Origin of the sequence: Streptomyces sp. NPDC093544 (assembly GCF_040683495.1) — a bacterium.
In the GTDB taxonomy this organism is placed as follows: domain Bacteria; phylum Actinomycetota; class Actinomycetes; order Streptomycetales; family Streptomycetaceae; genus Streptomyces.
On the sequence record NZ_JBFBEA010000001.1, the window covers coordinates 509,579 to 567,249 of the forward strand.

At 70.3% G+C, this 57,671-nt stretch carries 50 protein-coding genes (2 of these 50 running past the window's edge); 39 read left to right on the forward strand and 11 right to left on the reverse strand.

Annotated features, from left to right (window positions below):
- From AB0N66_RS02040 to AB0N66_RS02050, 3 genes are all read left to right on the forward strand, one after another.
- Positions 1-308, forward strand: partial view of a dihydrofolate reductase family protein gene (locus AB0N66_RS02040; protein ID WP_365427115.1) — the 3' portion only. The gene continues 319 nt to the left of window position 1, outside the view; only the last 308 of its 627 coding nucleotides appear in the window; its start codon lies beyond the left edge, outside the window; the stop codon is at positions 306-308.
- Between the two features lie 88 nt (positions 309-396).
- Entirely contained in the window at positions 397-1,314 is a 918-nt protein-coding gene (locus AB0N66_RS02045) for a DMT family transporter (protein WP_365427118.1), read from the forward strand.
- Positions 1,315-1,400: 86 nt separating this feature from the next.
- Positions 1,401-1,793, forward strand: coding sequence for a ribonuclease domain-containing protein (locus tag AB0N66_RS02050; protein WP_365427121.1), 393 nt, complete (start codon positions 1,401-1,403; stop codon positions 1,791-1,793).
- A 71-nt stretch (positions 1,794-1,864) separates the two neighbouring features.
- On the opposite strand, the gene AB0N66_RS02055 is transcribed toward AB0N66_RS02050, so the two are convergent.
- Complete coding sequence (locus AB0N66_RS02055; RefSeq protein ID WP_365427124.1) at positions 1,865-2,071, reverse strand: hypothetical protein; 207 nt, start codon at positions 2,069-2,071, stop codon at positions 1,865-1,867.
- A 359-nt stretch (positions 2,072-2,430) separates the two neighbouring features.
- Here AB0N66_RS02055 and AB0N66_RS02060 point away from each other — a divergent pair, with 359 nt between their 5' ends.
- The 3 genes from AB0N66_RS02060 (at position 2,431) to AB0N66_RS02070 (ending at position 5,654) form a co-directional block, all read left to right on the forward strand.
- Positions 2,431-3,597 (forward strand): histidine kinase, encoded by a 1,167-nt coding sequence (locus AB0N66_RS02060; RefSeq protein ID WP_365427312.1) that lies wholly within the window; start codon positions 2,431-2,433, stop codon positions 3,595-3,597.
- A gap of 160 nt (positions 3,598-3,757) precedes the next feature.
- Positions 3,758-4,429, forward strand: coding sequence for a response regulator transcription factor (locus AB0N66_RS02065; RefSeq protein WP_365427127.1), 672 nt, complete (start codon positions 3,758-3,760; stop codon positions 4,427-4,429).
- A gap of 40 nt (positions 4,430-4,469) precedes the next feature.
- Positions 4,470-5,654: a cytochrome P450 gene (locus AB0N66_RS02070; protein ID WP_365427130.1), complete on the forward strand. Its 1,185-nt coding sequence runs from the start codon at positions 4,470-4,472 to the stop codon at positions 5,652-5,654.
- Between the two features lie 142 nt (positions 5,655-5,796).
- On the opposite strand, the gene AB0N66_RS02075 is transcribed toward AB0N66_RS02070, so the two are convergent.
- A complete protein-coding gene (locus AB0N66_RS02075; protein WP_365427133.1) occupies positions 5,797-6,810 on the reverse strand; it encodes a Gfo/Idh/MocA family oxidoreductase in 1,014 nt (337 codons plus the stop codon).
- 129 nt (positions 6,811-6,939) lie between these two features.
- On the opposite strand from AB0N66_RS02075, the gene AB0N66_RS02080 reads away from it, so the two are divergent.
- From AB0N66_RS02080 to AB0N66_RS02120, 9 genes are all read left to right on the forward strand, one after another.
- A complete protein-coding gene (locus AB0N66_RS02080; RefSeq protein ID WP_365427314.1) occupies positions 6,940-7,677 on the forward strand; it encodes a GntR family transcriptional regulator in 738 nt (245 codons plus the stop codon).
- 234 nt (positions 7,678-7,911) lie between these two features.
- On the forward strand, positions 7,912-8,916 hold the full coding sequence (locus AB0N66_RS02085; protein WP_365427135.1) for a sugar ABC transporter substrate-binding protein: 1,005 nt from the start codon (positions 7,912-7,914) through the stop codon (positions 8,914-8,916).
- The gene (locus AB0N66_RS02090; protein WP_365427138.1) at positions 8,913-9,968 is read left to right on the forward strand and encodes an ABC transporter permease; all 1,056 of its coding nucleotides are present in this window, start codon (positions 8,913-8,915) and stop codon (positions 9,966-9,968) included. Before AB0N66_RS02085 ends, AB0N66_RS02090 begins: the two co-directional genes overlap by 4 nt.
- A 40-nt stretch (positions 9,969-10,008) precedes the next feature.
- Complete coding sequence (locus AB0N66_RS02095) at positions 10,009-10,812, forward strand: ATP-binding cassette domain-containing protein (protein ID WP_365427317.1); 804 nt, start codon at positions 10,009-10,011, stop codon at positions 10,810-10,812.
- Between the two features lie 202 nt (positions 10,813-11,014).
- Positions 11,015-12,160, forward strand: coding sequence for an ROK family glucokinase (locus tag AB0N66_RS02100; RefSeq protein WP_365427141.1), 1,146 nt, complete (start codon positions 11,015-11,017; stop codon positions 12,158-12,160).
- Positions 12,157-12,738, forward strand: coding sequence for a sugar kinase (locus tag AB0N66_RS02105; protein ID WP_365427144.1), 582 nt, complete (start codon positions 12,157-12,159; stop codon positions 12,736-12,738). The genes AB0N66_RS02100 and AB0N66_RS02105 overlap by 4 nt, the downstream gene beginning before the upstream one ends.
- A gap of 109 nt (positions 12,739-12,847) precedes the next feature.
- Positions 12,848-15,754 carry a DEAD/DEAH box helicase gene (locus tag AB0N66_RS02110; protein ID WP_365427147.1) on the forward strand — a complete coding sequence of 969 codons (2,907 nt, stop codon included), beginning with the start codon at positions 12,848-12,850 and terminating at the stop codon, positions 15,752-15,754.
- A 26-nt stretch (positions 15,755-15,780) separates the two neighbouring features.
- Complete coding sequence (locus AB0N66_RS02115) at positions 15,781-18,066, forward strand: SWIM zinc finger family protein (protein WP_365427320.1); 2,286 nt, start codon at positions 15,781-15,783, stop codon at positions 18,064-18,066.
- 453 nt (positions 18,067-18,519) lie between these two features.
- Positions 18,520-19,818, forward strand: a complete 1,299-nt coding sequence (locus tag AB0N66_RS02120) for a sulfite oxidase (protein ID WP_365427150.1) — start codon at positions 18,520-18,522, stop codon at positions 19,816-19,818.
- 45 nt (positions 19,819-19,863) lie between these two features.
- Here the strand turns inward: AB0N66_RS02120 and gnd are convergent, their stop codons facing one another.
- From gnd to AB0N66_RS02140, 4 genes are read right to left on the reverse strand one after another with little or no spacing between them, the layout of a single operon-like run.
- Positions 19,864-20,898 carry a phosphogluconate dehydrogenase (NAD(+)-dependent, decarboxylating) gene (gene gnd / locus AB0N66_RS02125; RefSeq protein ID WP_365427152.1) on the reverse strand — a complete coding sequence of 345 codons (1,035 nt, stop codon included), beginning with the start codon at positions 20,896-20,898 and terminating at the stop codon, positions 19,864-19,866.
- A complete protein-coding gene (locus tag AB0N66_RS02130; protein ID WP_365427155.1) occupies positions 20,885-22,285 on the reverse strand; it encodes a glucose-6-phosphate dehydrogenase in 1,401 nt (466 codons plus the stop codon). The genes gnd and AB0N66_RS02130 overlap by 14 nt, the downstream gene beginning before the upstream one ends.
- Positions 22,282-24,636, reverse strand: a complete 2,355-nt coding sequence (locus AB0N66_RS02135; RefSeq protein WP_365427158.1) for a glycosyl hydrolase family 65 protein — start codon at positions 24,634-24,636, stop codon at positions 22,282-22,284. The genes AB0N66_RS02130 and AB0N66_RS02135 overlap by 4 nt, the downstream gene beginning before the upstream one ends.
- On the reverse strand, positions 24,633-25,367 hold the full coding sequence (locus AB0N66_RS02140; RefSeq protein ID WP_365427160.1) for a beta-phosphoglucomutase family hydrolase: 735 nt from the start codon (positions 25,365-25,367) through the stop codon (positions 24,633-24,635). Before AB0N66_RS02140 ends, AB0N66_RS02135 begins: the two co-directional genes overlap by 4 nt.
- A gap of 326 nt (positions 25,368-25,693) precedes the next feature.
- Here AB0N66_RS02140 and pcaC point away from each other — a divergent pair, with 326 nt between their 5' ends.
- The 8 genes from pcaC (at position 25,694) to AB0N66_RS02180 (ending at position 32,510) form a co-directional block, all read left to right on the forward strand.
- The gene (gene pcaC / locus AB0N66_RS02145) at positions 25,694-26,989 is read left to right on the forward strand and encodes a 4-carboxymuconolactone decarboxylase (RefSeq protein WP_365427162.1); all 1,296 of its coding nucleotides are present in this window, start codon (positions 25,694-25,696) and stop codon (positions 26,987-26,989) included.
- Between the two features lie 91 nt (positions 26,990-27,080).
- On the forward strand, positions 27,081-27,713 hold the full coding sequence (locus tag AB0N66_RS02150) for an MBL fold metallo-hydrolase (RefSeq protein WP_365427323.1): 633 nt from the start codon (positions 27,081-27,083) through the stop codon (positions 27,711-27,713).
- 79 nt (positions 27,714-27,792) lie between these two features.
- The gene (locus AB0N66_RS02155) at positions 27,793-28,572 is read left to right on the forward strand and encodes an exodeoxyribonuclease III (RefSeq protein ID WP_365427165.1); all 780 of its coding nucleotides are present in this window, start codon (positions 27,793-27,795) and stop codon (positions 28,570-28,572) included.
- A 171-nt stretch (positions 28,573-28,743) separates the two neighbouring features.
- Positions 28,744-29,184, forward strand: coding sequence for a DUF6278 family protein (locus tag AB0N66_RS02160; protein WP_365427168.1), 441 nt, complete (start codon positions 28,744-28,746; stop codon positions 29,182-29,184).
- Between the two features lie 108 nt (positions 29,185-29,292).
- Positions 29,293-30,036, forward strand: a complete 744-nt coding sequence (locus tag AB0N66_RS02165; protein ID WP_365427170.1) for an amino acid ABC transporter ATP-binding protein — start codon at positions 29,293-29,295, stop codon at positions 30,034-30,036.
- Positions 30,037-30,053: 17 nt separating this feature from the next.
- On the forward strand, positions 30,054-30,971 hold the full coding sequence (locus AB0N66_RS02170; RefSeq protein WP_365427173.1) for a glutamate ABC transporter substrate-binding protein: 918 nt from the start codon (positions 30,054-30,056) through the stop codon (positions 30,969-30,971).
- A gap of 7 nt (positions 30,972-30,978) precedes the next feature.
- Entirely contained in the window at positions 30,979-31,623 is a 645-nt protein-coding gene (locus AB0N66_RS02175) for an amino acid ABC transporter permease (protein ID WP_365427175.1), read from the forward strand.
- Complete coding sequence (locus AB0N66_RS02180; RefSeq protein WP_365427178.1) at positions 31,620-32,510, forward strand: amino acid ABC transporter permease; 891 nt, start codon at positions 31,620-31,622, stop codon at positions 32,508-32,510. The genes AB0N66_RS02175 and AB0N66_RS02180 overlap by 4 nt, the downstream gene beginning before the upstream one ends.
- Before the next feature lie 48 nt (positions 32,511-32,558).
- Here the strand turns inward: AB0N66_RS02180 and AB0N66_RS02185 are convergent, their stop codons facing one another.
- Both AB0N66_RS02185 and AB0N66_RS02190 read right to left on the reverse strand, forming a co-directional pair.
- On the reverse strand, positions 32,559-34,133 hold the full coding sequence (locus AB0N66_RS02185; RefSeq protein ID WP_365427181.1) for a CocE/NonD family hydrolase: 1,575 nt from the start codon (positions 34,131-34,133) through the stop codon (positions 32,559-32,561).
- Positions 34,134-34,249: 116 nt separating this feature from the next.
- A complete protein-coding gene (locus tag AB0N66_RS02190) occupies positions 34,250-35,008 on the reverse strand; it encodes a hypothetical protein (protein ID WP_365427184.1) in 759 nt (252 codons plus the stop codon).
- A gap of 104 nt (positions 35,009-35,112) precedes the next feature.
- Between AB0N66_RS02190 and ggt the strand changes: the two genes are divergently transcribed.
- On the forward strand, positions 35,113-36,918 hold the full coding sequence (ggt, locus tag AB0N66_RS02195; protein WP_365427187.1) for a gamma-glutamyltransferase: 1,806 nt from the start codon (positions 35,113-35,115) through the stop codon (positions 36,916-36,918).
- Positions 36,919-37,018: 100 nt separating this feature from the next.
- On the opposite strand, the gene map is transcribed toward ggt, so the two are convergent.
- On the reverse strand, positions 37,019-37,786 hold the full coding sequence (gene map, locus AB0N66_RS02200; RefSeq protein ID WP_365427190.1) for a type I methionyl aminopeptidase: 768 nt from the start codon (positions 37,784-37,786) through the stop codon (positions 37,019-37,021).
- A gap of 32 nt (positions 37,787-37,818) precedes the next feature.
- Between map and AB0N66_RS02205 the strand changes: the two genes are divergently transcribed.
- The 9 genes from AB0N66_RS02205 (at position 37,819) to AB0N66_RS02245 (ending at position 49,521) form a co-directional block, all read left to right on the forward strand.
- Positions 37,819-38,070, forward strand: coding sequence for a helix-turn-helix transcriptional regulator (locus AB0N66_RS02205; RefSeq protein ID WP_365427193.1), 252 nt, complete (start codon positions 37,819-37,821; stop codon positions 38,068-38,070).
- Between the two features lie 175 nt (positions 38,071-38,245).
- The gene (locus tag AB0N66_RS02210; RefSeq protein WP_365427196.1) at positions 38,246-40,198 is read left to right on the forward strand and encodes a hypothetical protein; all 1,953 of its coding nucleotides are present in this window, start codon (positions 38,246-38,248) and stop codon (positions 40,196-40,198) included.
- 174 nt (positions 40,199-40,372) lie between these two features.
- Complete coding sequence (locus tag AB0N66_RS02215; protein WP_365427199.1) at positions 40,373-41,215, forward strand: nitrilase-related carbon-nitrogen hydrolase; 843 nt, start codon at positions 40,373-40,375, stop codon at positions 41,213-41,215.
- A complete protein-coding gene (locus tag AB0N66_RS02220; RefSeq protein ID WP_365427202.1) occupies positions 41,212-42,498 on the forward strand; it encodes an aspartate aminotransferase family protein in 1,287 nt (428 codons plus the stop codon). Before AB0N66_RS02215 ends, AB0N66_RS02220 begins: the two co-directional genes overlap by 4 nt.
- Before the next feature lie 22 nt (positions 42,499-42,520).
- Positions 42,521-44,077, forward strand: a complete 1,557-nt coding sequence (locus AB0N66_RS02225) for a PucR family transcriptional regulator (protein ID WP_365427205.1) — start codon at positions 42,521-42,523, stop codon at positions 44,075-44,077.
- A gap of 325 nt (positions 44,078-44,402) precedes the next feature.
- On the forward strand, positions 44,403-45,245 hold the full coding sequence (locus tag AB0N66_RS02230; RefSeq protein WP_365427208.1) for a nitrilase-related carbon-nitrogen hydrolase: 843 nt from the start codon (positions 44,403-44,405) through the stop codon (positions 45,243-45,245).
- A 172-nt stretch (positions 45,246-45,417) separates the two neighbouring features.
- Positions 45,418-46,818: a dihydropyrimidinase gene (gene hydA / locus AB0N66_RS02235; RefSeq protein WP_365427210.1), complete on the forward strand. Its 1,401-nt coding sequence runs from the start codon at positions 45,418-45,420 to the stop codon at positions 46,816-46,818.
- A gap of 18 nt (positions 46,819-46,836) precedes the next feature.
- On the forward strand, positions 46,837-47,859 hold the full coding sequence (locus tag AB0N66_RS02240; protein WP_365427213.1) for a TIGR03842 family LLM class F420-dependent oxidoreductase: 1,023 nt from the start codon (positions 46,837-46,839) through the stop codon (positions 47,857-47,859).
- A gap of 132 nt (positions 47,860-47,991) precedes the next feature.
- Positions 47,992-49,521 (forward strand): NCS1 family nucleobase:cation symporter-1, encoded by a 1,530-nt coding sequence (locus AB0N66_RS02245; protein ID WP_365427216.1) that lies wholly within the window; start codon positions 47,992-47,994, stop codon positions 49,519-49,521.
- Between the two features lie 131 nt (positions 49,522-49,652).
- Here the strand turns inward: AB0N66_RS02245 and AB0N66_RS02250 are convergent, their stop codons facing one another.
- Positions 49,653-50,321, reverse strand: coding sequence for a hypothetical protein (locus AB0N66_RS02250; RefSeq protein ID WP_365427218.1), 669 nt, complete (start codon positions 50,319-50,321; stop codon positions 49,653-49,655).
- Positions 50,322-50,630: 309 nt separating this feature from the next.
- On the opposite strand from AB0N66_RS02250, the gene AB0N66_RS02255 reads away from it, so the two are divergent.
- Positions 50,631-51,263, forward strand: a complete 633-nt coding sequence (locus AB0N66_RS02255) for a DUF4232 domain-containing protein (RefSeq protein ID WP_365427221.1) — start codon at positions 50,631-50,633, stop codon at positions 51,261-51,263.
- Positions 51,264-51,288: 25 nt separating this feature from the next.
- Here AB0N66_RS02255 and AB0N66_RS02260 read toward each other — a convergent pair whose 3' ends face one another.
- Positions 51,289-52,353, reverse strand: a complete 1,065-nt coding sequence (locus tag AB0N66_RS02260; protein ID WP_365427326.1) for a biotin/lipoate A/B protein ligase family protein — start codon at positions 52,351-52,353, stop codon at positions 51,289-51,291.
- A gap of 191 nt (positions 52,354-52,544) precedes the next feature.
- Between AB0N66_RS02260 and AB0N66_RS02265 the strand changes: the two genes are divergently transcribed.
- From AB0N66_RS02265 to AB0N66_RS02285, 5 genes are all read left to right on the forward strand, one after another.
- Complete coding sequence (locus tag AB0N66_RS02265; RefSeq protein ID WP_365427223.1) at positions 52,545-54,365, forward strand: gamma-glutamyltransferase; 1,821 nt, start codon at positions 52,545-52,547, stop codon at positions 54,363-54,365.
- A gap of 209 nt (positions 54,366-54,574) precedes the next feature.
- The gene (locus tag AB0N66_RS02270) at positions 54,575-55,420 is read left to right on the forward strand and encodes an inositol monophosphatase family protein (RefSeq protein ID WP_365427226.1); all 846 of its coding nucleotides are present in this window, start codon (positions 54,575-54,577) and stop codon (positions 55,418-55,420) included.
- 227 nt (positions 55,421-55,647) lie between these two features.
- The gene (locus tag AB0N66_RS02275; RefSeq protein WP_365427329.1) at positions 55,648-57,057 is read left to right on the forward strand and encodes an NAD(P)/FAD-dependent oxidoreductase; all 1,410 of its coding nucleotides are present in this window, start codon (positions 55,648-55,650) and stop codon (positions 57,055-57,057) included.
- Positions 57,054-57,563, forward strand: coding sequence for an O-acetyl-ADP-ribose deacetylase (locus AB0N66_RS02280; protein ID WP_365427229.1), 510 nt, complete (start codon positions 57,054-57,056; stop codon positions 57,561-57,563). The genes AB0N66_RS02275 and AB0N66_RS02280 overlap by 4 nt, the downstream gene beginning before the upstream one ends.
- A gap of 74 nt (positions 57,564-57,637) precedes the next feature.
- A protein-coding gene (locus AB0N66_RS02285) for a class I SAM-dependent methyltransferase (protein WP_365427232.1) crosses the window boundary here: on the forward strand, positions 57,638-57,671 show its 5' portion. 707 nt of this gene lie beyond the right edge of the window; only the first 34 of its 741 coding nucleotides appear in the window; the start codon lies at positions 57,638-57,640; the stop codon falls past the right edge of the window.

Genomic DNA, 57,671 nt, shown 5'->3' on the forward strand with positions numbered 1-57,671 from the left:
CCGTGATCAGTGGAGACCTCGCCAAGGAGGTCGCCGCCCTCAAGGAGCGCACCGAAGGTGAGATCCAGGTGCATGGCAGCGGCGCTCTTCTGCAGTCCCTGCTGTCCCTCGACCTCGTCGACACCGTCCACCTGCTGACCTTCCCGGTCGTGCTGGGCGCCGGCCGCCGCCTCTTCCGGGAGGGCTCCCTACCGACCGCCTTCCGGCACACCGGCGGACGCATCACCTCGACGGGCGTCTCCATCCAGTCGTACGACCTCGCCGGCCGCCCGGAATACGGCTCCTACGAGCTCCCGGAAAACGTCTAGCCGCAGACCAGCCGCACCGGTACGGTGATCGCTCCACGGGAGCCGCCGACGTCTCCGACCTCGACGGAGACCGGGAGAGCCGCCCCCCATGTCATCGATCGCCGTACCAGGCGCCCTCGCGCCGCCCCGCCGCGCCTGGCTCACCGACCTGCCCGTGCTGCTGGTGGCAGTGGTCTGGGGCGCCAGCTATCTCGCCGCCAAGGACATCACCACCGCGCGGACGGTGATCGCCGTGCTGGTGCTGCGCTTCGGCATCGTGTTGCCGGTCCTGGTGGTCGCCGGGTGGCGTTCGCTTCGGGCCCTGACCGCCGCGCAGTGGCGGGGGGCCGGCCTTCTCGGGCTGATCCTGAGCGGGATCTTCCTGCTGGAGACGTATGGCGTCGTCCACACCTCGGCGACCAACGCCGGCCTCATCATCAGCCTCACCATGATCTTCACGCCGCTCGCCGAGGCGGCCGTGACCCGAGTCCGCCCGCCGCGGGCCTTTCTCGCCGCGGCCGGGCTCTCGGTGCTCGGCGTCGTACTGCTCACCCAGAGCGGCGGCTTCACCGAGCCGTCGCCCGGCGACCTGCTGATGCTGCTCGCGGCCCTCGCCCGTACCGTGCACGTGCTCGCCATGTCACGCGTCAAGTCCGTCCAGGGCGCGGACGCGCTCCCGCTCACCACCGTCCAACTGGGCTCCGCCGTGGGCGTGTTCGCGGTGCTCGCGGTGTTCCTGAGGGGGTCCGACGCCACGCCGTGGAGCGCGGCCGCGGATTTCGGCGCGCGGGAGTGGGCGGGGCTGCTGTTCCTGTCCGTGTTCTGCACCCTCTTCGCCTTCTTCGTGCAGATGTGGGCCGTACGCCGGACCTCGCCGTCCCGGGTCAGCCTGCTGCTCGGTACGGAGCCGTTGTGGGCCGCCGCCGCGGGGATCGCCCTCGGCGGCGAACGCCTCGGCGTGCTGGGGCTGGTGGGGGGTGTTCTTGTGCTTGTGGGGACCGGGTGGGGGCGCCGGGCGGCAGGTTAACTCCCGGGAAATTCATCGGACTTGGCGGGAGAAATCATTTGACGTGTCCTTGACATGGCAGGGTCTACGCGCGTCATCCTAGGTCCATGAGATTCCCCCCACGCACCACTCGCACGGGCGCGCTGGTCGCCCTCATGTCCGCCCTGCTCATCGGCGGCGCCGCCGCGGTACCGGCCAACGCGGCGGCGACCGCCGTCGGCAGCGTCTGCTACGGCGCGCTGCCGACGCAGGCGTACACCACGCTCCGCCTGATCGACTCGGGAGGACCTTTCCCGTACTCGCAGGACGGAGTCGTCTTCCAGAACCGGGAAGGCGTCCTGCCCGCACAGTCCACCGGCTACTACCACGAGTACACCGTCATCACACCCGGCTCCTCGACGCGTGGCGCCCGGCGCATCGTCACCGGCAACAAGACGAACGAGGACTACTACACCGCGGACCACTACGTCACGTTCAGGCTGATCAACTACAGCTGCTGAACCGAGGTGATCCGCGGGCGATCCGAGGGTGAGCCGGGTCTGGCCCGGTTCGTCGGAAGTACGGGTCGTGGTCAGCCGGGCTTCCGGCTCTCGGCCGCAGCGAACAGCGCGAAGGACAGTACGAGCAGGGCTACGCTCACGTAGATCTCGTAGCCGTCGAAAACACCGAACCGCTGCACGAGGCCCCACCCCTGCGGCCAGCCGGTGATCGAGTGCAACAGGCCCAGAGCGCCCTGGACCAGGGCGAGAAAGCCGACAATCTCCAGAAACTGCTTCATGAGAAAAATCCTCGCCCCGCGGACCTCCCATGTTCATCGGCCGCGGGGCGAGGCATGTCCGACCTAAGTACAGGCCGCGGAGTGCGGGCCGGGACCAAAGTCTGAAGAGGTACGACTTTGGTCGGTGATCCCGGCTGCGGGGAGGTGGGCGCGGGTGTGGCTGCGTAGATTTGTCGACCGTGAGCGGTGACAATGCGGCGCGTGCGCCACGAGACCTTTCCGTGTCGGGGGAACTGGCCCTCGGGGCGGGCACCGCGGTGTCCGGGGACCTGGCTGTCGGGGCCCTGTCGGCCGGTGCGCAGGCGTTGCCGGGGCGGCGGTGGCTGCTGCCGTCGGCCGTCGCCGCGGAGTTCGATCAGGTGCGGCGCGTCGACCGTAAGGGGCGTCCACGGCGTACCGCGCGCGACTGGGTCGTGGACTTCACCTGCTTTCTGATCGCCGTCGGGGTCGGCATGCTCGGTGCGGACGCGGCGTCCGGCGACCCGAACATTCCGCACGCCCTGGCGGTCGTCGACCAGTGGCTCGGTGCCTTCGCCTGCGCTGCGGTATGGCTCCGCCGGCGCTGGCCGGTCGGCTTCGCCGTGGCGATGCTCCCCGTCTGCTTCATCTCGAACACCGCAGGGGGCGCGGGTCTGGTCGCCCTCTTCACTGTCGCCGTGCATCGGCCTTTCAAGTACGGGGCATGGATCGGCGGCATCTCCGCCGTACTGAGCTTCGTCTTCTTCTGGCTGCGCCCCGACCCCGAGCTGCCGTACGGCTGGATGGTCGCCCTCACGGTGCTGCTCAACGTCGCCGTGGTCGGCTGGGGCATGTTCGTGCGGTCCAAGCGGCAGCTCATGCTGAGTCTGCGGGACCGGGCGCGGCGGGCCGAGACGGAGGCGGCGCTGCGGGCCGAGCAGGCGCAGCGGCTCGCGCGTGAGGACATCGCGCGCGAGATGCACGATGTGCTCGCGCACCGGCTCACGCTGCTGAGCGTGCACGCGGGGGCGCTGGAGTTCCGGCCGGACGCGCCTCGCGAGGAGGTCGCGCGGGCGGCCGGGGTGATCCGGGAGAGCGCGCACGAGGCCTTGCAGGATCTGCGGGAGATCATCGGGGTGCTGCGGACGGGGGACTCCGAGGAGGCGGGGCGGCCGCAGCCCACGCTTGCCGCGCTCGACGGGCTGGTCTCCGAGTCCCGCTCGGCGGGTATGAAGGTCGTCCTCGACGGTCGCGTCACCGATCCGGCCGCCGTGTCCGCGTCCGTCGGCCGCACCGCGTACCGGATCGCGCAGGAGGGCCTGACGAACGCCCGTAAGCACGCGCCGGGGGCGGAGGTGACGGTGTCCGTCTCGGGTGCTCCCGGGGAAGGCCTCACCGTGGTCGTCCAGAATCCGGCGCCGCCGGGGGCGGTTCCGCACGTTCCCGGGTCGGGGCAGGGGCTGATCGGGCTGACCGAGCGGGCGACGCTTGCGGGTGGGCGGCTTTCGCACGGGGGCGTGGGGGGTGGGGGGTTCGAGGTGCGGGCTTGGTTGCCGTGGGGTGCCTGAGTGTGCTTTGGGGTTGTTTCAGCCCGTCCGGCGTTTGAGGACGAGGCCGTTCAGGCCGATGGGGGGTCTGGGGGCGGAGCCCCAGGTACGGGTTGGGTAGGGGCGGAGGGGGCGAGGAAACTGTCGGTCACCTCCCGCGGCGCGTCACTACGGTAGGGCCATGACTGCGATCCGACTGCTGCTTGTCGACGACGACCCTCTGGTGAGAGCCGGCCTGTCCTTCATGATGGGCGGCGCCGACGACATCGAGATCGTCGGCGAGGCCGCCGACGGCAGCGAGGTGCCCGCGCTCGTCGACCGCACCCACCCGGACGTCGTCCTCATGGACATCCGGATGCCGAACGTCGACGGACTCACCGCCACCGAGGAACTGCGCGCACGCAAGGACGCCCCCCAGGTCGTCGTCCTCACCACCTTCCACGCGGACGACCAGGTACTGCGAGCGCTGCGCGCGGGCGCGGCCGGGTTCGTTCTCAAGGACACGCCCCCGACGGAGATCCTCGCGGCGGTACGACGCGTCGCCGCGGGCGATCCCGTGCTCTCGCCCACCGTCACCCGCCAGTTGATGGCCCACGCCGCCAAATCCGCCCTCGACACCCGGCGGTCCGGGGCGCGCACGAGGATCGCCGCGCTGAACGACCGCGAGCGCGAGGTCGCCGTGGCTGTCGGGCAGGGCAGGGCGAACGCCGAGATCGCCACCGAGCTCTTCATGAGCATCGCCACCGTCAAGACGCATGTCTCGCGCGTCCTCGCCAAACTCGATCTCAACAACCGTGTGCAGATCGCTCTGTTGACGTACGACGCCGGACTGCTCGAAGAGGACGGGCACTAGTCGGGGGGCTCGGGCGTTTCGGGGGTGGAGGGGGAGACGTATGGCGGAAGTGATTGATCTGGGGGAGTACGGGGCGCGGTTCAGGGAGGATCCGCATCCCGTGTATGCCGAGTTGCGCGCGCTCGGGCCGGTGCACCGGGTGCGGTTGCCGGTCCCCGACGCGCACCATGAGACCTGGCTCGTGGTCGGCTATGAGGAGGCGCGGGCGGCGCTCGCCGATCCGCGACTGGCCAAGGACGGGGAGAAGATCGGGGTCACGTTCCTCGACGAGGAGCTGATCGGCAAGTATCTGCTGGTCGCGGACCCGCCGCAGCACACGCGGCTGCGGGCGCTCATCGCGCGCGAGTTCACCATGCGCCGCGTGGAGACACTGCGGCCGCGCGTCCAGGAGATCACCGACGAGCTGCTCGACGCGATGCTGCCGCGCGGGCGCGCCGACCTCGTGGAGTCGCTCGCGTATCCGCTGCCGCTCACCGTCATCTGTGAGCTGCTCGGCGTGCCCGAGATCGACCGGGCCGCGTTCCGCGCGCTGTCGAGCGAGGCCGTCGCGCCCAGCAGTGCGGAGAGTGAGTACGACGCCTTTGTCCAACTCGCCGACTATCTGACCGACTTGATCGAGGACAAGCGGTGTTCCGCCCCGGCCGACGATCTGCTCAGCAGTCTCATCCGCACGACCGCGGAGGACGGCGACCGACTCTCGCCCCAGGAACTGCGCGGCATGGCGTTCGTGTTGCTCGTCGCCGGGCACGAGACGACCGTCAACCTCATATCGAGCGGTGTCCACGCCCTGCTCACCCATCCCGGCCAACTCGCCGAGCTGCGGGCCGACATGACGCTCCTGGACGGCGCCGTGGAGGAGACGCTTCGCTATGAGGGTCCGGTGGAGAACGCGACGTTCCGGTACGCCGCCGAACCCCTCGACATCGGCGGCAGGGCCGTCGAGGCGGGCGACGCGGTGATGATCGGCCTCACCGCCGCCGACCGCGACGGGGTGCGGTACCCGGCGCCGGACCGCTTCGACATCCGGCGCGTCGCCCGCGGTCACCTCGCCTTCGGGCACGGCCTCCACTACTGCCTGGGCGCGCCCCTCGCCCGCCTGGAGGCCCGCGTCGCCCTCCGCTCCCTGCTGGACCGCTGTCCGGACCTCGCACTTGACGGCCCGCCCGGCGACTGGCTGCCCGGCATGCTGATGCGGGGCATGCGCCGTCTGCCCGTGCGGTGGTGAGCTATTCAAGGTGGAGCCCGAGGTCGAGCCTGAGGCCGAGTTCCAGTCGGGTCCCAGTCGGGTTCCAGGAGACGGGCGAGGGCACCCGGCTCGAAAGCGAGGCGCCCGTGTCGTCGGTTCCGTACGCCCAAAGGGGCCGCGATCAGTCCCGTCCGCCGGGAATTTCCGCCAGCCGTACCGGGCGCCGCTCGTGCCGTGACAGTTCGCACGCCTCCGCGATGCGCAGCGCGTGCAGGGCCTCGCGGCCGTCGCACGGGTTGGTGCGTTCGCCGCGGACGAGGTCGACGAAGGCGGCGAGCTCGGCCTCGTACGCGGGGCCGAAGCGCTCCAGGAAACCCGTCCACGGCTTGTCGGCGGCCGGCGGCCCGGCGGGCTCCGTGGAGGCGATCGGCGTACGGTCGTCGAGGCCGACGCCGATCTGGTCCAGCTCGCCGGAGAGCTCCATGCGGACGTCGTAGCCCGCACCGTTCAGACGGGTCGCCGTCACTGTGGCGAGTGTGCCGTCGTCGAGGGTGAGGACGGCCGCGGCGGTGTCGATGTCGTGGGCCTCGCGGAACATCGCGGGACCGGCGTCCGACCCGGTCGCGTACACGTCGACGACCTCTCGGCCCGTGACCCAGCGGATCATGTCGAAGTCGTGGACCAGACAGTCCCGGTACAGCCCGCCGGAGAGCGGGAGGTAGCCGGCCGGGGGCGGCGACTGGTCGGACGTCATCGCCCGGATCGTGTGCAGCCGCCCCAGCTGTCCGGAGCGCACCGCCTCGCGCGCGGCCGTGTAGCCCGAGTCGAAGCGGCGCTGGAAGCCCAGCTGGAGCACGGTTCCGGCAGCGTCCACCTCGGCGAGCGCGGCGAGAGTGCCGGGCAGGTCGAGAGCGATGGGCTTCTCGCAGAAGACCGGGAGTCCCGAGCGTGCTGCCCGGCCGATCAGTTCCGCGTGGGCGGAGGTCGCCGCGGTGATGACCACGGCGTCCACGCCCCAGGTGAAGATCTCGTCCACGCTGGGCGCTGCGGTCGCACCCAGGCGGTCCGCGAGCTCCTGAGCCCGTGCGGTGTCAGCGTCCGTGACGATGAGGGAGCCGCCGACCTCGCGGTGGCGGCTCAGAGTGGTCGCGTGGAATGTACCGATACGACCCGCTCCGATGAGTCCGATGCGCATGGCTACAAAGTGAGGGCGGACCCGGCGCCCTGTCAATGGTTTGTCCGGACAATCGAACTTCACAACTTCCCGTCAACATCTCCCGGAGCTACGCTCGGGGCCGTGCCCAAACCAGATGTGGACCCGACCGTGTCGCTCCAGCTCAGCGTCGACCGCAGCAGCCCGGTCCCGCTCTACTTCCAGCTGTCCCAGCAGCTGGAGGCCGCGATCGAGCACGGAACGCTGACCCCGGGCAGCCTCCTGGGCAATGAGATCGAGCTCGCCGGACGGCTCGGGCTGTCCCGGCCCACCGTTCGCCAGGCCATCCAGTCCCTCGTCGACAAGGGCCTGCTCGTGCGGCGCCGTGGCGTCGGCACCCAGGTCGTGCACAGCCAGGTCAAGCGCCCGCTGGAGCTCAGCAGCCTGTACGACGACCTCGAGGCGGCCGGACAGCGTCCCGCGACCCGGGTGCTCGTCAACACCGTCGAGCCGGCGTCCGCCGAGGTCGCGGCCGCTCTGTCCGTGGCCGAGGGCAGCGACGTACACCGTGTCGAGCGGCTGCGGCTCGCCCACGGGGAGCCGATGGCGTACCTCTGCAACCACCTGCCCCAGGGACTGCTGCAGTTCGACACGGCCCAGCTGGAGGCCACGGGCCTGTACCGGCTGATGCGCGCCACGGGCATCACGCTGCACAGCGCCCGCCAGTCCATCGGCGCCCGCGCGGCCACCGCGGAGGAGGCCGAGCGACTCGGCGAGCCCGCCGGAGCACCCCTGCTCACCATGCAGCGCACCACCTTCGACGACACCGGCCGCACGGTCGAGTTCGGGTCCCACACCTACCGGGCCTCGCGCTATTCCTTCGAGTTCCAGCTTCTCGTACGGCCCTGACGCACGGCGGCTCCGCCGACAGTCCCTGCCTGAAGGTCGTCACCGAGAAGGGCGTACGGCAGCGACAGAAGTACGCCACGCGCGGGACCCGCTGGTGGGGTGCATGATCCCCGTGACTGATACTTGGGCGTTTGGGCCGGTGAGATGTCGGCCCCCGGGATCCATGGGACGGCCCACCTGGCCGGTCCGCAGGGCCCCGCGCACCAAGCAGCACGGCAAGAAGGGCACGGCCTCGTGGCACGGACTCGGACCTGGGTAAGCATCGCGCTCGCAGGGGCGCTGGGGGTGTCCCTCGCGGGATGCAGCGCCACCGGCGGGAAGCGGGCCGAGGACGCCCGAGAGGCGGCGGCCGCCCAGGGCAGGGCCGCGGTGAACACTCCCGAGTGGACCTTCGCGATGATCACCCACTCGGGCGATGGCGACACCTTCTGGGACATCGTCCAGAGCGGCGCGAAGCAGGCCGCGGTCAAGGACAACATCAACTTCCTGTACTCGCACGACGACGAGGCACAGCAGCAGGCGCAGCTCGTGGACACCGCGGTCGACAAGAAGGTCGACGGCATCATCGTCACGCTCGCCAAGCCCGACGCCATGAAGGCTGCGGTCGCGCGCGCCGAGAAGGCCGGCATCCCGGTGATCACCGTGAACTCGGGTTCCGAGGAGTCCAAGGAGTTCGGCGCGCTCACGCACATCGGCCAGGACGAGACGATCGCCGGTGAGGCCGTGGGCGACGAGCTCGACAAGCGGGGCAAGAAGAAGGCCCTGTGCATCCTGCACGAGCAGGGCAACGTCGGCCACGAGCAGCGCTGCGCGGGCATCAAGAAGACCTTCGACGGCACCGTGGAGAACCTCTACGTCACGGGCACGAGCATGCCCGACGTGCAGTCCTCCATCGGCGCCAAGCTCCAGGCCGACAACTCCATCGACACGGTCGTCACGCTCGGCGCCCCGTACGCGGACACCGCGGTCAAGGCCAAGGCGGACGCCGGCAGCAAGGCCGAGATCGACACCTTCGACCTGAACGCGAAGGTGGCGACGGAGCTCAAGGACGGCACGCTCGGCTTCGCCGTCGACCAGCAGCCCTACCTCCAGGGGTACGAGGCCGTGGACCTGCTCTGGCTCTACAAGTACAACGCCGATGTCCTCGGCGGCGGCGAGCCGGTCCTCACCGGACCGCAGATCATCACCAAGGACATGGCCGGCGCGCTGGAGAAGTACACCGAGCGGGGCACTCGATGACCGCTACAGCGCCTGCGCCCGCGCCCGGTGCCAAGTCCGATGAGCGCCTTCTCAAGACCTCGCCGCTGCGCAAACTCCTGGGGCGTCCCGAACTCGGCTCGGTGGTCGGCGCGATCGCGGTCTTCGTCTTCTTCGCGATCTTCGCGGACAGTTTCGTACGGGCGGCCAGCCTCAGCACGGTCCTGTACGCCTCCTCGACCATCGGCATCATGGCCGTCCCGGTGGCGCTGCTGATGATCGGCGGCGAGTTCGACCTGTCCGCGGGCGTCATGGTGACGTCCTCCGCGCTCATCTCCTCGATGTTCAGCTACCAGATGACCGCCAACGTCTGGGTCGGCGTCCTCGTCTCGCTGGTCGTCACGCTGGCGATCGGCGTCTTCAACGGCGTCATGCTGACCCGCACCGACCCGCCCAGCTTCATCATCACGCTCGGCACCTTCCTGATGCTGACCGGCATGAACCTCGGCTTCACCAAGTTGATCAGCGGCACGGTCTCGACCAAGTCGATCTCCGACATGCAGGGCTTCTCCTCCGCCAGGGCCGTCTTCGCCTCGACGCTCACCATCGGCGGCGTCGACTTCAAGATCACCATCCTGTGGTGGCTGGGCCTGATCGTCGTCGCCACCTGGATCCTGTTGCGCACCCGCATCGGCAACTGGATCTACGCCGTCGGCGGCGGCGAGGAAGCGGCGCGCGCGGTCGGCGTGCCGGTCGACAAGACGAAAATCGGCCTCTACATGGGCGTCGCTTTCGGCGCCTGGATCTCCGGCCAGCACCTGCTGTTCTCGTTCGACGTCGTGCAGTCCGGCGAGGGCGTCGGCAACGAACTGACGTACATCATCGCGGCCGTCATCGGCGGCTGTCTGATCACCGGCGGCTACGGCTCCGCGGTCGGCGCGGCGGTCGGTGCCCTGATCTTCGGCATGGTCAGCAAGGGCATCGTGTTCGCCGAGTGGAACCCGGACTGGTTCAAGTTCTTCCTGGGAGTGATGTTGCTCCTGGCGACCCTGCTCAACCACTGGGTCCGCAAGCGCGCGGAGGCGACGAAATGACGACGGACGCAGAGGCGACGAAATGACGACGGACGCGAAGATGACGAAGGACACGGCCGCCCCGGAACGCGAGGCACTCGTCGAGCTCGACGACGTCAGTAAGTACTACGGCAACATCCGCGCCCTCGAAGGCGTCTCGCTGGAAGTCCACGCGGGCGAGATCTCCTGCGTGCTCGGCGACAACGGCGCGGGCAAGTCGACCCTCATCAAGATCATCGCGGGTCTGCACCAGCACGACGCGGGCACCCTGCGCATCGAGGGCGAGGAGACCCGCCTGTCGTCGCCGCGCGATGCCCTGGACCGCGGTATCGCCACGGTCTACCAGGACCTCGCCGTCGTCCCGCTGATGCCGGTCTGGCGGAACTTCTTCCTCGGCTCCGAGCCGTCCAAGGGCGTCGCCCCCTTCAAGCGCATGGACGTCGAGTTCATGCGCAGGACGACCCACGCGGAACTCCTGCGCATGGGCATCGACCTGCGCGACGTCGACCAGGCCATCGGCACCCTCTCCGGCGGCGAACGCCAGTGCGTGGCGATCGCCCGCGCCGTCTACTTCGGCGCCAAGGTCCTCGTCCTCGACGAGCCCACCGCCGCCCTCGGTGTGAAGCAGTCCGGTGTGGTCCTCAAATATGTGGCCGCAGCACGGGACGCCGGTCTGGGTGTTGTCTTGATCACCCACAACCCGCACCACGCGTACCTCGTGGGCGACCGCTTCGTGCTGCTGAAGCGGGGCACGATGTCCGGCAGTCATTTGCGTGACGAGATCACGCTCGATGAGCTGACCCGCCAGATGGCGGGCGGGAGTGAGCTGGACGATCTGCGGCACGAGCTGGAACGGGCGACGTGAGGATGGCGCCCCGTTACGGGCGCGGGGCTGTGACATGTGCGGCCCCGCCGCGGGGCGCGACCAGCCACCGCGAGCCCGCGGTGTACGTACCGGCCCGAAGCCGCCGCGGATCCCCGCAGCCCCGGTGGATTGCGGACCGGCCCGGCGCACCGCCGGTCTCCCACCGTGCAGGCCAGCGCGAGCGTAGGGCAGAATCGGCGCGATGAGCACCTACCGCGACCTCGCACACCGCGGCTCCGCGCGGGCCACCGTCCTGCGGACCGTGGGAACACGCGAGCGCCGTTCCCACCTCACGGCACCCCGCGTGCCCACCGTCGGCATCGACATCGGCGGTACGAAGGTGATGGCGGGTGTCGTCGACGCCGACGGCAACATCCTGGAGAAGCTCCGCGCCGAGACGCCGGACAAGTCCAAGAGCCCCAGGGTCGTCGAGGACACCATCGTCGAGCTGGTCCTGGACCTCTCCGACCGGCACGACGTGCACGCGGTCGGCATCGGCGCGGCCGGCTGGGTCGACGCCGACCGCAACCGCATCCTGTTCGCCCCGCACCTGTCGTGGCGCAACGAGCCCCTCCGGGACCGCATCTCCAGCCGCCTCGCCGTCCCCGTCCTGGTCGACAACGACGCCAACGCCGCCGCCTGGGCCGAGTGGCGCTTCGGCGCGGGCCGCGGCGAGGACCACCTCGTCATGATCACGCTGGGCACCGGTATCGGCGGCTCGATCCTGGAGGACGGCCAGGTCAAGCGCGGCAAGTTCGGCGTGGCGGGCGAGTTCGGCCATATGCAGGTCGTGCCCGGCGGCCACCGGTGCCCGTGCGGCAACCGCGGCTGCTGGGAGCAGTACAGCTCCGGCAACGCGCTGGTACGCGAGGCCCGCGAACTCGCCGCCGCCGACTCCCCGGTGGCGTACGGGCTCATCGAACGGGTCAAGGGCAACATCCCCGACATCACCGGGCCGCTGATCACCGAACTGGCCCGCGAGGGCGACGCCATGTGTGTCGAGCTGCTCCAGGACATCGGACAGTGGCTGGGCGTCGGCATCGCCAACCTGGCTGCGGCCCTGGACCCGTCCTGCTTCGTGATCGGCGGCGGCGTCAGCGCGGCCGACGACCTGCTGATCGTCCCCGCGCGGGACGCGTTCCGCAGGCACCTCACCGGCCGCGGCTACCGTCCCGAGGCCCGCATCGCCCGCGCCCAGCTCGGCCCCGAGGCAGGCATGGTCGGCGCCGCCGACCTCGCCCGGCTCGTCGCCCGCCGCTTCCGCCGCGCCAACCGCCGCCGAGTGGAGCGCTACGAGCGGTACGAGCGCTTCGTGGAGTCCCGCCGTACGTCGCAGGAGTCGATGTGACGGCCTCGCTGCCGCGCCAGGCGTCCCCGCCGGACGAGCCCGAACGGCCGCCTGAGAACCCGCGCCGCAAGTTCCGCCGCCGCGCCATCACCCTGCTGATCATCGGGCTGCTCATCGGCGTCCCGGCCGGCTATCTGGTGATCTCCGCCAACCAGAGCCGCGACGCCGGTAAGCAGAAGGAGGAGAAGTACTCGGCGACCGGCCTCACCGCGGGCTGGCCGTCGCGCGTCCAGCGCCGCGTCTACCAGGTCACCATCCCGAGCAAGTCGACCGACGTCGCCTACTACGAGACGAACAACTGGAAGACCAGCCGCCTGTACGTTCAGTTCGGCACCACCAGCGCAGGCCTGGACGGGTTCCTGGGCAACGTCGGCACCAGCCGCGCCGCCCTGCAGCCGGACGACCTCACCATCAACGCCCGCGACCAGCAGGTCGTCGGCTGGGAGTTCACCGGCCCAGGCCCGTGGTCGAGCCTCGTCCACAAGCAGAAGGACCCGGCACCCACCCTGGACATCGTCGTGAACCAGGCCAACCCCGAGCACCCCATGGTGTACGTGGTCTCGCGCACCACCCCCTGACAGGTCCCGCTGCCTGCCTGCCTGCGCCGCCGCCGAGGCCGATTGTCAGAGCCCGCCCGTACAGTCGAAGACAACTGATCCGACTGAAGGGCGGGAGGTGACCGGGCGTATGGGGGACGGGATGGATGCGGTGGCCGAGAGGGTGGTCGCGGTGCGCCTCGCCGCCGTCTTCCTGCCCGCGCCGCTGCCGCGCGAGGGGCGGGTCGCCTTCTGGGATCCGGACGCCGAGCCGCTGCCGTCCGACGGATCCGCCGACGAACGGGGGCCGTCGTCCGGCGTGAGCGTGGTGCGGAGGCCGTCCTCCGATGAGCACGCCGAGCGGGGATCTTCCGGTGAACCGACCGAGCTGACGGTGGTACGACGGCATGGTTCCGGCGTCCGCAGAGGCACCGTCCCCGCCGTGAGCCTGCCGATCGAGGAAGCCCTGCCGCTGCTGGCCGGGGCGCGCCGTGACCCCGCCGCGCATCCCGCCACGGCCTGCTGGGGCGCGGCCGCGCTGCATGCGCTGCGGCTCGTCGCGCGCGGGAGGCTGCTGCCGGGCCTGACAGCCGACGGCTTCGACGCCTGGCGCGCCGGGCCGCTGGACCCGGACGACATCGCCCACCTGAGGGCGGTCGCCGCGGCCCTGCCGTACGAAGGACACGCCGTCCCCCTTCCCGGCAAGGGCCCGCTCCGGCTGCCGGAACCGGAAGCGCTGATGCGGTCCTTCCTGGACGCGGTCGCCGACACACTGCCGCGCACCCCGGCAGCGCGGTACACCTCCGGTAAACCCTTCGCCGCAATCGCGCCGCAGCGGCTGCCCGGAGCCCACGACTGGGCCGCTGAGGTCGCCGCGGGCATGGACGCGGGCGTGCGGATCTCGCTGCGCCTGGACCTGTCCGCGTACCAGCTCTTCGACGACGGCGAGGGAGCACGCCGCGCGGGTGCGGCCGTCGTACAGGTGCACAGCCTCGCCGACCCCACCCTCGTCGTCGACGCCGCCGCGTTGTGGGCGGGCGAGGCCGACGCGACGTTCGGTGCCCGCGCGCGCGTGGACGCCGCCCTGGCCGTCCGTCGTGCGGCCCGCGTCTGGCCGCCCCTGGACCGACTGTCCGAGCAGGACGTGCCCGACGTACTCGCGCTCTCCGAAGAGGAGTTGTCCGACCTGCTCGGCATCGCGGCGAACCGGCTCGGCGCGGCCGGCGTCGCCGTGCACTGGCCTCGGGACCTCGCCCACGACCTGAGCGCGTCGGCGGTGGTGCGCCCGGCGCCCGGTTCGGCCACGGACGGCACCGGGTTCTTCGAGAGCGAGGAACTGCTCCAGTTCCGCTGGCAGTTGGCCCTCGGCGGTGACCCGCTCACCGAAGCCGAGATGGACACCCTGGCCGAGGCCCACCGCCCGGTCGTACGGCTGCGGGACCAGTGGGTGCTCGTCGACCCGGCCCTCGTCCGCAAGGCCCGCAAACGCGAACTTGGCCTGCTCGACCCGGTCGACGCGCTGTCCGTGGCGCTCAGCGGCAGCGCCGAGGTCGACGGCGAGACCGTCGAGGCGGTGCCGGTCGGCGCACTGGCCGCGCTGCGCGACCGGCTGACGGCGGGCGTGACTCCCGTCGAGCCACCACCCGGTCTCCAGGCCAAGCTCCGGGACTACCAACTCCGGGGTCTCGCCTGGCTGGACCTCATGACCTCCCTCGGCCTCGGCGGCTGCCTCGCCGACGACATGGGGCTCGGCAAGACCATCACCCTCATCGCGCTGCACCTGCGCCGGGCCCGAAGCGAACCGACCCTGGTCATCTGCCCGGCCTCACTGCTGGGCAACTGGCAGCGGGAGATCACCCGTTTCGCGCCCGGCGTCCCCGTCCGCCGCTTCCACGGACCCGACCGCACCCTGGAAGACCTCGACGGCGGCTTCGTCCTCACCACCTACGGCACGATGCGGTCGGCCGCGGCGCACCTCGCCCAGCAGACCTGGGGCATGGTCGTCGCGGACGAGGCCCAGCACGTCAAGAACCCCTACTCGGCGACGGCGAAGGCGCTCCGGACGATCCCCGCCCCCGCGCGCGTGGCGCTGACCGGCACCCCCGTGGAGAACAACCTCTCCGAACTCTGGGCCCTGCTCGACTGGACGACCCCCGGCCTGCTCGGCCCCCTCAAGTCCTTCCGCGCCCGGCACGCGCGCGCCGTGGAGAACGGCGAGGACGAGGAAGCGGTGACACGTCTGGCCCGGCTGATCCGCCCCTTCCTGCTCCGCCGCAAGAAGTCGGACCCCGGGATCGTCCCCGAACTCCCGCCCAAGACGGAGACGGACCACCCGGTCCCGCTGACCCGCGAACAGGCCTCGCTCTACGAAGCGGTGGTCCGCGAGTCGCTGCTCGCCATCGAGATCGCCGACGGCATCGCGCGACGGGGCCTGGTCCTGAAACTCCTCACCGCGCTCAAGCAGATCTGCAACCACCCGGCGCTGTATCTGAAGGAGGAAGCCCGGGCGGCCGCCCACGGACCCTCCGCCCGGTCCGGCAAACTCGCCCTGCTCGACGAGCTGTTGGACACGCTGCTCGCCGAGGACGGCTCGGCACTCGTCTTCACGCAGTACGTGGGCATGGCGCGTCTCATCACCGAACACCTGGCCGCGCGCGCGGTCCCCGTGGAGCTCCTCCATGGCGGAACCGCGATCCCCGAGCGCGAGCACATGGTGGACCGTTTCCAGAGTGGTGCGACGCCGGTCCTGGTGCTCTCCCTCAAGGCCGCCGGCACCGGCCTGAACCTCACCCGGGCCGGCCATGTCGTCCACTTCGACCGCTGGTGGAACCCGGCCGTCGAGGAACAGGCCACCGACCGCGCCTACCGCATCGGCCAGACCCAGCCCGTCCAGGTCCACCGCCTCATCACCGAAGGCACGGTGGAGGACCGTATCGCCGAGATGCTCGAAGCGAAGCGGGCCCTCGCGGACGCGATCCTCGGATCCGGCGAGGCGTCGCTCACCGAGCTGACCGACCGCGAGCTGTCGGACCTGGTGTCCCTTCGGAGGTCCGGGTGAACGACGGCGTGGAGGAGACCCCTCCGGTGGCCGAGAGTTCGGGCACCGACCAGTCACGCCCTGCGTCGGGGACGCGCCCCGCCGACGTGGCCCGTCGGGCTCTGCGGGCCGCGCGGGAGCGCGAGGTCCGGGGGGACGGGGCGGCTGACGACGAGTCGGATCAGCCTGCTGCCCCAGTCGCGGCCGATCCGTCTCCCCGGAAGGCGTCCTCCCCAGGAGCGCGACCCGGAGACGTGGCACGGGAGGCGCTGCGACGGGCGACGCGGGCGGGGAGATCCGCCGCCGGTACCGGAGCGGTTCAGGGCGCCGACGCCGGTGCGGCTGAGGTGGCTGAGGGGACCGAGGGGGCTGTGGAACGCAGCCAGGCACAGGCTGCTGCCGGGGCCGGGGCCGGGGCCGAGTCGTCGGTGGAGACGGAGGCTGCGGCGCCGGCTGAGACGTCGGCTGAGGCGTCTGCCACCCCGCCCGGCAGTCCCGCCGCAGGAGGCTCGCGCCCGGGGGACATCGCACGCGAGGCGTTGCGCGCCGCGCGGGGTGAGGCGAGGCAAACGCGGACGGACGCCGGGACCAAGGGGGTAACGAGCCCCGGCAACAGGGGAGTTGAGGCGGTCCGCCGGTCCACCGACCCGACGCGAGCCGCTTCCGGTGCCCGGCGCGACACCCGGAGCCAGAACCGACGGACCCAGCCTCAAGACGTACGCGATCTGCTCGCCGGAGCCTTCCAACTGCCCTCCGACACCGGAGCCGTGGTCGAGGCAGACTCGACCTCGCACCCCGAGCCGCCCGGAGACGCGACCGTAACGAGCCAGGGTGCGCACCCCGGGTCCACAAGCGATGCCACCGACTCGCGAAGCGATGCCTCCGACTACCCAAGCGATGCCACCGACCCGCGAAGCGATACCACCGACCGGCGCCCGGCGCAGCCCGACGCCGCCGCAGCCGTCACGTCCCCGGACGCTCCACCCCCGCCCGCCCACGGAACGACCCAGCCCCCGCGCCCAGCGCACCCCTCGCCGACAGAGCGGCCCGCAGCTACGGCCACCCGCCTCCCGCGTTCCATGGGATCCCCTGGTCGCGACGGTGAGTTGCGCCGTACGTTCGAGGCCTTTCCGGCGCGGGCGTCGGGGGATGTCGGCTTTGCGGAGACGTGGTGGGGGAACGCGTGGGTGCGGGCGTTGGAGGAGGGCGCGCTCGATGCGGCGCGGCTCGCTCGGGGGCGGGCGTATGCCGGACGCGGGCACGTGGACGCGGTCACCGTCACGCCGGGGCTGGTGCTCGCGTATGTGCACGGGAGTCGTCCGCGGCCTTATCGCGTGCAGGTCGCCGTCGAGACGCTGTCCGACGCCGACTGGGACCGTTTCCTCGACGCGATCGCCGAGCGGCCCGGGGACATCGCCGCGCTGCTCGACAAGGAGATGCCCAAGTCGCTCGCCGAGTGCGGGGTCGCCCTGCTCCCCGGCCCCGGCGAGCTCCAACCGCACTGCAGCTGCCCCGACTTCGGGCACCCCTGCAAGCACGCGGCCGCCCTCTGCTACCAGGCCGCACGGCTGCTGGACGAAGACCCCTTCGTGCTGCTCCTCCTGCGCGGCCGCGGCGAACGCGAGCTGCTCGACGCACTGTCCCGCCGCAACGCGGCCCGGATCGCCCGAGCCGCCCAGGACCAGGAACCGGCCCCCCTCCCCGGTATCCGCGCCAGTGACGCCCTCGCGCGGCGCGTACTGCCACCCCTTCCGGCGCCGCTCCCACCGCCCGCGCACCCCGAGCAGCCGCCGACCTACCCGGGCGCGCCGGGCGGCCCGGACCCGTTCGCGCTGGACCAGTTGGCCACCGACGCGGCGGCCCGCGCGCACGCGCTGCTCACGGCGGGCCGCGATCCGGTCGCGGGACTGACGCTCTGGCAGGACGCGGTGCGCCTCGCCGCCGCCCGGCCCGGATCCGGTCTCACCGCCGCGACCCGCACTCTCTACGCCTCGCTCGCCGCCGCGGCGGGACGTACTCGGGCCGACCTCGCGCGTGCGGTCGCCGCCTGGCGGCAGGGCGGTTTCGAAGGGCTCGCCGTCCTCGAAGAGCCCTGGGATCCACCGGCGGGCCGCTTCGACCGGGCCCGCCCGCTGCTCCTCGCCGCCGACCTCCCCGCCTTCCGCCCCTGGCGCAACCACCTCACCCACCCGCGGGGTCACGCCCAACTCCGCCTCGGCCGGGGCGGCCTCTGGTACGCCTACGAATCCGAACCGGGCCAGGAGGACTGGTGGCCCCGCGGCACCCCCGACCTCGACCCGGTCGGCGCGCTCACGGGCCTCGGGTCCATCTGACAATTCCCTTCCCCACTGCCTGAGGGGCGTGGGGGGTGCCCTTCAGCCCCGCGCCACCATGCACGCACCCGCGGCGCACCGGGCGACCTGTGACCCGCTCGCCGCCGCTCGCGCCTCTGCCCTCCGCTGTCCACCAGTTGATGCTCCGGAACACCGACTGCCCCGAATTCTCGACGAGTTGGCCCTCCGACTCGTACCCTGGCGCTCATGTTCATCAGCGACCACCGCCCCGTCCCGCGGTCCCGCGCGCGTTCGTCGCGCGGCTGTTGTTGTTGCTGATCCTCGCCACGGACACGGTCCGTGCCCTGGCCGTCGCGGCCCCGCTGCCGACGCCATAGCTCCCTAGCCCCTTTGTGGTTCAGGCACCTCCCGAGTGCCGTCCCCCCCGCACGTTCGCGGCCCACCCCGCGGTGCCTCGCACGTTCGCCTCCCGCCCGAAAGGCAGGCCCCTCCATGCCCCAGACGTCTCACACGCCCGGCTCCGAATCCGCCTACGACCGCCGCAGACTCCGGCAATGGCTGGCGGGGGACGCCCGGGCCGACGGGGTGGCCCGCCGCGACATGCTCAGGCTGCTCGGCGCGGCCGGACTCACCGCGGCCGTGCCCACGGCCTTCAGCGCACCCGCCGCGGCCGCCACCGGGACATCGGTGACTCCCTCCGCGACGGTCCCCGGCATCGTGAAACCCCTCCCGGACGAATGGTTCACGGCTCGCGGCACGAACGCCGAGACCAAGTTCGCGTCCCTCGCCGGCACCGGCCACCACACCCCCAACGACCACTTCTTCGTACGCAACCACACCTCCACCCCCGTACTGGACGTCAAGGCATGGACCCTCACCCTCTGGGGAGACGGGCTCGCGCGCGAGGAGCCCGTCGAGTTCACCCTCGACGACCTGAAGCGGCTCCCCGCCACCACCCGCACCGCGTTCGTGGAGTGCGCGGGCAACGGCCGCAGCTTCTTCACGACCCAGCAGGGGCAGACGGTCAGCGGCACCGCGTGGACACTCGGCGCGATCGGCACGGCGCGTTGGAAGGGCGTACGGCTGGCCGAGGTACTGCGCAGGGCCGGGCTCACGGACCGCGCCGTGGACGTCATGCCCCGGGGCCTGGACGCCGAGTACGTCACCGCGGACGGCACGAACCTCGGCCATGTCCGCCGCCCACTGCCGCTGTCGAAAGCGCTGGACGACGTACTCCTCGCGTATGAGATGAACGGCGAACCGCTGCCTGTCGACCACGGCTACCCGGTGCGCGTCCTTGCGCCCTCCTGGGTGGGCATCGCCTCGATCAAGTGGGTCGGCGACATCGAGGTGTCCGCCCAGCCGCTCTACTCGCCCTGGAACATCGACTTCTACCGGCTGTTCGGCGCCGCGTACCCCGACGGCGGCAGCGCGCCCCTCACCCACCAGACCCTCAAGAGCGCCTTCGAGCTCGCCTGGAACGCGAGCCTCCCGGTCGGCACGGAGCATCGGCTGACCGGCCGTTCCTGGTCCGGTGCCGGCGGCGTCCGCCGTGTCGACGTGAGCACCGACGGCGGTACGAACTGGCGGCGTGCCCGGCTGTACGACGCCCCGAGCCGCGCGGGCTGGGTCCGCTGGTCCACCGACTGGCGTCCGAAGACTCCAGGGACGTACACACTGCTGGCCCGAGCGACCGACACCACGGGCCGCACCCAGCCGGAGACGACCGTCCTCAACACCCAGGGCTACCTCTTCGACGCGGTGGTACGGCACCCCGTCCAGGTGTCCTGAGGGCTTGTCGTCGTCCAGCGCGTGGACCGCCAGGCGGCCGGTGGGTCAGCTGTTCTTCTCTTCGTGGCCGCCGAAGCCTTTGCGCATGGCCGACAGCGCTTTGTCGGCGAAGTCGTCGAGGTTGCGTGAGGCGAAGCGGGAGTACAGGGCCATGGTGAGGACCGGGGCGGGGACACCCTCCTCGATCGCGGCGGTCGACGTCCAGCGTCCCTCGCCGGAGTCCGATACGCGGCCTGCGAAGTTCTCCAGGCCGGGAGATTCGACGAGGGCGGCGGCGGTCAGGTCCAGCAGCCAGGATCCGATGACGCTGCCGCGGCGCCATACCTCGGCGACCGCGGTGGTGTCGATGTCGTACTGGTAGTACTCGGGCTGCTCCATCGGTGCCGTCTCGGCATCCGAGTCGGTTCGGCGCTTGCCGGCGTCGGCGTTGTGCAGGACGTTGAGGCCTTCGGCGAGCGAGGCCATCATCCCGTACTCGATTCCGTTGTGAACCATCTTCACGAAGTGGCCGGCACCGTTCGGGCCGCAGTGCAGGAACCCCTCCTCGGCAGGCACCGACTCACCGGTGCGTCCGGGCGTCCGCGGCACGCTGCCCTTCCCGGGGGCGATGGTCGCGAAGATCGGGCGCAGGCGCTCCACGACGGCGGTCTCGCCGCCGATCATGAGGCAGTAGCCCCGTTCGAGTCCCCAGACGCCGCCGCTCGTCCCGCAGTCGATCAGGTGAACGCCGTCGCTCGACAGGGCTGCGGCGCGGTTGATGTCGTCGCGGTAGTAGGAGTTGCCGCCGTCGATGATGGTGTCGCCCGGTGCCAGTTCGGCGGCGAGCGACGCGATGGTTTTGCCGGTGATGTCGCCGGCGGGCACCATCACCCAGGTCGCCCGGGGCGGGGTCAGCTTCTCGGCGAGGTCGGCCGGCGACGTCGCGCCGGTCGCTCCGTCCTTCTCCAGCGCCGCGACGGCCTCGGGGTTCACGTCGTACACCACGCAGCTGTGGCCGTCGCGCATCAGGCGGCGGGCGATGTTGGCGCCCATCCGGCCGAGCCCGATCACGCCGATCTGCATCGGGCTACTTGTCGGCATGGTCTGTTCTCCTGTGGTCGGGGTTCGAGAGCCAGGGCAGCTGCCAGGACGTGCGGCGCGGGGCCTGCGCGGGCCCCCAGGAGCCGCGTTCGTAGGGCACCGGGACGGGCGGGTGATCCACCAGTGGCTGGATGACGCGCCAGGTCTCCTCCACGACGTCCTCCCTGGTGAAGAGCGAACGATCGCCGGTCAGCGCGTCGTTGAGGAGCCGCTCGTAGGGCTCGGGCGGCTTGCCGAGTTCGGCGGCGAAGGACAGGTCCAGGTGGACGGTCCCGGCCGAGTGACCGGATGCCTTCTTGGAGAGCATGCCGAGCCGCAGTCCCGGATCCGGGTCGATCCGCAGCACCAGTTCGTTGGGGTCGGGGTGCTCGGGCTCGTCCAGGAAGGCCAGCCGGGGCGGGCGTTTGAAGAGCACTCGCACCTCGGTGGCCCTGGCGGCCAGTGCCTTGCCCGCCCTGATGAAGAACGGCACCCCGCTCCACCGCCAGTTGTCCACTTCCAGGCCGAGTTCGACATAGGTCTCGGTCACCGAGCCCGCCTTGACTCCGGGGACCTCCAGATAGCCCTGATACTGACCGCGCAGGCAGTGGGCCGGATCGACGTCGGCCATGGCCCGGAAGACATCGACCCGCCTGTCCCACAGCGCGTCGGACCCTGGACCGACCGGTGCCTCCATGGCGACCAGGGCGAGCACCTGAAGGAGGTGGTTCTGGACCACGTCGCGCAGCGCGCCCACCGGGTCGTAGAACGCGCCTCGGTCCTCGACCCCGAAGTCCTCGGCCATGGTGATCTGTACGGCGGCCACATGGTCGCGGTTCCAGACCGGTTCGAGGAGTGTGTTGGCGAACCGCAGGAACTGGATGTCCAGTACGGGCTGCTTGCCCAGGAAGTGGTCGATGCGCAGGATCTGGTCCTCGGTGAGCACCCGATGGAGCCGCGCGTTGAGCGTTCGGGCGGAGGCCAGGTCGTGGCCGAAGGGCTTCTCCAGCATCACCGTGGCGTGCGTGGTGAGGTTCGCCGCGCCCAGTGCCTCCACGACAGGGGCGAACAGTGAGGGTGGGATCTCCAGGTAGAACAGCGGCTTCTCGGCGTCCTTCAGCCGGTCGGCCAGCGCTTGGTAGGTGGCCGGGTCGGCGAAGTCGCCCCGCAGGTAGGACAGCCGCCGGGCCAGCCGGTCGAAGGACTTGGGCTCCACGGTCTCACCGGCGCTCTGAAGGGCCTCGCGCAGGGAGGAAACCAGGTGGTCGTGCGACCAGTCCTCGCGCGCGACCCCGATGACCGGGCAGTCCAGGAGTCCGGCCGCCTCCAGCCGGTAGAGCGACCGGAAGGTCATCTTGCGGGCCAGGTCGCCGGTGATTCCGAAGATCACCAGGACGTCGGCGGTCACTGCTCCGCCCCCCGCCGCGCAGGTTCACGCCCGGGCGGCTGGTGGGGCCGGGTGGTGGACGGTGCCCTGGTGATCGGTCGGGTGACCGGGCTGTCCACGGCGACGTCGACCGGCTGTCCGTTGTGCAGGATTCGCAAGGGCGTGCCGTCCAGTACCTGGTAGGTGACGGCGTCCGCGGTGACCTCGACACGGAGCCTGCTGGCCTGATGGGAGAGGTTGACGGCGAGCCGGGTGATGCCGGATGGCAGACGGGGCGCGAAGCCGAGGGTGTCTTCGTGTTCGCGCATGCCCGCCAGCCCTGCGACCAGCGCGATCCACGTTCCCGCGAGTGACGCCACGTGGAGCCCGTCTCGAGTGTTGTTCTCGAGGTCGTCCAGATCCATGAGCGCGGCTTCGGCCAGGTAGTCGTAGGCCAGCCCGAGATGCCCGACCTCGGCGGCCAGCACCGCCTGGGTGCAGGCCGACAGCGAGGAGTCCCGCACCGTCAGCGCCTCGTAGTAGGCGAAGTTGTGTGTCTTCTGCTCCTTGGTGAAGGCGTCGTGGCGCAGGTGCATGGCCAGCACCAGGTCGGCCTGCTTGACGACCTGTTTTCGGTAGAGGTCGAAGTAGGGGAAGTGGAGCAGCAGCGGATACTGCTCCGGCGAGGTGCCGGCGAAGTCCCAGGTCTGGTGTGAGGTAAAGCCCTCCGACTGGGAATGGACCCCGAGCATGTCGTCGTAGGGAATGAACATGGCCTCGGCCGCATCGCTCCAGGAGGCCGCCTCCTCGGCATCGATGCCGTACTCCAGTGCCCTGTCGGCGTACCGTTCGGCGACCGCGGCCGCGGACCGGAGATTGTGCTGCGCCATGAGGTTCGTATAGACGTTGTTGTCCGCCACCGCGCTGTACTCGTCGGGCCCGGTGACCCCGTCGATACGGAACCGGCCCTGCGCGTCATGGTGGCCGAGTGACCGCCACAGCCTCGCCGTCTCGGTAAGCAGTTCCAGGCCGACGCCCTTCTCGAAGTCGACGTCACCTGTCGCGTTGACGTAGCGGACCACCGCGTCGGCGATGTCGGCGCCGACGTGGAAAGCCGCGGTGCCCGCGGGCCAGTACCCCGAGCAACTGGCCCCGGTGATGGTCCGCCACGCGAACGCGGCACCCTTCAGGCCGAGTTGGCGGGCGCTCCCCTGGGCGATCGGCAGGGTGTCGCGGCGCCAGCGCAGGGCGTGGGCGGCCGCCTGCGGGACGGTGTACGTCAGCACCGGCAGCACGAAGCTCTCGGTGTCCCAGAACGCGTGACCGTCATACCCCGTGCCGGTCAGTCCCTTGGCCGGGATGGCCCTGCCCTCGGCCCTGGCCCCGGCCTGCAAGACGTGGAACAGCGCGAACCGCACCGCCTGCTGCACCTCGGCGTCGCCCTCGACCTCGACGTCGGCGCGCTCCCAGAAGTCGTCCAGATACGAGCGCTGCTCGGCCATCAGGCCGTCCCAGCCCGTCTGGACCGCGGCGGCCAGCGCTGCCTCGACCTGGGCTCGTACGGCAGGCTCCGAACGCCCCCGTGACCAGCCGTAGGTGACGTACTTGATCAGGCGCAGCCGCTCGCCCGGTTTCAAGGTGGCCGTTGCTGTGTACTGGGCCAGATCCTCGAAGCTCACCACCGTCTCGTGCAGGGACGGCGGCGCCTGCACCTGGTGGTCCATGGCGGCGGCCAGGCGCAGCTCGCTGGCAGCGGTCCGATGCACCAGCACAGCCCCGGCGCCCTCGCATCGGTGCTCCTCCGACCGCAGCGGCGCCTCGAGGACGGCCGACACCCGGGGGTCGCCGTCGGCCTTGGGGAGAGCCTCGTTGGCGACCAGTTCGGACTGGACCACCACCCGCAGGTCCGTGTCGACGGCTTCGACCTCGTAGCAGATCGCGGCGACCGACCGTTGGACCAGCGACACCAGCCGGGTCGAGCGCACCTTCACCACCTGGCCGACCGGGGACTCCCACTCGACCCTGCGCTCCAGCAGACCGGTGCGGAAGTCCAGGACCCGTTCATGGTCGCGTACCTGTCCGTACCGCAGGTCGAAGGGAGCGTCATCGACGAGGAGGCGGATCACCTTGCCGTTGGTGACGTTGATGACGGTCTCGCCCGCCTCGGGATAGCCGTACGCGGCCTCGGCGTAGGGCAGCGGACGGGACTCGTAGACACCGTTGAGGTACGAGCCGGGCAAGCCGTGCGGCTCGCCCTCGTCGAGATTGCCCCGCCAGCCGATGTGCCCGTTGGCCAGGGCGAAAACCGATTCGCTCTGGCCGAGGACGTCCAGGTTGAACTCGGTCTCGCGCAGCCTCCACGGCTCCACCGCGTAGGACGGATGCTGGATCATGTCCGGTCCAGGAGTTCGGCCAGGTCGGTGACGACCGTGTCGGCGCCGTGGGAGCGCAGGGCCTCGGCCTGCCCGACCCTGTCGACCCCCACCACGAACCCGAAACCGCCCGACCGGCCGGCCTGCACACCGGCCAGCGCGTCCTCGAAGACCACAGCCTGATCAGGATCCACACCCAGCGCTTTCGCGGCGGCGAGGTAGGCGTCGGGGGCCGGCTTTCCCGGCAGGTGATCCCTGGCGATGGTCACCCCGTCGACGCGGACCTCGAACAACTCGGCGATGCCCGCGGACTCCAGCACGCTCGCGCAGTTGGCGCTGGAAGACACAACCGCCCGGCGCAGCCCCGCCGCGCGCACAGCCTCGACATAGCGAACCGACCCCTCGTAGACAGTCACCCCGTCCGTCTTGAGCCGGCGCAGGACGATCTCGTTCTTGGCGTTGCCCAGGCCGTTGATCGTCTCCGTGCCCGGCGGATCGTCGGGTGCGCCGGCCGGCAGATCGATATGGCGCGACTCCAGGAACGACCTGGTCCCGTCGGCTCTGGTCTTGCCGTCGACATAGGCGTCGTAGTCCGCCACTGGATCGAAGGGTACGCACGTCCCGGCGCGGGACCGCAGGTAGGCGTCGAACATCTCCTTCCAGGCCGCGGCATGCACCGTCGCCGTCTCGGTGAGGACGCCGTCGAGGTCAAAGAGACATGCCCGAACCCGCCCAGGCAGACCAATCGTCATAAATGTGACGGTATCGCCCATGTTTGTCGTTCCGGAAGCCGCACTGGACCAAGTGGGTGGCGGGCTGACGCTGGACCTGGGGCGATGATCGCCCCATTCCTGCAGGCAGACCTGGAATGGGACGCTTCGTAGGGTCTGTCTGTACGATGCACGCGCATCGTGTCCCACATACCTGGCCGACAACGGGGTGCCGGACCACGTCTTTGCCCGGTGGTATGTGAAGCCCGATGTGGAAATCTTCGCGAAGCTGCCACAACGTGGGATGCCTTGCACGGGGTTCCGACCCAAGTACGTAAGAAATTGTGAGATGTGGGAGCGTGAGTCGGGTGAGTGAGAGTACGTCCAACACCCTGCAATATCGCTTTGACGGACCAGAAGAGGCGCCAGTCCTGATCTTGGGTCCCTCACTGGGGACAACGTGGCACATGTGGGATCGCCAGGTCCCGGAGCTGGCGAAGCACTGGCGGATCTTCCGCTTCGACCTGCCCGGACACGGCGGTGCGCCCGCCTACCCGGCGGGTTCGGTCGCCGAAGTCGTCGAGCGGCTGCTCACCACGCTCGACGGACTCGGCGTGCAGCGCTTCGGTTACGCGGGGTGCGCGTTCGGCGCCGCCATCGGGATCGAGCTGGCGTTGTGGCACCCGGAGCGGCTCGCCTCGCTCGCGGTGATCGCCGCCTCGCCGCGTTTCGGCACGGCCGACGAGTTCCGGCAGCGCGGTGTGATCGTACGTACGAACGGGCTCGACCCGATTGCCCGGATGTCGCCCGAGCGCTGGTTCACGGAGGGGTTCGCGGCCACCCAGCCCGCGATCACCGAGTGGGCCGTACAGATGGTGCGCACCACCGACCCGGGCTGCTACATCGCCGCCTGCGAGGCGCTCGCCGCGTTCGACGTGCGGGCCGAACTCACCCGCATCGGTGTGCCGACCCTCGTCCTGGTCGGCTCCGACGACCAGGTCACCGGGCCCGCCGAGGCCCGCACGCTGGTCGCCGGGATACCGGACGCCCGGCTCGCGGTCGTACCCGGCGCCTCGCATCTGGTCCCGGTGGAACAGCCCGCCGCGGTCACCGATCTCCTCGTACGGCACTTCTCCAGTGCCTGGCAGCCGGCCTTCGACTCCTCGACCGGCCAGATGGCGATTCCGGCGGCGGCGGTCAAGCCGGTCATCGCCCCGCCGCCTTCCGCGTCCCCCGTCGCCGAGATCGCGCCGCCCGCCGCGCAGCCCGAGGGCCTGGGGCGGCCCGACCCGTACGACGCCGGGATCAAGGTGCGCCGCGAGGTGCTCGGCGACGCGCACGTGGACCGGGCGCTGGCCTCGGCGGACGACTTCTCCGGTGACTTCCAGGAATTCGTCACCCGGTACGCCTGGGGCGAGATCTGGGACCGGCCCGGGCTCGACCGGCGCTCGCGCAGCTGTGTCACGCTCACCGCGCTGGTCGCGGGCGGCCACCTCGACGAGCTCGCCTTCCACATCCGCGCCGCCCTCCGCAACGGCCTCACCCCGGTGGAGATCAAGGAAGTGCTCCTCCAGGCGGCCGTCTACTGCGGCGTACCGGCCGCGAACAGCGCCTTCAAGGTGGCCCAGCAGGTCATCCGAGAGGAGACCACGCCCCAGGAGTGACCGCCCCCGTGATCTTCATCCGGGCAGTCGGACCACCAGTCTGAGCAGGCCGGCGGCGGGTCGGCGGGGGCAGGATGGAAGCATGACACTGATGAAGTTCACGAAGAAGTTGCACTCCTGCGTCCGTCTGGAGAAGGACGGACGCACGCTCGTCATCGACCCGGGCGCCTTCAGCGAGGAGGATGCCGCGGTCGGCGCGGACGCGATCCTGATCACCCACGAACACGCCGACCACTTCAGCGAGGAGCGGCTGCGGGCCGGCCTCGAAGCCAACCCGGGCGCCGAGATCTGGACGCTGAAATCGGTCGCCGACCAGATATCGGCGGCGTTCCCCGGGCGCGTGCACACCGTCGGTCACGGCGACACCTTCACCGCCGCGGGCTTCGACGTCCAGGCGCACGGCGAACTGCACGCCGTGATCCACCCGGACATCCCGCGCATCACCAACGTCGGCTATCTCGTCGACGGCCGTGTCTTCCACCCGGGCGACGCCCTCACCGTCCCCGACCATCAGGTCGAGACGCTGCTGCTCCCCGTCATGGCCCCTTGGAGCAAGATCTCCGAGGTCATCGACTACGTGCGCGAGGTCAAGCCCCAGCGCGCGTACGACATCCACGACGTCCTGCTCACCGACCTCGCCCGGCCGATCTACGACAACCAGATCGGCGCCCTGGGCGGCTCCGAGCACCTGCGGCTCACGCCGGGGGCGTCGGCGAAGGTCTGAGCCGCGGGAGACGGGCGGCTCCCGCACGCGGAAGGCGCCGCCGGGCCCGTTGTCGTACCCGCCCGGTAAGTTGTGGGTCATGCGCATCGCCACCTGGAACGTGAACTCGGTCACCGCCCGTCTCCCGAGGCTGCTGGCCTGGCTGGAGAGCAGCGGCACGGACGTGCTGTGCATCCAGGAGACCAAGACCACCGCCGAGCAGTTCCCCACGGATGAGCTGCGAGAGCTGGGCTACGAGTCGGCGGTGAACGCCACGGGGCGGTGGAACGGCGTGGCGGTGGTCTCCCGAGTGGGTCTCGAGGACGTCGTCAAGGGCCTCCCCGAAGACCCCGGCTTCGACGGCGTCCAGGAGCCCCGCGCGGTCTCCGCGACCTGCGGCCCGGTCCGCGTCTGGTCGGTGTACGTGCCGAACGGACGCGAGGTGGACAACCCTCACTACGCGTACAAGATCCAGTGGTTCGAGGCCCTCAAGGCGGCGATCGCGGGCGACGCGGCGGCCAGTCGGCCGTTCGCGGTGCTGGGTGACTACAACGTGGCGCCGACGGACGAAGACGTCTGGGACATCACCCTCTTCGAGGGCGCCACACACGTCACCCCGGCCGAGCGCGCCGCTCTCGCCGCCCTGCGCGAGGCGGGCCTCTCGGACGTGGTCCCGCGCCCCCTCAAGTACGACCACCCATTCACCTACTGGGACTACCGCCAGCTCGGCTTCCCGAAGAACCGCGGCATGCGCATCGACCTGGTCTATGGGAACGAGGCGTTCTCGAAGGCCGTCACCGACGCGTATGTGGACCGCGAGGAGCGCAAGGGCAAGGGCGCGTCGGATCATGCGCCGGTCGTGGTGGACCTGGACGTCTGAGGGGAGACGGTCGGTTCGCCGGGGTTGAACTTCCTTGGTCCGGCGTCGTCTTGGGACGCAGACTCCACACAGTCGTCTTGGGACACAGCCTCCACACAGGGGCGCGTCTCTCGAACAGGCGACCCCGCGCGCCTGTGGTGCGCTGCCCGGCGCGAATGACACGCTGGGCCGATGAACATCCCTTTTCTCGGCAATTGGCGCAAGAAGCGTGCCCCCGCGTTCGGCGTCGCGGTGCTCTCCGACGGCGCGGCCGACTCCGAGGGTGTCGCCGAACTCCTCGCCGAGTGCGATCTGCTGCGCTCCCAGGCGGAGTTGGCGGGGGTCGAACTCGACGACTCCGTGGCCTCGTTGGAGGCGCTCGATCAACTGTTGCCACGCTGGCGGGACGACGAGGAGAGCCTGCCGTGGCTCGGCAACGACGCGGGTCTGTACGTCGGCACGGTGATCGTGCGCACCGTCCCCGGAGCCGTCTGGCAGGTCTGGCCCAACGGCCATCCCGTGGTGCTTCTGCCGTCCGGCCGGGAGATCGACGTGGTCGCCTCCGGCCAGACCTGGGCGTCCAGCGGCGAGCCCGAACTCTCGCAACTGTACGCGGAGGTGTCGGAGGGCTAACCGCACAATACGGCTAATGCCTGAAAAGTGCGTGTCGCGCAATAAGTCCGTTCTTGTCCCGATAGTTTGCGGCAACTGCGACACAGCTGAGAGTGGGTAGGGCCGGGCATGGCTGTCGATCCGTTGATCGAGCTGCATGACGTGAACAAGTACTTCGGGGAGTTGCATGTCCTTCAGGACATCAACCTCACCGTCGGCAAGGGGGAGGTGGTCGTCGTCATCGGCCCGTCCGGGTCGGGCAAATCGACACTCTGCAGGGCGATCAACCGGCTGGAGACCATCGCGTCGGGAACGATCAAGCTCGACGGCAAGCCACTCCCGGAAGAGGGCAAGGCGCTCGCCCAACTCCGCGCCGAGGTGGGCATGGTCTTCCAGTCCTTCAACCTCTTCGCCCACAAGACGGTTCTCCAGAACGTCTCGCTCGCCCAGATCAAGGTCCGCGGCCGGGGGCGCCAGGAGGCCGACAAGCGCTCCCACGAACTCCTGGACCGCGTGGGCCTCGCCTCGCAGGCCCTGAAGTACCCGGCACAGCTCTCCGGCGGACAGCAGCAGCGCGTGGCCATCGCCCGCGCTCTCGCCATGGATCCCAAAGCCCTTCTCTTCGACGAGCCGACCTCGGCGCTGGACCCCGAGATGATCAACGAAGTGCTCGAGGTCATGCAGCAACTGGCCCGCGACGGCATGACGATGGTCGTCGTCACCCACGAGATGGGCTTCGCGCGCTCCGCAGCCAACCGCGTCGTCTTCATGTCCGACGGCCGCATCGTCGAGGACCGCACCCCGGAGGAGTTCTTCACCAACCCGCGCAGCGACCGGGCCAAGGACTTCCTCTCCAAGATCCTCAAGCACTGAGCGGGGGAGCGCACCGCATGATCCGTAACTCACGTGTGTGCTGTGCCCTCGCGGCGCTTACGGCACTGATCGCCACGGCCGTGGCCTGCGGCAAGGAGGGCAGCCCGCCCACCAAGGGCCCCGCCGCCGGGAAACTGCCCAACTACCAGGTGACGCAAGGCTTCCAGCTCCCCGCCTCGGCCACCTGGAAGCGTGCCGAGAAGCGCGGCTACTTCACCGTCGGCGCCAAGGAGGACCAGCCCTACCTGGGCGAGAAGGACCCGGCGAGCGGCGCCTACTCCGGCTTCGACATCGAGATCGCCAAGATGATGTCGGCCTCCCTCGGCTTCGCCCCGCAGACGGTCCACTTCAAGACGATCGCCTCGGCGAACCGCGAAACCGCCCTGCAGAACGGCCAGATCGACTACTACGTCGGCACGTACACCATCAACGACCTGCGCAAGAAGCTCGTCGGCTTCGCCGGCCCGTACTACATGGCGGGTCAGGCACTGCTGGTGCGCACCGACGAGAACGACATCCACGGCCCGCAGGACCTCGCGGGCAAGACCGTCTGCTCGGCGGCCGGTTCGACCCCGTACCAGCGCATCAAGGCGGACTACCCGAAGGCGAAGCTCGTCTCGTACGACACGTACTCGGTCTGTGTCGACAACCTGCTCACCTACCAGGTCGACGCCGTCACCACCGACGACGCCATCCTGATCGGCTACGCGGCGAAGGTGCCCGACGAACTCAAGGTCGTCGGCAAGCCGTTCTCCCAGGAGCCGTACGGCATCGGCGTACCGCGCGGCGACAACGCGCTGCGGTTCGCGCTCGACGACGCATTGGAGGCACGCGAGAAGAACGGCGACTGGAAGAAGGCGTACGAGGCGACGCTCGGCCTGTCCGGCGTGCCCGCGCCCACCCCGCCCAAGATCGACCGCTACCAGGGGAGTTGAGGGCGTCGTGAACGTACTGACAAACAACTTCTCCACCTTCGGCGACGGATTCCTCGGCACCGTCGAACTCACCTTCTACGCCTCGCTGTTGGCGCTCGCCCTGGGCTTTCTCATGGCCTCCTTCCGGGTGGCGCCGGTCGGCTCGCTGCGGGCCCTGGGCACCGCGTGGGTGACGGTCCTGCGCAACACCCCGCTCACCCTGCTGTTCTTCGCGGTGCTGCTCGGCCTGCCGCGCTTCGGACTCGTGCTGCCCTTCGAGGTGTTCGCGATCCTGGCGCTCGGCTGCTACACCTCGGCCTTCATCTGCGAGGCCCTGCGGTCGGGCATCAACACCGTCCCCAAGGGGCAGGGGGAGGCGGCCCGCAGCCTCGGTATGACGTTCGGGCAGACCCTGTCCCTGGTCGTCCTGCCGCAGGCCTTCCGTTCGGTGATCCCGCCGGTCGGCTCCACCCTCATCGCGCTCGCCAAGAACTCGGCGATCGCGGGGGCGTTCAGCGTCACCGAACTGCTCGGCACCTACAAGACCCTCAGCGAACTCGGCTACGACATCGTCTGGACCTTCGTCTGGATCGCCGTCGGCTACCTGATCATCACCCTCGCCATCAGCGCGGTCTTCAATGTCCTCGAAAAGCGCTGGGGAGTCGCCCGATGACCGCCACCGCCACCGAATCCACCGCCCTCTACGACATCCCGGGGCCCAAGACCCGCGGGCGGCACCGGATGTACGGGGCCTTGTCGACCGCCGTGATCCTCGGGCTCGTCGGCTGGCTCCTGTATCTCCTGTTCGACACCGACCAGTTCACGTACACGAAGTGGATGCCCTTCGAGTACAAGGGCATTCAGGAGCTGCTGCTGAGAGGCCTGGGCAACACGCTCAGGGCCTTCGCGATCGCCGCCGTGCTGTCGCTGGCGCTGGGCACCGTGCTCGCGACGGGCCGGCTGTCGGACCACGCGCCGGTGCGCTGGGTCTCCACTCTGCTCGTCGAGTTCTTCCGTGCCATGCCCGTACTGGTGATGATCTTCTTCATCTTCGTCGCGCTCAAGGTGCAGCCGCTGCCCGCGCTGGTCACCGGTCTGACGCTCTACAACGGCTCGGTGCTCGCCGAGGTCTTCCGCTCGGGCGTCAACTCCGTCGAACGCGGCCAGCGGGAGGCGGCGTTCGCGCTCGGCATGCGCAAGACGCAGGTGATGTCGTACGTCCTCGTGCCACAGGCCGTACGGTCCATGCTGCCCACCATCATCAGCCAGTTGGTGGTGGCCCTGAAGGACACCTCGTTGGGCTATCTGATCACCTACGAGGAGTTTCTCCACGCCGGCAAGCTCATCGCGTCGAACCTCGACTACGATTTGCCGTTCATCCCCGTGGTGATGGTGATCTCGCCGATCTACATCGGGATGTGCATGCTGCTCAGCTGGTTCGCCCAATGGGTGTCCCGGCGGGAGCAGCGCAGTCCCAAGACCGAGGCCGTGGATGTGGCACCGGCCGAACCAGGGACGCTGCTGCCGGGTGGGGGTCCCCCCACAGCCCCGAGGTTGTAGGGGAGCAGCAGCTCACGGGCCCTCAACCCGCCCGGCAGCAGCCGGAGATCACTGCTTGCGCAGGGGCACGGACACATACGACGGGTCGTGCCCCGGCGAGGAGAAGGTCAGCTGCGCGCCGGACGGGTTGTGCTCGATGTAGAGCGGGTCGACCGTGTCGACGACCAGGGCGAGTCGATGCCCTGCCGGGACGTCGTAGGCCGTGGAGAACAGCTCCAGGTCCACGCCGAACGGCTTGCCGGGCGTCTGCCCGTGGAAGGTGTACGGCGCGTTGCTGACCAGCTTGCCGAGGCCGAGCGGGCCCACGTCGTAGAGGTACGCGACGAGGGTTCCGCTCTCCTTGGTCCCGGTGACCGTGGTGTGCAACTTGACGGTGCCGCGTACCTGTTGGGTACTCCCGTACCTCTCCGACTGCCAGACGGCCGCCCAGCGGCGCGGGAGCAGCGGGATCGACGCCATCGGGGGCAGCTGGGCGAGCTGGTCGAGGATGCTGGAGAGGAAGATGACTCCGCCGTTCGCGCCCGAGTCGACGTTCGTGCGGATCGTGGTCGTGCCCGCGAGGCCGATCTTCTGCGTCGTCGCACCGACCGACTTCCAGTCCGGGTAGCCCTCGTAGCCGCCGGTGGACCGGGACTTGAGCTGGACCGGCTGCTCGCGGTCGATGCCGTTGTCCTCGCCCTTGAGGTAGTGGTCGAACCAGCGGCCGGTGTCCGTCCATACGTCGTTGGGGACCCCGAGGAGACCGGTCACCTCGGCGGTGGCGTGGTCGCCGGGGCGGAACTCCAGGCGTTTCGGGCCGGTCAACTGCTCGTAGAACTTGGCGTATTCGTTGGGCGGGAAGATCGTGTCGCCCCAGGTGTTGGCCATCATGATCGCGGCCCCGTTGGCGTTGATCTGGTCGACGTAGGCGCCCGGGGATCGTTTCTTTCCCCAGGCGATGATCTCCTGCTCTCTGGAGAGGTCGGAGGCGAAGAAGTCCTTGAACACCTGCTGGAGTTCGGCGCTGGGCCGGCCGGTGAGCGTGCCCGCGCCGTCCAGCAGGGCGGCTGCCTGGACGTGCTGGGTGCGGCCCGAGTAGATCGATTCGATCAGGTCCGCCCAGCCGCTGAGGGCGGCAACGGCCTTGATACGAGGGTCGTGCGCGGCGGCGAGCAGGCTGATGCCCGCGCCGTACGACATGCCCGCCATGCCGATATTCCCGGCGTCGGCCGGAGTGTTCGCGAGCGCCCAGTCGATCACCTTGGACACGTCCGCCATGTCCGGTGGGCCGGCCACCTCTATCTCCCCGCCCGACTGCCAGAAACCGCGGACGTTGTAACTGACCACCACATAGCCGGAGTCCGCCAGTTTCTGGGCCTGGGCGAGGTACTCGACCTGGGGCAGGCCCCAGCTCGTGGGCAGCACGATGAGTGGGTAGCCGTGTGTGCCGGCGGCGCCCGAGGGGGTGACGACGTTGGCCTTGAGGACGGTGCCGCCGTCTCCGGCGATGTCTACGAAACGGACACCCGCCGTGGTGGGGAAGGCTTGGGCGGCGGGGGCCGGACCGAGGGTGGCGCCGACGATCAGGGTCGCCGAGACGACGCTGGTGGCGGTCATGCGCAGGGCCTTGCGCGGGTGTCCCACGGGTCACTCCCTACTCGTGCACGTGCGAAGTGACTCGACAGTAACCTCGGCGTTTTACCGTAAGTAACCCGTCGGTAAGTTACGCGGCAGTAACGATTGTTGCAAGGTGATGAAACCTAAGAGGCGCGATGCGAGTTCCGCGCCGCCGTCGCCTCCGGCAGCGGGGCCTGTGCCGCGCGCGTCACATCCGCCACGAGCTCGACGACGTCGGGGCCGTACGCCTGGGAGTTCACCACCTTCAGGAGGAGGACGAAGGAGTCGTTGCCGTGCTTGCGGGCCAGCCGTTCGTGGTTGCGGGCCAGGTAGCGGGAGGCCGCCTGGTTGGTGATCGCACGCTGGCCGCAGAACAGGAAGACGGGCCGGGCAGGGCCGGGTTGCCCGGCCGTGAGCCGGGCAAGGAGCACGTACTCCGTCACTCCCTGGTCCATGCGGTAGCGCTCGCTGCCGACCTGGAACGCCAGCCGGTCCGGGACCGGTTCGGGGTCGGTGTTCACGCGAACCCCGGGCAGCATGGCCTGCATATGGGCCGCCATGCGCCGGTTCGACCCCGGGCCGCCGACGCAGAACTCCGTCCGCTCTCCGAAGCCCTGCCGGGCCGCGTCCTGGGTGATCACCTCGGCGTGCGCGCCGCAGTCCTTGATGAGCGCGGCGAGTTCGAGGAGCGCGAACACGTCGTAGCGGTGCACCGCGAGGTCGGCGCTGCCCGCGTCGCGGTTGACCACCAGCAGGGACTCGGAGTTGGCCGGCAGCCCGAAGAAGGCCTGCTTGCGGCGGAGCTTCCGCTTCCACAGATAGGTCCGTGCGAGCCAGCCGAGCGCGGCGCTGATGCCGGCGGCGAGCACGCCCAGGACGATGTTGCGCACGTCGTCAGTCATGGGCGCGCATGCTAGCGGGAATACGCAACGGTGTTCGAGGGGGTCCTGACGCGAGCGCCGCGCTGAAGTTACGCTGCGCGGACGGTTGTCGACTGGAGGTACGGATGCGTCGCCCTGTTGCGCGGAGTCTGGCGGTTTTGGCAGTTTCGACCGCGGTGGTGTCGGTCGGCGCGGCGGCTCCACCGTCCGCCACCGGCGGCAGTGCCGCCGCGGAGAAGGTGCCGGTCGCCGTCGGCTACGGCGGCGCGGTGGCCAGTGTCGACGCGGACGCCTCCGCCGCGGGCATCGAGGTCCTGAAGAACGGCGGCAACGCGGTGGACGCGGCGGTCGCCACGGCGGCGGCCCTCGGCGTCACCGAGCCCTACTCGTCGGGCATCGGCGGGGGCGGCTACTTCGTCTACTACGACGCCAAGTCCCGCAAGGTGCAGACCATCGACGGCCGGGAGACCGCGCCGCTGACGGCCGACTCCGGGCTGTTCCTGGAGAACGGGCAGCCGATCCCCTTCGCCGACGCCGTGACCAGCGGACTGGGCGTGGGCACGCCGGGCACGCCCGCGACCTGGCAGACCGCGCTGGACAGCTGGGGCAGCAAGCGGCTGAGCACCGTGCTCAAGCCCGCCGAGCGCCTCGCGAGCGACGGCTTCACGGTCGACGCGACCTTCCGCTCGCAGACCGAGTCCAACCAGGCCCGGTTCAAGAACTTCCCCGACACCGCAGAGCTGTTCCTTCCCGGCGGTTCGCTCCCGGTGGTCGGCTCGACCTTCAAGAATCCCGATCTCGCCCGCACGTACAAGGAGTTGGGCAAGAAGGGCGTCGACGAGATCTACGACGGCGACCTCGGCCAGGAGATCGTCGACACGGTGAACGATCCGCCGGTGGACCCGAGTTCGGGCTACAACGCCCGCCCCGGCGAGCTGTCGGTCAAGGACCTCGCGGCGTACGAGGCGAAGCGGCAGGCGCCCACGAAGACCTCGTACCGAGGTCTGAACGTCTACTCGATCGCACCCTCCTCCTCGGGCGGCACCACGGTCGGTGAGGCGCTCAACATCCTTGAGAAGACCGACCTTTCGAAGGCGAGCGAGGCGGAGTACCTGCACCGCTACATCGAGGCGAGCCGGATCGCGTTCGCGGACCGGGGGCGCTGGGTGGGGGACCCCGCCTTCGAGGACGTACCGACGAAGGAACTGCTGTCGCAGAAGTACGCCGACTCGCGCGAGTGCCTGATCAAGGACGACGCGACACTGACGAGCCCGCTGGCGCCGGGTGATCCGCGTGACCCGACGGCCTGCTCGACGGCGGGTACGGCGGCTCCGACGACGTACGAGGGCGAGAACACCACGCACCTGACGGTGGCCGACAAGTGGGGCAACGTCGTCGCGTACACCCTGACCATCGAGCAGACCGGCGGCAGCGGCATCACTGTCCCGGGCCGCGGGTTCATCCTCAACAACGAGCTGACGGACTTCTCCTTCACCCCGGCGAGCCCGGACGTGCCCGACCCGAACCTGCCGGGTCCCGGCAAGCGGCCGCGCTCGTCGATCTCGCCGACGATCGTCCTCGACCAGCACAACAAGCCGGTCGTGGCGCTCGGTTCGCCCGGTGGCGCGACGATCATCACGACCGTGCTGCAAACGCTGACGGAGTTCGTGGACCGGGGTCTTCCGCTGGTGGACGCGATCGCGGCGCCCCGCGCGAGCCAGCGCAACCAGACCACCACCGAACTCGAACCTGGCCTGTGGAACAGTCCGTTGAAGGCTCAGTTGGAATCCGTCGGACAGGCCTTCCGGCAGAACCCCGAGATCGGCGCGGCGACGGGCGTACAGCGGTTGCCCAACGGGCAGTGGCTCGCGGCGGCGGAGACGGTACGACGGGGCGGCGGGTCGGCGATGGTGGTGCGGCCAGTGTCCTAGCGGGACCGCGGCCGGTGTCGTAGCGGGGCCGAGGCGGTGAGGCGGGCGGCCGGTACGCCCGCCTCGCCGGATGCGCACGGGTTGTGCAGGGGTACGGGCGTCAGCGCGCCGTCAGGATGCGGGGGCCCGCGTCCGTGATCGCCACGGTGTGCTCCGCGTGGGCCGCGCGGGAGTGGTCGTTCGTGCGGAGGGTCCAGCCGTCGGGGGCCGCGTGGAAGCCGTCGGTGCCGCCGCCGATGAGCATGGGCTCGATGGCGATGACCATGCCGTGGCGGAGCGGGAGACCACGGCCGGGGCGGCCCTCGTTCGGGACGGACGGGTCCTCGTGCATGTGACGGCCCACGCCGTGGCCGCCGAAGCCCTCCGGGATGCCGTACCCCGCGGTGCGGCACACCGTGCCGATGGCGTGTGCGATGTCCCCGATGCGGTTGCCGACCACGGCCGCCGCGATGCCCGCCGCGAGGGCGCGCTCGGCGGCCTTGATGAGGCGTACGTCGGCGGCGCGCGGCGTCCCGACGGTGAAGCTGATCGCCGAGTCGCCCACCCAGCCGCCCAGTTCGGCGCCGAAGTCGATGGAGACCAGGTCGCCGTCGTGCAGCCGGTAGCCGGTCGGGATGCCGTGCACGATCGCGTCGTTCACGGACGCGCAGATGACCGCGGGGAACGGGGTGGGTGCGAAGGAGGGGCGGTAGCCGAGGAAGGGGGAGCTCGCGCCCGCGTCGCGCAGGACCTGGTGCGCGATCTCGTCCAGTTCCAGGAGTGAGACGCCCACGTCCGCGGCCTCCCGCACCGCCGTGAGGGCCCGGCCCACGACCTGCCCCGCCTCGTACATCTCGTCGATCGATGTGTCCGTCTTCAGTTCCACCATGCCAATTACTATACCGGTATTAGAATGCGGGCATGGTCCGTAACCCCTTGACTCCCGAAGAGCATGAACGCGGCGAGCGGCTCGGGCGACTGCTGCGTGAGGCCCGCGCCGGCCGGAGCATGGCTCAGGTCGCCGCGCACGCCGGGATCTCCGCCGAGACCCTGCGCAAGATCGAGACCGGGCGGGCGCCCACCCCCGCCTTCTTCACCGTGGCGGCGCTCGCTCGGGCGCTCGGGCTGTCCATGGACGACCTCGCGGGCGAGTGTGTGCCGGCCAGGGTGTGACAGGGGCGGCCGCTTTCGGGGCGCCTGGGACACCCCAACCCCCTGCGGGATCACGTCAACTGCCAGTAGGGTCACAGAACTCTGCGTCCGGTCCGCAAACTACTCGTAGCTGTTCCGTAACACGGAGGGTGTTTTCTACCGGATCAGAGCACTCCATTCTGGCGGGAGTTGTGTGATGGCTGTGGAACAACTCCCGGTTCAGGTGGGGGAGTTCGCGAGGTTTCTGAACACGCTGATGGAACGGCTCGACCAGGGCGGCGGCTGGTGCGGGGTGTTCTGGCAGCGTGACCCCGACGGTATGCGCGCCTGCCTGGGCGGGTGGGAAGTGCCGCCCTGGGACGTTGTGGAGGCGCTCCTCCAGGACGTCGCGGCTGAGTACGGCGACCGCGCCGCCGCCCGGGAGAGCGAGCGCGCCCGCGCCCTGCACGGTGCCTCACTCGCCGCCTACGACGCCCGGCCCGGCGGCCGCGACGCCCTCGGGGACCGTCTCGACGTCGTTCTCCGCGAACAGCGCTACGCCGCCGAGCGCCAGGCGGAGCTGGCCCGACTGCTCCGTTCGGCCGCCTCCCAGGAGGAGGCCGACTCGATCCGCCTCGACCTCGCCTGGGCCCAGGACGACCACGAACGGGCCACCGCCCGCTGCGCGGAGATCCGCCGTCGCGTGGAGAACCTCGACGAGAGCGCCCTGAGCCCTCGTTCCCGGAGCGCACCGAACCTGGGGCTGTGGGAGCCCGAGGGTGGGGCGGAGCCGTCCGGTGGGGCCGTTGCCCGGCAAGGGGGCGAGGACCGGCCGTCCGAGGCCGGCCGCGGGGGGCTGGGGCCGGGCCGCGCGGCTCGCCGCCGCGCGGGGATCCCGGAGCAGACGGCGCCGCGAGCGCCGTCCGCGGATCCCGGTATGCCGGACGACGGGGCGGTCCCGGGGGCGCCCTCCCCCGACAACACATACGCCTCTGCCGCGCGCCCCACCTCGAACAATTCTGCCGATGCGTATCCGGATGAGTACGCCTCCGAGCACACCCCGTACGCCCAGCGTGAAGGTTCGTTCGCCGCTGACGGCTCCGGCTCCGGCGCGTACGCCCAGCGCGACGGCGCGTACGCCGCCGACGCCGACGGCTCCGGCGCGTACGCCCAGCGCGACGGCGCGTACGCCGCCGACGCCGACGGCTCCGGCGCGTACGCCCAGCGTGGAGGCGCGTACGCCTCCACCGACCACCGCGATGACAGCTCCCGAGCCGCCGCGGCGCGACACGACGGCGTGCACGCCCCCTCCGTGCGGCCCGAGAGTGCTCGTACGCCCGCAGCGCAGTCCGACGGCCCCCACGCGCCCTCCGCGCAGCCCGACAGCCCCCAGCCCCCCGCCGAGGACCGCACGCCCCCCACCACCAAGCAACGCTCGAAGCGTCGCAGCCGGGGCAGCGCCCGATTCGCCGGAATGATGGAGGCGGAGGCGCAGACGGCTCCCTCGGGCGCCCCCGAGTCGGTGGCGTCCACCGCGCCCGCTCCGGCCGCTAAAGGCGGCCGTACCCCCCGTGGTGCCCGTTTCGCAGGAGCCGCCGCGGAAGCGGAAGTGGCACAGCCGCGGCGGGTCCCGCTGGACGACGACGCCCGGCGGGACACCGTCGCGACCGTGGGGGCGCTGGTCCGGTTGCGGAACGAGGGCCGCAGCGGTGAGGCGCACGCCCTGCTCGTGGAGGCCGCCTACTGGCCGGCGGCCCGCTTCCCGCTGCTCGCCGCCGAACTGCACCGCGCGGGCCTCGACGCCGACTGGGCCACCCTGCTGTGGGAGGCCGCCTCGCTGCCCGCCGACCGGCTGGTCGCCGCCGCGGACGCGCTCGTCGCGGCGGGCCGCACGGCCGACGGGCAGCAATTGCTGCGCCAGGGTGTCGCCCGCCCCGCGCCGGAGATCGGGGCCGCCGTCCTGGGCCTCGCGGAGGAGGGGCGCCACCGGGAGGTCCGCGCGCTGCTCGGCGCGTACGTACGGATGCGCACCCCGGAGGAGACGGCCCGCAGCGCGGAAGCGGACCCGCAGCGGCTGGTGCCGCTCCTTCTGGAGGCCGCCAAGGGTGTTTCCGAGGAGCGCCACCGAGATCTCGTCCACGCCCTCAGGGTCGCCGGGTTCACCGCCTGACCGGGCCGGCACGGGGCCCGCGCGCTCACCCACAAGAGGTGCGAAACGTGATCGACTCAGCGGGTTAACGACGATGGTCTTGGCAAGGCTGTTCAGTGGGCTTACTTTCGAGCCTCTACCGCCTTTGTCTACGGGCGTAGAAGCTCTCTGACGTCCCTGTCGAAGGAGCAGCTCATGGCCAACGTCGTACGCGCCGCTCTCGTCCAGGCCACCTGGACCGGCGACACCGCATCCATGGTCGCCAAGCACGAGGAGCACGCCCGCGAGGCGGCCCGGCAGGGCGCCAAGATCATCGGCTTCCAGGAAGTCTTCAACGCGCCCTACTTCTGCCAGGTCCAGGAGCCCGAGCACTACAGCTGGGCCGAGCCCGTGCCCGACGGGCCCACCGTCACACGTATGCAGGAGCTCGCCCGCGAGACCGGCATGGTCATCGTCGTGCCCGTCTTCGAGGTCGAGCAGTCCGGCTTCTACTTCAACACCGCGGCGGTGATCGACGCCGACGGCAGCTACCTCGGCAAGTACCGCAAGCACCACATCCCCCAGGTCAAGGGCTTCTGGGAGAAGTACTACTTCAAACCGGGGAACCTGGGCTGGCCCGTCTTCGACACCGCGGTGGGCCGCGTCGGCGTCTACATCTGCTACGACCGCCACTTCCCCGAGGGCTGGCGTCAGCTCGGTCTCAACGGCGCCCAGCTCGTCTACAACCCGTCGGCGACCTCCCGCGGCCTCTCCTCCCACCTCTGGCAGCTGGAGCAGCCCGCCGCGGCCGTCGCCAACGAGTACTTCATCGCCGCGATCAACCGGGTCGGCGAAGAGGAGTACGGGGACAACGACTTCTACGGGACCTCGTACTTCGTCGACCCGCGCGGGCAGTTCGTCGGCGAGACGGCGAGCGACAAGGCCGAGGAACTCATCGTCCGCGATCTCGACTTCGACCTGATCGACGAAGTGCGCCAGCAGTGGGCGTTCTACCGCGACCGGCGTCCCGACGCCTACGAGGGGCTGGTGCAGCCGTGACCGATCTGTACGCACGCCACAAGGCCGTCCTGCCCGAGTGGCTCGCCCTCTACTACGAGGACCCGATCGAGATCACCCACGGCGAGGGTCGGCACGTCTGGGACGCCAAGGGCAACAAGTACCTCGACTTCTTCGGCGGCATCCTCACCACCATGACCGCGCACGCGCTGCCCGAGGTGACGAAGGCGGTGAGCGAGCAGGCCGGGCGGATCATCCACTCCTCGACCCTCTATCTCAACCGGCCGATGGTCGAACTCGCCGAGCGGATCGCCCACTTGTCCGGCATCCCGGACGCGCGCGTCTTCTTCACCACCTCCGGCACGGAGGCCAACGACACCGCCCTGCTGCTCGCCACCGCCTACCGGCGGAGCAACCAGATCCTGGCGATGCGCAACAGCTACCACGGCCGCTCGTTCACCACGGTCGGCATCACCGGCAACAAGGGCTGGTCGCCGACCTCGCTCTCACCGCTCCAGACGCTGTACGTCCATGGCGGCGTGCGCACCCGCGGCCCGTACGCCCATCTCAGCGACGCCGAGTTCATCGCGGCCTGCGTCGCCGACCTGGAGGATCTGCTCGGTCATGTGCGGCCGCCCGCGGCTCTGATCGCCGAGCCCATCCAGGGCGTCGGCGGTTTCACGGCTCCGCCCGACGGTCTGTTCGCGGCCTTCCGCGAGGTTCTGCACGAGCGCGGCATCCTCTGGATCTCCGACGAGGTGCAGACCGGCTGGGGGCGGACGGGCGAGCACTTCTGGGGCTGGCAGGCGCACGCTGACGCGGGCCCGCCGGACATGCTCACCTTCGCCAAGGGCATCGGCAACGGAATGTCTGTCGGCGGTGTCGTGGCGCGCGCCGAGATCATGAACTGCCTTGACTCCAACTCCATTTCGACCTTCGGCGGCTCGCCGGTCACGATGGCGGCGGGCCTTGCGAACCTCACCTACCTCCTCGAACACGACCTCCAGGGCAACGCCCGGCGCGTCGGCGGTCTGCTCATCGAGCGGCTGCGGGCGATCACCGCGCACGTGGACGGCGTACGGGAGGTCCGGGGCCGTGGGTTGATGATCGGCATCGAACTGGTCAAGCCCGGCACGGACGAGGCTCATCCCGAAGGGGCCGCGGCCGTGCTCGAAGCGGCCCGGGACGAAGGCCTGTTGATCGGCAAGGGCGGCGGCCACAACACCAGCGTGCTGCGGATCGCGCCGCCGCTGACCCTCACCGTCGCGGAGGCGGAGGAGGGCGCGGTGATCCTGGAGCGCGCGCTGAGGTGTACCACCCAGTAGGACTGAGCAAGGGAACGCCGCCATGACCACCGCCTTGGAACCCGCGCTTTCGGTACGCCAGGTCCTCAACCTGGATCGGGTGCTCGCCGGAGAGCCCGAGGTGGTGGCCGGCGCGAGCCATCTCGACCGGGCCGTGCGCTGGGTGCATGTCGCCGAGGCCGCCGACGTCGGTGTGATGCTCACGGGCGGCGAGATGGTGCTCACCACCGGAGTGCTGCTCGCCGGTGACGTGGAGGCGCAGGCCGAGTACATCCGTTCGCTGCACCGCGCGGAGGCCGCGGCCGTCGTCCTCGGACTCGGCCGGGCCTTCCCCACGCCGCCGGACGTGATGCGCAGGGCGGCCGAGCGGTGCGGGCTGCCGATGGTGGTGCTCCATCGGCCCTTTCCCTTCGCCGAGCTGACGGAAGAGGTTCAATCCCGGCTGGTCAGAAGCAAGTTCGCGGCCGTGAGTCTCTCCGAGGCCGTACGGACGGCGCTGACCGGGCTCATCACCTCGGGTGCGCCGCTCCAGCGGATGCTCGACGAGATCGCCGGGCACGCCGGCTGTCCCGTGGTCGTCACCAACCTCGCCCACCGGGTCCTCGCCACGGCGGGGGAGCGGTCCGCCGTGGACGACGTGCTGCGTGACTGGGAGCGCATCTCCCGGCAGGCGGGCGGCAGCGAGGGCGACGGGTGGATCAGGGCCGAGTTGGGCGGGCGAGGGGAGCGCTGGGGCCGCATCGTGCTGTGCGGGTACCGCGGTGACGCCGCCACCGGGCGGCTGCTCGCCGACCGGGCCGCCGAGGCCCTCGTCCTGCACCGGATGCTCGGCGGCTCCGTGCACACCTGGGAGGAACAGTCCGCGCAGAGCCTGCTGACCGACCTGGTGAGCGGTGTCGTACCGGCCCGGCAGCTGTTGCCGCGGGCGCGGGCGGCCGGGCTGCCCGTCAACCGGCGGGCGTTCGTGCCGCTGGTGGTACGGGACGGCGAACCGGCTCAACTCGACCGTGTGTTGCGGTTGTTGGGCCTTCCGGGGCTTGTCGCCGAGCTCGCGGACGGGGCCACCGCCGTGCTGCTCAGCCTCGCCCGGGACCAGGACGCGGAGGCGCTGGCCACCCACTTCGCCGTACGGCTGCGGCACGAGAGCGGTGTCCGTACGATCGTGGCCGCCGCGTCCCCCCGTACGGCATGGGACGACGTTCCCGCGGGCCTGCGCGAGGCCCTGCACGTCGCTGAGGCCGCCGCCGACGCACCCGCCGACCAGGAACAGCCGGTGCTCCTGCGGTTGCGTGACGTCCATCTGCGCGGCCTGGTAAGGCTGTTGCGGGACGATCCGCACGTGCAGGCCTTCGCCGAGCGGGAGTTGGACGGGCTGCTGTGCGGCGCCGACGCCGATTCGGAGCTGCTGCCGGTGCTGCGGACGTATCTCGCGACCGGTCGCAACAAGTCGCGCACCGCGCAGCTCCACCATGTCAGCAGGCCCGCGCTGTATCGCCGTCTTGAGGCCATAGAGGCCCGTCTCGGCGTCGACCTCGACGACTTCGAGCAGGCCGCCTCCGTACACATCGCGCTCCTCGCGCACGACGCCCAACAGAGGTGAAATGCCGTGGAAATGAGCGGGAAACGCGTGCGTGCGGGCGAGAGTGACACGGTGGAACGCCCGGCGTCCGTAGACGTGACACGGTGCAACTCAATCCAGGCTCCAGGACTTCCTAGGCTCCTGGGGCGGGCGTCGGAAGTGCCGTCTGCCCTGCGACGCCCGGCACGCACTCTCGCCGCACCGGGCGCAAGCCCAAGTACATCCAGTACGAGGACTTACGCCCGGCACGCCGACAGCACGCACCGGACGCCGCAGGGCCCGCCCTTCGGGCAGACGACGCCACTTCCGACGCTCGCCCCAGCACACCGAGCGACCGGAGGTCCCGATGAGCAGAGTGATCCGAGCCGCCGTCTTTCAGACCGCGTGGACCGGCGACAAGGAATCGATGATCCAGGTCCACGAGCAGGCGGCCCGCGACGCGGCCGCGCAGGGCGCACAGGTCCTGTGCTTCCAGGAGCTGTTCTACGGGCCGTACTTCTGCCAGGTCCAGGACAAGGCGTTCTACGAGTACGCCGAGCAGATCCCCGAAGGCCCGATCGTGCAGCGCTTCCAGGCGCTGGCCAGGGAACTGGGCATCGTCCTCGTCCTGCCGATGTACGAGGAGGAGCAGCCCGGCGTCCTGTACAACACCGCGGCGGTGATCGACGCGGACGGTTCGTACCTGGGCAAGTACCGCAAGACCCACATCCCCCAAGTGGAGGGATTCTGGGAGAAATTCTACTTCCGGCCGGGCAACTCCGGCTGGCCGGTCTTCGACACCGCCGTCGGGAAGATCGGTGTCTACATCTGCTACGACCGGCACTTCCCGGAGGGCTGGCGTGCGCTGGGCCTCGCGGGCGCCGAGATCGTGTTCAACCCGTCGGCCACCTCGCGCGGACTGTCCGGCTACCTGTGGCAGCTGGAGCAGCCGGCCGCGGCTGTCGCCAACGAGTACTTCGTGGGCGCGATCAACCGGGTGGGCGTCGAGGAGTACGGCGACAACGACTTCTACGGGACCTCGTACTTCGTGGACCCGGAAGCCCAGTTCGTCGGCGAGGTGGCCGGCGACAAGGAGACGGAGCTCGTCGTCCGGGACCTGGACCTGGCCAAGCTCCGCGAGGTGCGCGACCGGTGGCAGTTCTACCGGGACCGTGCTCCGGGGGCGTACGGGCCGCTGACGGCTCCGTAGCCGCCTTGAACTCCGCGGGCCATGCTCACGGGGGGTCGGGCCCGCGGGACCAATTTCCGTACCGGGGTCGGGCCCGGCGGGACCAATTTCCTTACCAGGGAGCAGCGTTGATCTCGGTTCTCGACAGCTTCGGTGTTCCCCCAGTGCACGTACGACCGGAAGGAGAGGGAGCATGAGCCGTACCGTCATCCGTGGTGGTCTCGTCGTCACCGCGTCCGACGAGATCCATGCCGACGTCCTGATCGAGGACGGCCGGATCGCCGCTCTCGCCGCCACCGGCACCCCGGCGGCCGACGCGTGGACGGCCGAGCGGACCATGGACGCCACCGGCAAGTACGTCATCCCGGGCGGCGTCGACGCGCACACCCACATGGAACTGCCCTTCGGCGGCACCTTCGCCTCCGACACCTTCGAGACGGGCACCCGGGCCGCCGCTTGGGGCGGCACCACCACCATCATCGACTTCGCGGTGCAGAGCGTGGGCCACTCCCTGCGCGAGGGCCTCGACGCCTGGAACGCCAAGGCCGACGGCAAGTGCGCCATCGACTACGGCTTCCACATGATCGTCTCCGACGTCAACCAGGAGACGCTCAAGGAGATGGACCTGCTGGTGGAGGAGGGCGTCACCTCCTTCAAGCAGTTCATGGCCTACCCCGGCGTCTTCTACAGCGACGACGGCCAGATCCTGCGCGCCATGCAGCGCTCCGCCGAGAACGGCGGCCTGATCATGATGCACGCGGAGAACGGCATCGCGATCGATGTGCTGGTGGAACAGGCCCTGGCGCGGGGGGAGACCGACCCTCGCTTCCACGGCGAGGTCCGCAAGGCCCTCCTGGAGGCCGAGGCCACCCACCGTGCCATCAAGCTCGCGCAGGTCGCCGGAGCGCCCCTGTACGTCGTGCACGTCTCGGCGCAGCAGGCCCTCGCCGAGCTGGCACGGGCGCGCGACGAAGGCCTGAACGTCTTCGGCGAGACCTGCCCGCAGTACTTGTTCCTGTCGACGGACAACCTGGCCGAGCCCGACTTCGAGGGCTCGAAGTATGTGTGCAGTACGCCGCTTCGGCCCAAGGAGCACCAGGCCGCCCTGTGGCGCGGACTGCGTACGAACGACCTCCAGGTCGTCTCCACCGACCACTGCCCCTTCTGCTTCGTGGGTCAGAAGGAACTCGGACGCGGTGACTTCTCGAAGATCCCCAACGGGCTCCCGGGCGTCGAGAACCGTATGGACCTGCTCCACCAGGCCGTCGTCGACGGGCACATCTCGCGTCGCCGCTGGATCGAGATCGCCTGCGCGACCCCTGCCCGGATGTTCGGCCTGTACCCGAAGAAGGGCACCATCGCGCCGGGCGCCGACGCCGACATCGTCATCTACGACCCGCACGCCGAGCAGGTCATGTCGGTCGAGACCCACCACATGAACGTCGACTACTCGGCATACGAGGGCAAGCGCGTCACGGGCCGGGTCGAGACGGTGCTCTCGCGCGGCGAACTCGTCATCACCGAGCGGGAGTTCACCGGACGCGCGGGTCACGGCGTCTACACCCCCCGCTCCACCTGTCAGTACCTTCTCTGAGCGACCAGGAGTGGCGCCATGGACTTCGGACTCGTCCTGCAGACAGACCCCCCTGCCTCCCGCGTCATCGACCTGATGAAGCGGGCCGAGGGCAACGGCTTCACGTACGGCTGGACCTTCGACTCCGCCGTGCTGTGGCAGGAACCCTTCGTGATCTACAGTCAGATCCTCGCGAACACCGAGAAGTTGACGGTCGGACCGATGGTCACCAACCCGGGCACCCGCACCTGGGAGGTCACCGCCTCCACCTTCGCGACGCTCAACGACATGTACGGCAACCGCACGGTGTGCGGCATCGGACGCGGCGACTCGGCGATGCGCGTCGCCGGACGCAAGCCCAACACGCTGGCCCGTATCAGCGGTGCCATGAAGGTCATCCGTGCCCTCGGGCGCGGCGAGGAGGCCGACCTCGGCGGCACCGTCATCAAGTTCCCCTGGGTCAGGCCCGGCGCCGAACTCCCGGTCTGGATGGCCGCGTACGGGCCCAAGGCCCTGAAGATGACCGGCGAGGAGGCCGACGGATTCATCCTTCAGCTCGCCGATCTGTATCTCACCGAGTACATGGTCAAGACCGTGAAGGACGCGGCTGTGGCGGTCGGGCGTGACCCGTCCGACGTCAAGATCTGTGTGGCGGCGCCCGCGTACATCACCGCGGACGACTCACCCGAGGCGCTCGCCCACGCCCGCGAACAGTGCCGCTGGTTCGGCGGCATGGTCGGCAACCATGTCGCCGACCTCGTCTCCAAGTACGGGGAGCACTCCGCCGCCGTACCCGACGAACTCACCGACTACATCAAGGCCCGTGAGGGCTACGACTACTCCCACCACGGCCGCAGCGACAATCCCGACACCAAGTTCGTGCCCGACGAGATCGTCGACCGGTTCTGTCTGATCGGCACGCCCGAGCAGCACATCGAGAAGCTGAACGCGCTGCGCGCCCTGGGCGTGGACCAGTTCGCGGTGTACGACATGCACGACGCGCAGGAGGCCACCATCGACGCGTACGGGACGAAGGTCATCCCGGCCATCAACGGTCAGTAGTGCAGGGGCACTTGAGGCCCCCTACCGTTCTCCCCTTCCCGCCGTCCCGGGAAGGGGATCAGGGCGCTCCCCGCGCCCCCGAAATCGCCCCGCACGGCCTTTCCCGCCACTCCTCACTTGATTGGCCTGCCCATGACCGAGACCGTCCCCACCGACAGTTCGCCGCCCGCCGCTCAAGTCACGCTCCCGGACGGCCGGGTGGAGATAGCCCCCGGCACGCCCGTGCCGAGCGGCCCCTATGCCAACGAGGACCTGCTGCCGGTCCCGATCGAGAAGCGCACCTGGACCACGTACAACTTCTCGGCGCTCTGGGTCGGTATGGCCCACAACACCGCTTCCTGGACCCTGGCTTCCGGTCTGATCGCCGTCGGTATGGACTGGAAGCAGGCCGTCTTCACGATCGCGTTGGCCAACCTGATCGTGCTTGTCCCGATGCTGCTCACCGGGCACGCGGGACCCAAGTACGGCATTCCGTTCCCTGTCTTCGCGCGTGCCTCCTTCGGCGTCCGCGGCGCCAACCTGCCCGCTGTCGTACGGGCGTTGGTGGCCTGTGGCTGGTTCGGTATCCAGACCTGGATCGGCGGCGAGGCGATCTTCTTCCTCGCCGGGAAGCTGTTCGGCGACAGCTGGGCCGGTGCCGGCCATATCGGCGGCTACGCCTGGACCATGTGGCTGTCCTTCGCGATCTTCTGGGTGCTCCAGGTCGCCATCATCTACCGGGGCATGGAGACGATCCGCCGCTTCGAGAACTGGGCGGCGCCTTTCGTGCTCGTCGGCGCCGGCGTGATGCTGTGGTGGATGAGCGACAAGGCGGGCGGCTTCGGCCCGCTGCTCGACCAGCCGTCCAAGCTCGGCTGGGGACGCGACTTCTGGACACTCTTCGCCCCCGCCCTCATGGGCATGATCGGCTTCTGGTCCACGCTGTCGCTGAACATCCCGGACTTCACCCGGTACGGCAGGAGCCAGAAGGCCCAGACGTGGGGCCAGGCGCTCGGACTGCCCACCACCATGACGCTGTTCGCCTTCCTGTCCGTCATGGTCACCTCGGGTTCCCAGGCGGTGTACGGCGAGGCGATCTGGGACCCGGTCCAGCTGGCCGCCAAGACGGACAACGTCTTCGGCATCATCTTCGCGCTGGTCACCGTGCTGGTGGCGACCCTGTCGGTGAACGTCGCCGCCAACCTGGTCTCGCCCGCCTTCGACTTCTCCAACATCGCGCCCCGGAAGATCAGTTTCCGGGCCGGCGCGCTCGTCACCTGTGTCCTTGGCGTACTGATCTTCCCGTGGAGGCTGTACTCCGACCCGCAGGGTTACATCTTCACCTGGCTCGGCCTGGTCGGCGGGCTGCTCGGCACGGTCGCGGGCATCCTCATCGCCGACTACTGGATCCTGCGCCGGACCAAGCTCGACCTCGCCGACCTGTACAGCGCGGACGGCCGCTACTGGTACGACGGCGGCTGGAACTGGCGGGCCGTCGTCGCCTTCGTCACCGGCGGTGTGCTGGCCATCGGCGGCGCCGACTTCCATCCGCTGATCGACGGACGGCCCATTCCGGCGCTGGAGTCGCTGGCCGACTACGGCTGGGCGGTCGGGCTCGGCACGTCGATGGTGCTGTACCTGGCGCTGATGCTGGCGCGTGGGCGGGGGAAGACGGCTGTCTGATTCAGGGGCACTTGGGCGGAGCTGACCGATTGGTGACGGTCGGCTCCGCTGTGCTTTGACGGTCCGCTCCGCTGTGCCTTGACGGTCAGTTCCGCTGCGTTGTGACGGTCGGCTCTGCTGCGTTGTGACGGTCAGCTCTGCTGTGTCTTGTCCAGTGCGGCCACCGCGTCCTTGGCGGCACTGATGGCGCCCTTGTTGATCACGTCCGCGCTGGGCGACTTCTTCGTCTCGAAGTCGCTGCCGTTGTACGTGATGACGACCACCGCGTTGGACGCACGGACGATCACCACTCCCTCGCGTGTGTCCTGCTTGTCCTCGGAGGTGAGGTTCACGACGGAATAGGCCGTGTCGCCGACGCCGGGGACCGCTCCGCCGCCGCTCTTGTCCGCGACGCGCTCCTTGTAGGACGTCTGTGCCGCCGCGTCCGTCTCCTTGATCTCGTACGAGACGTCGAGCCAGCGGTAGTCGAAACCCTTCAGCGCGTTCCAGGAGCAGGTGCGGCGGACCGACTTGTCCGTCGAAGCGATCTCCTGACCGGCCGTCTTGGCGCCCGGGACCAGCGCCTTGATCGTCTTTTCGGTCACGCTGGTGCAGGGTGCCGGGGATGAGGCATACGTCTTGGTGGCCGCGGACGACGACGGCGCGGACGCCGAATTCGTGGGCTTCTGCGGCGATTTGTCCGCAGCGGCGGTCGGGGTCGCGGCGAGCGGACCGGACGTCAACGCCCAGCCCGCCGAGGCGAGCAGGGCGACCGGCAGCAGACGCGCGGCGAGAGCGAGCGGCAAAGGAAGAGAACTCACGGCGCACTTCTCGTGGGGGACGGTGCGGAGATGGTCCGCACTGCGGACGGGACGCCAGTGTCACACGAGTCCCTGTGGGGGGAAAGTGCGAACTCGCTCTGTGTCTGTGCGGTGACAGTGACTCACTGTTGACGGGCTGTGGAGCTTGCCATCGGTGTCGATGACGAAGGGGGGCATGCGGAGTCCGGCTTCCCTGCGTGCGCCGAACTGCGGTTGGGGCTACGGAGACTGCCGCTGGGGTTACCGGAGGTCGTGCGCAGCTCGCCCTTTGTCGCGGCTCTCGTCGAGGCCGCGTGTCATCATCGGCGCGTGATCGCGATACGCCTGAAGCCGACCCGTGGTGTCGTCCTCGGCTGCGTGTTGGCGCTGACCGCGAGCGGGTGCGGGCTCTCCGCCGAGCTGGACCGCGAGTTCAACTCCGAACGCACGCCTGCGCCGTCGCGGACCCGGGCTGTGCCGCCGCCCGTGTCCGCCACGCCCTCGTCAGTGCCGTCGGTATCGGTCCAGCCGGTGAGTGGCTGTCCGTCGTCCGGTCTGCGCTTCGCGGCCGGTCCCATCGACGGGGCCATGGGGCTGCGAGCCATGACGCTCTCCGTGACCAACTGCGGTGAGCAGCCGTACGAGCTGAACGGCTACCCCTCCGTCAGCGTCCTCGACGAGGCGGGTGACCCGATTCCGGGCGTGCGCACGATCGAAGGGACGCAGGGCGTGCCCATGGCGTCGGACGACACCGGCCCCGAGCCCTTCACACTCGAGCCGGGCGAGACCGCGGAGGCGGGGCTCGTGTGGCGGATGGCTGCCGAGGACGGTACATACCTCCGCGTCGCGCCGGACAAGGAGCGGGGCACAGTGAACGTACGCCCTGAATGGCCCCTGGACATCGGCCCGGAGAACCTACTCGGGACGCATCCGTGGACCCCTGCCCCGAAGTCGGCTTCCTGAAGGCGATGCCGTACGCGGTCCCCGCCTACGGCACCCGGCTCGTCCACTCCGGCGACCCGAACTTTGTCCGCGCCAGCTCCTCCGCGCGCGCCAGTTCCTCCGGTGTCACCTTGCCGTCTGCCAGCCCGTACCGGCCGCGGAACGAGTCGATCATCCGCTCGATGACCGCCTCGCGCGCCAGGCCGGTCTGCCGGCGCAGCGGATCCACCCGCTTCTTCGCGCTCCTTGTGCCCTTGTCGGAGAGCTTCTCCCGGCCGATGCGCAGTACTTCGAGCATTTTGTCGGCGTCGATGTCGTACGCCATGGTCACGTGGTGGAGCACGGCACCGGGTCCGCCACCCGGGCCGACCATCCGCTTCTGCGCGGCACCCGCGATCTTCCCGGCCTCCGTGGCGATGTCGTTCAGCGGCTGGTGCCACGCCTTGATCCCCATGTCACCGAGCGCGCCGAGCACCCAGTCGTCGAGGTACGCGTAGCTGTCCTGGAACGACAGCCCCTGGACGAGGGCCTCGGGCACGGAGAGCGAGTACGTGATGGTGTTGCCCGGTTCCACGAACATCGCGCCGCCGCCGGAGATCCGCCGCACGACCTCGATGCCGTGCCGCTCGGCGCCCGCCGGGTCGACCTCGTTGCGCAGTGACTGGAAGCTGCCGATGATCACGGATGGCGCGGCCCATTCCCACACGCGCAGCGTCGGCGGGCGGTTGCCCGCGGCGACCTCGGCGGTCAGGACCTCGTCCAGGGCCATGTGCAGCGCGGGGGACTGGGGCGCCTCGTGGATCAGCTGCCAGTCGTAGTCGGTCCAGTCGGTGGCGTGCGCGAGCGCCCTGCGGACGGCGATGGCGATGCCCTCCGAGGTCAGGCCGTACATCACCGTGCCCTCGGGCAGCGCGGCGTCGACACGGGCGGCCAGTCCTGCCGCGCCGGTGTCCGCGGGAGCGCCGTTCAGCGCGTCGTTGACGGCGTCCAGCGCCTCGTCCGGCTCGAGGAAGAAATCGCCCGCCACCCGCGCGTGCCGCAGGACTCCGCCCTCGACGTCCAGGTCCACCACGACGAGCTTGCCGCCGGGGACCTTGTACTCACCGTGCACCGAATCCGCCTCCGTCATCCGTTTCACGAGGACCAACGCCGACCTCGGACGATTGATTCCGGTCATTCCGGGCGGGGTGCCTGCGGTGTCCGCCTGCCCTGTCCTCCTGGGCGCCGCAAGTGCCATAGTCGAGCGCGAGCTTGATCGCTCCGCACGTCTCCGGGTAACTCCACACGGCGAGGTGGCACTGCATGTTCACGACCCGACCGACGCTCCAAGGCACATTCGGCATGGTGTCCTCGACGCACTGGCTCGCCTCGCAGTCGGCGATGGCCGTACTGGAGGACGGCGGCAACGCCTGCGACGCCGCGGTCGCCGCCGGTTTCGTCCTGCACGTCGTCGAGCCGCACCTCAACGGACCCGCGGGTGAGGTCCCGATCATCCTCGCCCCCGCGGGCGGCGAGGTGCGGGTGCTGTGCGGGCAGGGCGTCGCGCCCGCCGGAGCGACGATCGCCCACTACAGGGGACTCGGTCTGGATCTCGTACCCGGTACCGGGCCGCTCGCCGCCGCCGTGCCCGGCGCCTTCGACGCCTGGATGCTGCTCCTGCGCGATCACGGCACGAAGTCCCTCGCCGACGTCCTGAAGTACGCCATCGGGTACGCGCAGGACGGGCACGCGCCCGTGGAGCGGGTCGGCGAGACGGTGGAGACCGTGCGCGAGCTGTTCGAGACGGAGTGGCCGTCCTCGGCCGAGGTGTATCTGCCGGGCGGCAGGGCTCCGCGGCCGGGCGAGCTGTTCCGTAATCCCGCCCTTGCCGACACCTGGCGGCGGCTGCTCGCGGAGGTCTCAGAGGAGGCCGACCGGGTGGCGCAGATCGAGGCCGCGCGGATCGTGTGGCGCTCCGGCTTCATCGCCGAGGCGCTCGTACGACAGGCGCGGTTGGCCACCATGGACACCAGCGGCGAGCGCCACGCCGGCACCCTGACGGCCGCCGATCTGGCCTCCTGGTCCGCGAGTTACGAGGCTCCGGCGACGTACGACTGGCGAGGCTGGACCCTGTGCAAGGCGGGCCCCTGGAGCCAGGGCCCGGTCCTGCTCCAGCAGTTGGCCCTGCTGCCGCCGGAACTGCCGCGCTACGGCTCCGCCGAGTACGTCCACCTGCTGATCGAGGGCTGCAAGCTCGCCATGGCCGACCGGGAGGCCTGGTACGGGGACGCGGCCGAGGTGCCGCTCGACGCGCTGCTCTCGGAGACGTACAACACCGCCCGGCGCGCGCTCGTCGGGGACAAGGCGTCGTACGAGCTGTGCCCCGGCAGCCCCGGCGGGCGCGTTCCGCGGATGAGTGGGCACGCGCGCGTGGTGGCCGCCGGGGAGCCTGGCTTCGACGCGCTCGCGGTGCCGGGTGCCGGCGAACCCACGGTGGCCCGGGTTGCCGCGGACCCCGGGGTGGCGCCGGACGGTGGCACCCGGGGCGACACCTGCCATCTCGACGTCGTGGACCGCTGGGGCAACATGGTCGCCGCCACGCCCAGCGGCGGCTGGCTGCAGTCCAACCCGGTCGTGCCCGAACTGGGTTTCCCGCTCGGCACCCGGCTCCAGATGGCCTGGCTGGAGGAAGGGCTGCCCAACTCCCTGACGCCGGGCCGTCGTCCTCGCACCACGCTGACCCCCTCGCTCGCGCTGCGGGACGGGGTGCCTGTCATGGCGTTCGGCACGCCGGGCGGTGACCAGCAGGACCAGTGGCAGACACACTTCTTCCTCTCCGTGGCGCTGCGCGCCGAGGTGCGCGGGGGCCTCGACCTCCAGGGCGCGATCGACGAGCCGAACTGGCACAACGACAGCTTCCCCGGCTCCTTCTTCCCGCGCGGCATGCGTCCCGGCAGCGTCACCGTCGAGTCCCGCATGGACGCCGCGGTCGTCGAGGAGCTGCGCCGCCGCGGCCATGACGTCCAGGTCGGTGACGCCTGGTCCGAGGGCCGGCTGTGCGCGGTCGCGCGGGATCCGGAGACGGGTGTGCTGTCGGCGGCGGCGAACCCGCGGGGGATGCAGGGGTATGCGGTGGGGCGCTGATCCGCGCACGCGGCGTCATGACGTACGCCCGCGTCATGACGTACGCCCGCGTCATCACGTACTCAGTGTCATCAGGGGTGCCGGACGGTCGCGGTACCCGGGATGCGCGTGCACTCTGCGTCGCCGTGCGCTCTGGGAATTCATGGTCATTCCACCCGGTGTGCACCGGCCCGGTGAGGATTGTCAGAGGCGCGTGCTGTCATGGAGGCATGATCGTAGACATCGAAACCATCGACGAGTTTCTCACCCACCGCACCTCCGACGTCGAAGAAGCGGTCCGGCAGGCGGCCGCCGCCGAGGTCATGCCGCGCTTCCGGCAGCTCGCGGCGCACGAGATCGACCAGAAGACCGGCCCGCACGATCTGGTGACGGACGCCGACCGCCTGGCCGAGGCGTACCTCACCGAGGCCCTCACCGCGCTGCTGCCCGGCTCGGTCGTGGTCGGCGAGGAGGCGGTGCACGCCGACCCGGCGACCTACGAGGCGATACGCGGCTCGGCGCCGGTCTGGATCGTCGACCCGGTCGACGGGACACGGCAGTTCGTCCACGGTGACCCCGGCTTCTGCATGCTGGTCGCGCTCGCGCTGGACGGCGTCGTGCACGCCTCCTGGACGTTCGCTCCCGCGCGCGACGAGTTCGCCACGGCGATACGCGGCCGGGGCGCCTTCCTCGACGGTGCGCCCCTGCGAGCGGGTTCGCCCGTGCCGGGCCGCGACCTCGACATCGCCACCTCGCACCCGGACTACACCACGGACGAGCAGAAGCGCGCCCTCCTCGCCCTGCACACCGAGGGCATCGTCACCCGCCCGTGCGGCTCGGCGGGCCTGGAGTATCTGGCCGTGGCCCGCGGGGAGTTGGACGCCACGGCCTTCTCCTGGGAGGCCGCCTGGGACCACGCGGCGGGCCTGCTGCTTGTCGAGGAGGCGGGCGGCGCGCATCTGACGCTCGGGGGCGAGCCGTTCCGTATCGCTGGGGGCAACGCGCTGCCGTTCACGTCGGCCCGGGACGAGGCGACGGCCCGCAGGGTTGTGGCGGTGCTGGCGGCCGGAGCCTGAGAGTCGGGGCAGGCTGCCTTCCGACCGTCTGAGCAGTCGCCCGCGTCGTCCAAGCAGTCGCCCGCGCCGTTCGCGCAACCGCCCGCGTCGTCCGAGCAACCGCCAGCGCCCTCCGCGTAGCCGTCCGCGCGTCCGCACAACCGCCCGCGCCGTCAACGCTGTCAGTCCTCCGGCATATCCTGATCCCAGTTGCCATCGGCTGACAAAGGAGTCCGAAGGTGCCGTCGATGCTCGATGTGGTCGTGGTGGGTGCGGGGCCGAACGGACTGACGGCTGCCGTGGAGCTGGCCCGCCGGGGTTTCTCCGTGGCCGTGTTCGAGGCGCGGGACACCGTCGGCGGCGGAGCCCGTACCGAAGAGCTGACGCTGCCCGGATTCCGGCACGACCCGTGTTCGGCGGCGCATCCGCTGGGCATCAACTCCCCGGCGTTCAGGGCGATGCCCCTGGAGCGGTACGGCCTGGAGTGGCTGCACGCGGAGCTTCCCATGGCGCACCCCTTCCTGGACGGCACGGCGGCGGTGCTCTCGCGGTCGGTGGCGGAGACGGCCGCCTCGTTCGGGCCGCGCGACGCCGGTGCGTACCGGCGCCTGGTCACCCCCTTCCTCCCCAAGTGGGACACGCTGGTCCACGACTTCATGTCGCTGCCGCTGACCGCGCTGCCCCGCGACCCGGTCACCCTCGCCCGCTTCGGCCTCGCCGGACTGCCGCCCTCGACCTGGCTGATGCGCCGTTTCCGCGACGAGCGGGCCAAGGCGCTGTTCGCCGGGCTCGTCGCCCATGTCATCGCCCCGCTCGACGGGATGGCGACCGGTGCCGTGGGCCTGGTCTTCGCGCTCGCCGCGCACGCCCGTGGCTGGCCCGTGGCCCGTGGCGGCTCCCAGTCCATCTCCGACGCGCTCACCGCGTATCTCAAGGACCTCGGCGGCAGCGTCCACACCGACTACGAGGTCAAGCGCCTCGACGACCTGCCGCCCGCGCGCGCCTACGTCTTCGACACCTCGCCCACCGCGCTGTCCCGGATCGCCGGCTTCGGCCGCTACTACGAGCGGTATCGGTACGGAGCGGGCGTCTTCAAGATCGACTACGCGCTCGACGGCCCCGTGCCATGGACGGCGAAGGAGGCGCGCACCGCCGGGACCGTGCAGGTCGGGGCGAGCCGCGCGGAGATCGGCACCGCCCTGCGGGCGGCCTCGCGCGAGGGCCGGGCGCCCGACGCGCCGTTCCTGATCACCGTGCAGCCCAGTGTCGTCGACCCCTCCCGGGCACCCGAGGGCAAGCAGGTCTTCTGGGCGTACGGTCATGTCCCGAACGGCTGGACCGGGGACCTCACGGACGCGATCGAGCGCCAGCTGGAGCGCTTCGCGCCGGGCTTCCGCGATCGCGTCCTTGCCCGCGCGACGGCGGGCCCACCCGAACTCGCCGCCCGCAACGCCAATTACGTGGGCGGTGACATCGCCTCCGGCGCCGCCTCCGGGCTCCAGCTCCTCCTGCGCCCCAAGCTCTCCCTCTTCCCGTACAGCACCCCGCACCCGGCCGTCTTCATCTGCTCCTCGGCCACCCCGCCGGGCCCCGGTGTCCACGGCATGTCGGGGCACAATGCGGCGAAGGCGGTATGGAGGAGGCTGAGGCAGGCATGACCACGATCACGCTGGTACAGGGCGACATCACCCGGCAGAGCGTCGATGCCATCGTCAACGCGGCGAACTCCTCGCTGCTCGGCGGGGGCGGCGTCGACGGCGCCATCCACCGCCGGGGCGGTCCCGCCATCCTCGCTGAGTGCCGCAAGCTCCGCGCCTCCCACTACGGCAAGGGCCTGGCCACGGGACGAGCGGTCGCCACCACGGCCGGCGAGCTGGACGCGCGCTGGGTGATCCACACTGTCGGTCCGGTGTGGCAAGGACCCGGCAGCGACCCCTCGCTCCTCGCTTCCTGCTACCGAGAGTCCCTCCGGGTGGCAGACAAGCTGAGCGCGCGGACCGTCGCGTTTCCGGCCATCTCGACCGGTGTCTTCAGATGGCCGATGGAGGACGCCGCCCGCGTCGCGGTGGAGACGGTCGGGGACATGGAGACGGCGGTCGAAGAGGTCAGGTTCGTCCTCTTCGACGAGCGGGCGTACGAGGCGTTCGCGGAGCAGGTCCGCTGACCGCACCTGCCGGGAGGCGTCGGCCCGCGGAAATTGCCGGGCGTTGAAGACGCCTTCCGAAGTACCGTCCAGCGGTGACTGATGCGGATGGGTACTTCGGAGAGAGTG

Excerpts from the sequence above, each read along its gene's own strand:
- AB0N66_RS02045 (WP_365427118.1), top strand. The coding sequence starts at position 397 with ATGTCATCGATCGCCGTACCAGGCGCCCTCGCGCCGCCCCGCCGCGCC.
- AB0N66_RS02050 (WP_365427121.1), top strand. The coding sequence starts at position 1,401 with ATGAGATTCCCCCCACGCACCACTCGCACGGGCGCGCTGGTCGCCCTC.
- AB0N66_RS02055 (WP_365427124.1), bottom strand. The coding sequence starts at position 2,071 with ATGAAGCAGTTTCTGGAGATTGTCGGCTTTCTCGCCCTGGTCCAGGGC.
- AB0N66_RS02065 (WP_365427127.1), top strand. The coding sequence starts at position 3,758 with ATGACTGCGATCCGACTGCTGCTTGTCGACGACGACCCTCTGGTGAGA.
- AB0N66_RS02070 (WP_365427130.1), top strand. The coding sequence starts at position 4,470 with ATGGCGGAAGTGATTGATCTGGGGGAGTACGGGGCGCGGTTCAGGGAG.
- AB0N66_RS02075 (WP_365427133.1), bottom strand. The coding sequence starts at position 6,810 with ATGCGCATCGGACTCATCGGAGCGGGTCGTATCGGTACATTCCACGCG.
- AB0N66_RS02090 (WP_365427138.1), top strand. The coding sequence starts at position 8,913 with ATGACCGCTACAGCGCCTGCGCCCGCGCCCGGTGCCAAGTCCGATGAG.
- AB0N66_RS02095 (WP_365427317.1), top strand. The coding sequence starts at position 10,009 with ATGACGAAGGACACGGCCGCCCCGGAACGCGAGGCACTCGTCGAGCTC.
- AB0N66_RS02100 (WP_365427141.1), top strand. The coding sequence starts at position 11,015 with ATGAGCACCTACCGCGACCTCGCACACCGCGGCTCCGCGCGGGCCACC.
- AB0N66_RS02110 (WP_365427147.1), top strand. The coding sequence starts at position 12,848 with ATGGGGGACGGGATGGATGCGGTGGCCGAGAGGGTGGTCGCGGTGCGC.
- AB0N66_RS02120 (WP_365427150.1), top strand. The coding sequence starts at position 18,520 with ATGCCCCAGACGTCTCACACGCCCGGCTCCGAATCCGCCTACGACCGC.
- gnd (WP_365427152.1), bottom strand. The coding sequence starts at position 20,898 with ATGCCGACAAGTAGCCCGATGCAGATCGGCGTGATCGGGCTCGGCCGG.
- AB0N66_RS02135 (WP_365427158.1), bottom strand. The coding sequence starts at position 24,636 with ATGATCCAGCATCCGTCCTACGCGGTGGAGCCGTGGAGGCTGCGCGAG.
- AB0N66_RS02140 (WP_365427160.1), bottom strand. The coding sequence starts at position 25,367 with ATGACGATTGGTCTGCCTGGGCGGGTTCGGGCATGTCTCTTTGACCTC.
- AB0N66_RS02150 (WP_365427323.1), top strand. The coding sequence starts at position 27,081 with ATGAAGTTCACGAAGAAGTTGCACTCCTGCGTCCGTCTGGAGAAGGAC.
- AB0N66_RS02155 (WP_365427165.1), top strand. The coding sequence starts at position 27,793 with ATGCGCATCGCCACCTGGAACGTGAACTCGGTCACCGCCCGTCTCCCG.
- AB0N66_RS02160 (WP_365427168.1), top strand. The coding sequence starts at position 28,744 with ATGAACATCCCTTTTCTCGGCAATTGGCGCAAGAAGCGTGCCCCCGCG.
- AB0N66_RS02165 (WP_365427170.1), top strand. The coding sequence starts at position 29,293 with ATGGCTGTCGATCCGTTGATCGAGCTGCATGACGTGAACAAGTACTTC.
- AB0N66_RS02170 (WP_365427173.1), top strand. The coding sequence starts at position 30,054 with ATGATCCGTAACTCACGTGTGTGCTGTGCCCTCGCGGCGCTTACGGCA.
- AB0N66_RS02180 (WP_365427178.1), top strand. The coding sequence starts at position 31,620 with ATGACCGCCACCGCCACCGAATCCACCGCCCTCTACGACATCCCGGGG.
- AB0N66_RS02190 (WP_365427184.1), bottom strand. The coding sequence starts at position 35,008 with ATGACTGACGACGTGCGCAACATCGTCCTGGGCGTGCTCGCCGCCGGC.
- ggt (WP_365427187.1), top strand. The coding sequence starts at position 35,113 with ATGCGTCGCCCTGTTGCGCGGAGTCTGGCGGTTTTGGCAGTTTCGACC.
- map (WP_365427190.1), bottom strand. The coding sequence starts at position 37,786 with ATGGTGGAACTGAAGACGGACACATCGATCGACGAGATGTACGAGGCG.
- AB0N66_RS02205 (WP_365427193.1), top strand. The coding sequence starts at position 37,819 with ATGGTCCGTAACCCCTTGACTCCCGAAGAGCATGAACGCGGCGAGCGG.
- AB0N66_RS02210 (WP_365427196.1), top strand. The coding sequence starts at position 38,246 with ATGGCTGTGGAACAACTCCCGGTTCAGGTGGGGGAGTTCGCGAGGTTT.
- AB0N66_RS02215 (WP_365427199.1), top strand. The coding sequence starts at position 40,373 with ATGGCCAACGTCGTACGCGCCGCTCTCGTCCAGGCCACCTGGACCGGC.
- AB0N66_RS02225 (WP_365427205.1), top strand. The coding sequence starts at position 42,521 with ATGACCACCGCCTTGGAACCCGCGCTTTCGGTACGCCAGGTCCTCAAC.
- AB0N66_RS02230 (WP_365427208.1), top strand. The coding sequence starts at position 44,403 with ATGAGCAGAGTGATCCGAGCCGCCGTCTTTCAGACCGCGTGGACCGGC.
- hydA (WP_365427210.1), top strand. The coding sequence starts at position 45,418 with ATGAGCCGTACCGTCATCCGTGGTGGTCTCGTCGTCACCGCGTCCGAC.
- AB0N66_RS02240 (WP_365427213.1), top strand. The coding sequence starts at position 46,837 with ATGGACTTCGGACTCGTCCTGCAGACAGACCCCCCTGCCTCCCGCGTC.
- AB0N66_RS02245 (WP_365427216.1), top strand. The coding sequence starts at position 47,992 with ATGACCGAGACCGTCCCCACCGACAGTTCGCCGCCCGCCGCTCAAGTC.
- AB0N66_RS02265 (WP_365427223.1), top strand. The coding sequence starts at position 52,545 with ATGTTCACGACCCGACCGACGCTCCAAGGCACATTCGGCATGGTGTCC.
- AB0N66_RS02270 (WP_365427226.1), top strand. The coding sequence starts at position 54,575 with ATGATCGTAGACATCGAAACCATCGACGAGTTTCTCACCCACCGCACC.
- AB0N66_RS02275 (WP_365427329.1), top strand. The coding sequence starts at position 55,648 with ATGCTCGATGTGGTCGTGGTGGGTGCGGGGCCGAACGGACTGACGGCT.
- AB0N66_RS02280 (WP_365427229.1), top strand. The coding sequence starts at position 57,054 with ATGACCACGATCACGCTGGTACAGGGCGACATCACCCGGCAGAGCGTC.